The following is a 57,671-nucleotide window of genomic DNA, read 5'->3' as shown; positions in this document are numbered from 1 at the left end:
CACTTTCAATCAATTCATTCTCGAAAATTGGATCAGGAATCGATGTGTATTGTAAATTTTCTGCACATGCTGCAGAAGAATAGTTTGCTGTGGCATCTTTTGCAATCCAATTGTTATTAGAAAATGCTGCATCATCAACTTGAATACAAAGCAGATTTGGGTTTTCTGTAAAATTCCCGAAAATCATATTTTGCATATTGGCATTGTTCCCATTCTTCAAATTAAGATTGTACATATTATTACCAGCACAATCCAGCTGTTTTAAAGCAGTATTTTTAGAAACATCTAAAGTGTTTAGTTTATTAAAACTCGCGCTTAATGCAGTTAGTTGTAAATTTTTAGAAGCATCAAAAGTTAGGATGTTGTTTGAGCTAAAGTTTAAAACAGCCAAAAGAGTGTTTACTGTAGTATTTATATCACTTAACTGATTGTTGCTGCAATTTAAACTGGTAAGCGCCTTATTGCTATAAAGTACAATGCCTGTTAGTTGATTTTTGCTGCAGTCTAATGAATTCAGTGAAGCAAAATCTTCTATTCCCGTTAAGTCTGCAATTCCGCTGTTTGATACATTTACAGTGGTTAAAGAAGAAATGCTTGCAGTAGCCACTTTACCATTTTTCCCATCTTTATCAATACCAAGAGCAATTAATTTATTTTCAAAATTAGCATCTGGAATCAGGGTATAAGCAATATTAACCGGGCACGCATCTGTAGAATAAACCGCTGATGCATCTTTCTGGTTTTTCCAGTTTGTATTGGAGTAGTTTACATCATCAACCTGAATACAGGTTAAATTAGGATTGCTCATAAATCTCACTCCTCCATTGTTAGCGGCAAGTAAGAGTGTGTTTTTTCCATTTTTTATATTAACATTTACCAATTTATTGTTGTTGGCTAACATTTCATTTAAAGCCACATTTTTAGATAAATCTAATGTTGTTATTTGATTAAAATAACAACGTAAGGAATATAATTGTATGTTCTTAGAGACATCTAATGCTGTTAATGCATTACTATTAATATCTAGGTTCCACATTTTTAGGTTTTTAGAAAGATCAATAGTAGTTAAGTTATTGTTTGAAATAGTTAAATAACTCAAGTCAGTATTTTTTGTAATATCTAAATTAGTTAATAAGTTATTTGAAGCACTAAAAGTATATAGCGATACATTTTTAGAGATATCAATGTTTTTTAATTGATTTGAATCACAATTTAAATTGGTTAAACTGCTATTTTTAGAAATATCTAGTGATTTTAAATTATTCCTGGAAACAGTTAAAGTTTTAAGAGCCTTAAAATCGGCAATTCCTGTTAAATCAGAAATAGCGCTATTAGCAATACTTAAGCTCGTTAATGAGGAGATACTTGAAGTCAATATTTTTCCATTTTCCCCATCAGTATCAATACCTAAAGCTATTAGTTTTTTCTCAAAGTTAAGATCAGGAATTTGAGTATAAGGTCTACAGTCTAAACTAAAGCTGGCAATAGCATCTTTTGTAACCGTCCAATTGTTAGAAAGCACTACATCAGCAACTTTAATACAAGTTAGCGATGCATTATTAGAAGTATTTAAAGTATTTAAGGCCGCATTTTTAGAAAGATCTAAATTAGTTAAAGCATTATTTGAAGAATTTAAATTAGTCAGAGCTGTAAAACCTTCAATTCCAGTCAAATCTTTAATAGAACTGTTAGATACATCTAATGAAGTAATTGTTTTAATGTTAGCCGTTAAAACAACACCATTTTTTCCATCAGTGTCAATACCTAAAGCAATTAATTTATCTTCAAATGTAGAATCGGCTATATAAGTTGTCAGCGAACAATCTATATTAGAGTAATAAGAAGTTACATCTTTATTTTTCCAATTTGCAGCAGAGTAATTTGCATCATCAACAAGAATACATTTTAAATCTGGGTTTAATAGAAAAGAAACAGTTGTAAGTAAAGTGTTTTTTCCATTTTTTAGATTTACGTTTGTAAGTTTGTTGTTGGGACAATACAAGGTTTTTAAGTTTACATTTTTAGAAAGATCCAGTGTTGTTATCTTAGTGCCGGAAACAGATAGATAATTAAGTGCAGTATTTTTAGTAACATCTATAGATGTAATTGGATTTCCATACAAATCTAGATATGCCAATGAAAGATTATTAGAAACGTTAAGAGCCGCTATTAAATTTGTATTAGCATCTAAATCTGTTAAAACGGTATTTTTAGAAACATCAAGCGTACTTAATTTATTATTGCTGCAATTTAAATTCTTTAAAAGCGTATTCTTGGTTACATCCAATGTAGTCAATGTGTTACTATATACACGTGCATAATTCAAATTAACATTTTGAGTAACGTCAATGGTACTTAATTGATTTGAAGAAATGTCAAGATATTCTAAAGCTGTATTTTTGGAAATATCAACTGTAGAAAGTTTGTTTGAACTAACATATAAATAAGTCAAATCAGTATTTTTTGAAATATCAACAGAGGTTAATGCATTAATAGATAAATACAAGGTTTTTAATTTTGTATTTTGAGAAACATCAACAGTGCTTAATTTGTTCATGTCTAAAGCAAGAGTTTCCAATGCTGTATTTTTGGTTACATCAATAGTCGTCAATTGATTTCCGGCAACACTAAAAAGAGTTAAAGCAGTGTTTGCAGAAACATCTATTGCAGTGATTTTATTCATGCCGACACTCAATGATTTAAGTAGGGTATTTTTTGACACATCTACAGCAGTGATTTGATGATAAGTACAAGTTAAATCAGTTAACTGCGTGTTTTTAGAAATATCCAATTTGGTTAATCCTGCACTTCCAGAGCTTCCATTGCATTTTAAAGACTTTAAGCTTTTAAAATCCTGAATTCCAGTTAAGTCAGTAATGCCACTATTAGATACATCCAATGATGTCAGGTCTGCAATACTTTCAGTATTTACCTTTCCATTTTTTCCATCCTTATCGATTTTAAGAGCGATAAGTTTATCTTCAAATTTAGAATCTGGAATAGTGGTATAAAAGTTACAATCTAAGCTAAAAGATGCTATTGCATCTTTCGTTGTGGCCCAGGTTGCTGCAGTCGTTAAATTTGCAACCTGAATACAAGTTAGAGACGAATTTTGAGAACAATTTAAAATCGTAATTGCCGTGTTTTTCGAAAGGTCTAATTTTTTTAATAAATTATTAGAAACATTTAAAGTTTGTAAAGAAGTAAAACCTTGAAGACCACTCAAATTGATAATTGAACTTCCTGAAACATCTAAAGAAGTAATGCCTGCAATACTAGAATTTAGTACAACACCATTTTTTCCGTCAGTATCAATTCCTAAAGCAATTAATTTAGTTTCAAATGCTGGATCTAAAATTGGTGTTATTGTAGAACATTCGAAAGGATAAAAAGGAACATCAGCATCTTTATTTTTTGACCAATTCGTATTAGCATAGTCCACATCATCAACAATAATACAAGAAAGTTTTGGATTTCCCGAAAGCGTTATACTTGTTATTAAAGTGTTTTTTCCATTTTTCAAATTCAATGTCGTAAGCTGATTTGAATAACAGTTAAAGCGTTTTAAAGAAGTGTTTTTTGAAAGATCCAAAGCTGTTATTTGATTTCCATAACACATTAAATCCTGTAATAATATGTTTTTAGAAACATCAAGAGACGTTATTTGATTGGTATAACAGTCCAGAAATTTTAAAGCTGTATTTTTAGAAAGGTCAAGAGCTGTTAAACTATTATAATAACAATCCAAATTGCTTAAAGCTGTATTTTTAGAAAGATCAATTGTTGTAACTTTATTATTCGTAAAATCCAGATCTGTCAAAAGAACATTCTTAGAAACATCCAGCGATGTTAGTTCATTATCACTACAACGCAGGGTGGTCAAATTTACATTTTTTGTCACATCAAGCTTTGTCAGCTTTCCTTTTAGCCCCTGATTAATTTGAAAATTAGAGCAATTCAAAGTTTTTAAAGCAATAAAATCTTGTATTCCTGTTAAATCTGAAACTGTGTTTGTATCTATGTCTAATGAAGTAACAAAAGCAATATTTGAAGTTAAAACTTTACCATCAGTTGCACCTGAATCAAGTCCTAAATTAATTAATCTTTTTTCAAACTCAACATTTGGAATAAGAGTGTATTGTTCGGTACCTTTAACATAAACTTCTACATCATCAATTAAAACATAGAAAGTAGCACTGTCGAAGCTAAAAGTAGAAAATGACAAATCGTAAGATAGATCTGCATCTGGTGTAAAAGTAGTTTCTTTTGAAGTCCACAAATTATTTGTAGCAAAAGTACTGCTTGATAAAGTCGTTGAACTTCCTGCTTTTGAAATATTCAAAGCAATTGGATGATCTCCGCCATAATTTGATTGTATATATTTATACTTATATTTTACGGTATAAGTAACACCAGCCTTCATAGGAACCTGTGTAGTAATTTTAGGAGACACAGTTGTGTATGATAATTTTGCACTCCACTGTCCAGATGCAAAATCAGCATTTGAAATAACAGAATTCGCAACGGTCCAACTTTGTGGTATATTACCGGTCCAGGTTTCAAATCCAGAATTCTGAACTAAGTTAATCTGCGCATAAATCGAAAAATTTGCCAGTAACAGCAACAAGAGTAGTTTTGTTTTCATAGAATAAGTTTATGATTCGGTCGCGCAAGTGTACAAGTTTTAAACTAACTTTCCTTACGGGATTACGTAAAGGAGCTGTTTTTTCTCAATAATTTAATCTATGACGCCTCAGAAAGACTATAGTCATAATTAATAATTGCTTTCGTAGGAAATAATTTAATCTTTGCTGTAAAGGGCTTTTCTGTTATTTTACATTTTCTTAAATCATAACTAAAAAATCATAACACAGTGTTAACTGTTAGTTTTTTGTAACAAAAAATCATAATTTAGGCCCATCTTTAACTTTTATTATAATTATATATATGAGTCATATAAAACCAAATAGTTTATCTGCTTTTGCATTACTTGTTTTAGCAGGTTGTAGCGTAACCTTACAAGCGCAGGTATCAACTCCTAAAACAGCAATTACTGCCCCTTTTGCTATTGTAAAAAAAGCTCCGGTTACCGAAAATGAATTGAAAAGATGGAGTCATCTTGATCTGGCAAAAGATACCATTGCAGGAATGAGCGTTGATAAGGCTTACGCCGAATTATTACAAGGAAAAACTGGTGTAAAAGTAATCGTTGGTATTGTTGATTCAGGTGTTGATATTGAGCACGAAGATTTGAAAGGAATGATCTGGACAAATCCTAAAGAAATTGCAGGAAACGGAATTGATGACGATAAAAACGGTTTTATTGATGACGTTCACGGATGGAATTTCCTTGGTGATGCCGTACATGAAAATCTTGAAATGACACGTGTTGTTAAAAAAGGAGACGACGGCTCTGCAGCATATAAAAATGCTTTGGCACAGTATACTGAGAAATACGAAAAAGCCTTAAAAGATAAACAACAAGTAGATTTTTTATTAGATGTTCACAATACGATTAAAAAGGAATTAAATAAAACGACCTATAAACTGGAAGATTTAAGCAAGATCACTTCAACCGATTCGAAAGTTTCGCAAAGTAAAATGATCATGACTCAAATTTTCACCAATGCAGGTCCAACATTTGATCCTGAGGCAGAATTGGAAGATTATAGAAAACAAGTTTATGATCAGTTAAATTACAATTTAAACAAAGAATTTGACGGAAGAAAAATCGTAGGCGATAACCCTGAAGACATCAAAAATAACCATTACGGGAATAATGTCGTTTTTGGTCCGGATAAGGAAGAAGCACTTCACGGAACTCACGTAGCCGGAATTATTGCACAAGTTCGCGGTAATAATTTAGGTGGAGACGGAATTGCTAATAATGTTGAGATTTTAACGGTTAGAGCCGTGCCAGACGGAGACGAATATGATAAAGATATTGCATTGGCAATTCGTTATGCGGTAGATAATGGTGCAAAAGTTATTAACGGAAGTTTCGGAAAAAGCTTTTCTCCACACAAACAATGGGTGTATGACGCTTTAAAATATGCAAAGAAAAAGGATGTTTTAATTGTTCATGCGGCAGGTAATGACGGATATAATATTGATGAAACAAAAAACATTAATTATCCAAATGATTCTGAAGACAACGTAAAAGAGTTTACAGATAATGTGATTACAATTGGCGCAATCAATAAAGCGTACGGAGAAAATGTAGTTGCCCCATTTTCTAATTTTGGAAAAATCAATGTAGATGTTTTTGCTCCGGGTGAAGAGATTTATGCAACGGTTCCAAATAATAAATATAAATATTTGCAGGGAACTTCAATGGCTTCACCAAATGCTGCCGGAGTTGCTGCTTTAATTCGTTCTTATTATCCAAACTTGAAAGCTTCACAGGTAAAACAAATTCTAATGGATTCAGGAGTTGCACTTCCTCCAAAAGTAGTTTTGGGAGAAAACCCTAATCCAGATGCGGAACCAGTAGCAGTTTCATCGACAGAATCATCAAAAACAGCTAAAATGGTAAACGCTTATAATGCGTTATTAATGGCTGAAAAAATGTCGAAGAAATAAAAAATATAAAAACACTAATCACGATGGAAGAGTGGCAACTCTTCCATTTTTATTAAAATAATGATGCGAAAAATTATACTATTATCCTTTTTGAGTTTTGGTTTAAACTCAGCATTTGCACAAAGCGCCCCATATTGGCAACAACATGTTGACTACAAAATGGAGGTTGCTATGGATGTCAAAAACTATCAGTACAAGGGAAAACAAGAATTGGTGTACACTAATAACTCTCCTGATACTTTAAGAAAAGTATTTTATCATTTATTCCCTAATGCTTTTCAGCCAGGAAGTGAAATGGATGCACGTTTGCATTCTATAAAAGATCCTGATCCAAGGATGGTAAACAAAATTAAAGATGCTGATGGCAAAGAAGTAAAACAAAGCCGAATCGAAACTTTAAAACCAAACGAAATCGGGTTTCTAAAAATCACGAATTTCAAACAAGATGGTGTAACGGCCCAAACGAGAACTTCAAGTACAATTTTAGAAGTGACTTTGGCGAAACCAATTTTACCAAATTCTAAAACGACTTTTACTTTAGATTTCGAAGGACAGGTTCCGGTTCAAATTCGCCGTTCAGGACGTAATAATAAAGAAGGGGTCGAATTATCGATGTCACAATGGTATCCTAAATTAGCAGAATTTGATTTTGAAGGATGGCATGCGGATCCTTACATCGCAAGGGAATTCCACGGTGTTTGGGGAGATTTTGATGTAAAAATTACAATCGATAAAGAGTACACAATTGGTGGTTCAGGATATTTACAGGATAAAAACACAATCGGTCATGGTTATGAAGATGCAGGTGTAACTGTAGTGTATCCAAAAAAAGCAAAAACTTTGACATGGCATTTTATCGCGCCAAATGTTCATGATTTTACATGGGCTGCTGATAAAGAATATACACATGATATTGTAAAAGGACCAAATGATGTTGATTTGCATTTCTTCTACAAAAATGATCCTAAAACAACTGGAAACTGGAAACAATTAGAGCCTTTAATGGTAAAAGTAATGGATTATTATAACCATAAAGTTGGGCCATATCCGTACAAACAATATTCATTTATTCAGGGCGGAGATGGTGGAATGGAATACGCAATGTGTACTTTAATGTTAGGAAGTGGTACTCTTGAAGGAATTTTAGGAACGGCAACACACGAATTAGGACACTCTTGGTTCCAGCATATTTTGGCTTCAAATGAGTCAAAACACCCATGGATGGACGAAGGTTTTACGACTTATATCGAAGATAGTGCACTGAATGAATTGAAGGGCGACAAAAAAGAAGAAAATCCATTTAAAGGGAATTATGCGGCTTATTACAGTTTAGTAAACTCTGGGAAAGAGCAGCCGCAAACAACTCACGGTGATCGTTACGATGAAAATAGACCGTATAGCATTTCATCTTATATAAAAGGAAGTCTCTTTTTAGCGCAACTGTCCTATGTAATTGGTCAGGAAAATTTAGATGCTACCTTAAAAAGATATTATAACGATTTTAAATTCAAACATCCAACGCCAAATGATATCAAAAGAACAGCAGAGAGAGTTTCCGGAGCTGAATTGGATTGGTATTTAATTGACTGGACTGAAACGGCAAATACAATTGATTACGGAATTAAGGACGTTGCTGATAATGCAGGAAAAACAACGGTAACTTTAGAAAGAATTGGAAGAATGCCAATGCCAATCGATTTAAAAGTTGAATATACTGACGGAACTTCTGAGACTTTCTACATTCCATTAAGAATGATGAATTTCATCAAACCAAATCCAAATCCAAGTGTAAAAAGAACTGTTTTGGAGGATTGGGCATGGGCACAATCAAACTACAGTTTTACAATAGATAAAAACAAAACAGCAATCAAAAAAATCACGATTGATCCAAGCGGATTAATGGCTGATATAAAAGCTGCAAACAATGTTTTTGAAGTGAAATAATCCAATAAAGATTTAAATAAAAAAGCCCTTAAAATTAATTTTAAGGGCTTTTTCTTTTTTTCAAATTTATCTAATGAATGAAGATTATACTGTTTTTATTTCAGTAACAACCTCAGATTGTGTTTTCTTAAAAGGAAATAATTTCCAGTAACTGGCAGATCTCCACAGCCACTCAATAGGACCATAATTGTATTTTGAAAGCCACCATTTACTGATAAATAATTGCAGTATAAAAACAAAAACAGCCAATGTAAAGTAAAACCAATACGGCATCGTATTGCCTATCCCTAAACCAATTCCGGAAAAAATAAAAGCCGCCAGAATGTTTTGAGTCATATAATTGGTTAAGGTCATTTTACCGCCAGCACTAAAATAACTGAAAATCGTTTTTAATTTTCCATTGCTATACAGCAGGCAAATTCCGGTTGCAATAAAAATCATTGTACTCAAAACTAACCAATAAAGCGGATGAAAGATTTTAAGAGGAGCAACCTTATAGAAAATCATTAAATTAAAACCAACACCAATAATAATAGCCGTAACTAAACTGATCCAAAGTGTTTTTTTTAATAACTTTTTCTGTTCGTTTAGACGATTAAAGAAATCTAGTTTTTGAAGTAAAAATCCAAAAAGCATGCAGGCCAACATTACAATATGCGCTGTAATAGCATAACCTGGAATAATGATTTGTTCGTAAAAAGAAGCCAGTAAATTGAATTTAAAAAAGTCCAGCCAGTTCCCCGAATAATACAGTTTTAAGTATTCCGGATTTGTGGTAATTTCAGGATGTTCTACTTTAAAGCCACTTACATAAGCCATTACAAAAGGGATGGTAACAACAAGAACTGCACAAATAATACTTAATGTTTTTGCTGAACTTTTATAAAATAACAGCATTACAAGTCCTAAAAACGCATAGTCTTTTAGAATATCGCCAAGCCAAAACGACGAATTGATAAAAGCCAAAATAAAAAGCAAAATCATTCGCCAGGCAAAAAAAGTAACAGGATTTTTTCCTTTGGTCGCCACATTATTAATTAAAATTGCAAAACCATAGCCAAATAAAAGGGTTAATAGGGTCCAGGATTTCGCTGCGAAAAAATAACGGTTAAAATAAAATAGTATATCTGATATAATACTGTTGTTGATTTTGTGCTCTACACCAATGTGCAGAAAATCAGAATAATTGCCAATCGCTACGCCCAGAATGGCCCAGCCGCGAAGAATGTCGACAATAGCAGTTCTTTTGCTTTGTTCGACAGGATGATAAGAATTTGTCATTTGATTAACATGTTTTTTGTGATTGATTGATGATTTTTAGATAAATTTGAAATTATTCTAACGCAACCAAAAGTAAGAAAATTATGTAATCGACAATTTCTGTCTGAAAAAATATTTGCAAAAAGAAAAGCGTGTTGTTCTAAAAGTATTTCTTTTAGAACAACACGCTTTTAAATTATCTAGGCAATTTCAGCTTAACTCAAATGCTCCAGCATATCTTTAGTCATGGTTTCAAGATCGAAAGTATGTTTCCAGTTCCAGTCTTCTCTGGCTTCAGTATCATCAATACTTGCCGGCCAGCTGTCCGCGATTTTTTGGCGGAAATCTGGATTATAAGTAATCTCAAATTCCGGAATATGTTTTTTAATTTCTTCAGCGATTTCAGTAGGAGTAAAACTCATTGCAGCTAAATTGTATGAAGAATGTATTTTGATTTGTTCTATAGGCGCCTTCATAATATTGATGGTGGCATCAATGGCATCATCCATATACATCATCGGCATTTTAGTTTCTGATGATAAAAAGCATTCGTATTTTTTATCGGCAATAGCCTTATAAAAAATATCAACAGCATAATCTGTAGTTCCGCCGCCTGGAGGTGTAGACCAGCTAATTAAACCAGGATAACGGATGCTTCGAACATCAACACCATAAATATTATGGTAGTATTCGCACCATCTTTCACCGGCTTGTTTACTGATTCCGTAAACTGTAGAAGGCTCCATAACGGTATATTGTGGGGTATTTTCTTTTGGAGTTGTTGGACCAAAAACCGCAATACTTGATGGCCAGAAAATCTTTTTTACTTTTTTTGCTTTCGCTAAATTTAAAACGTGAAATAAGGAATTCATATTCAAATCCCAGGCAAATGCAGGATTTTTTTCGGCTGTAGCCGATAAAAGTGCCGCCATCAAATAAATATCAGTAATTTGATGTACCTCTACAAGATGTTCGATTTGGTTAAAATCTAAAGCATTGACCACTTCAAAGGGCCCGGAATTTACAACGTCAGTATTTAATTTTCGAATGTCAGAAGCAATTACATTTTCTGTTCCGTATAACTTACGCAATTTCTGGGTTAATTCTGTCCCAATTTGACCGCAAGCACCAATGATCAAGATTTTTGGATTCATTTGTAGTTTTTTTAGAGACACAAATATAACGTTTTCGCAATTACGTATGTTTTTTTGAATCATAAATTATATATTCAATAATGAAAAAGTTTGTTTGTTGGATAATTCTCTTTTCCAGGGGTGTGTCTTTGTGTCTGCAAGAGTGTGCCGCTGTGCCTTTGAAAAGTTTTTGTTAAAAATCATTTTTATTGATGATAAGTACTAAATAATGCATCTTAAATTTTTTAATCTATGGCAAAAACAATAACCTTGATTTATAGAATCTTTAGCAAAAAACAGCATTCGTAATTGTAAATTTACTTTGTAACTTTGTAGCTTAATGTTTTATCAAATGAAATATAAAATCTCTCTGTTTTTGCTTTTAATTTTCGCGTTGAATTCATGTCAGAATGATAATGAAAAACGCCTTGCTGAAAACGCAAAAGAAGCAAAAAAGAATGAAAAAATCTTCAATAATATTAGTAAAGCCTGGGTTTTTATTGATGAACCAATTAATGAAGTTTCAGAAAAAAATGCGACTTCATGGAATGAATGGCGTGAGTTTCTAAAAGAACTTGGCGAGAAACCAAGAAAGACAATTGGTGCATTTCAAAAAAAATCAACTGCAATTTCAAAAAAAGCTATTGCACTAAACAATAATATTCCTGCAGAATTTAATCAGCCTCAAATAAAAAGCCGAATTTCTATTTTGATTACCAAAGTTAAAATGATGGACTTGTTTATTCATTTGAGTACAATTCCTGACGAAAAAGTGACTTTTTTGATTGGAGAAATCAACAAGGAATTGGTTTCATTAGAAAGACAAATGGATAAAATTGTCGAGAAAAATAAAATTCCAAAAGAAGAGGGCGAAGAAGATTTCTTAAGAATGCTAGACACAACACGAGCGATTCCGAATCAGGTTAAAGATCCAAATTTATCAATAAATTGAGTAAAAACGCCTTATATACAACGTATGATAATCTGCCAAAAACACAGCAGATTGCCACACAATTACTAGAGCAAAATCAGGTAAAAATGAATCTTAGCGGATTGTTAGGATCTGCTGTTTCATTTATAATTCGCGCGGTTTTCAAAAAAACCGAGTTGCCTTTTTTGATCGTTTTAGACAATAAAGAAGAAGCTGCTTATTATTTGAACGACCTCGAACAAATGATCGGTGAGCAGGATGTATTGTTTTATCCGGCTTCATTTCGTCGTCCGTATCAAATTGATGAAACAGACAATGCCAATGTTTTGCTTCGCGCTGAGGTTTTAAATCGAATTAATTCCCGAAAAAAACCAGCGATAATTGTTACCTATCCTGAAGCACTTTTTGAGAAAGTAGTAACGCGACAACAACTCGACAAAAACACTTTAAAGGTTGCTCTGAACGATAAAATTTCGATCGATTTTATCAACGAAGTTTTGTTTGAATATGAATTCAAAAGAGTCGATTTTATTACAGAACCTGGAGAATTTTCTGTTCGTGGGGGAATAGTCGATGTGTTTTCTTTTTCAAACGACCATCCATACCGAATTGAATTCTTCGGAAATGAAGTCGACAGCATCAGAAGTTTTGATGTTGAAACACAATTATCAGTAGAAACCCATAAAAAAATCATGATTATCCCAAATGTGGAAAACAAGATTTTTCAGGAAAATCGCGAAAGTTTCTTAGATTATATTGCAGAGAAAACGGTACTTTTTATCCAAAATACTGACGGACTTTTTAGTCAGTTAGACAAACAATTCGCAAGGGCAGAAGAAGCTTTTGAGAAACTTTCAGGAGAAATTAAACATGCGACTCCGGAGCAATTATTCTTAAATCAGAGTTCGTTTATCAAACGTGCTTTAGATTTTTCAATAGTCGAATTGGCTTCAAAACCAATTTTCAAAACCACCAAAAAGGTTGAGTTTCATTTTCAGCCACAGCCTTCATTCAACAAACAATTTGATTTACTGCTGAATAATCTGAGCGACAACCATTTTAACGGATATAAAAATTACCTGTTCTGTTCGAATGAAACACAGGCAAAACGTTTTCATGACATCTTCGAATCGCTGGATGAAGCGAATTCAGAGAATATCCGCAAGCAATATCATACTATTGTACTGCCTTTGTACCAGGGATTTATTGACGAAGAAAATCAAATAACGGCTTATACAGATCATCAGATTTTTGAACGTTATCATAAATTCAACATCAAAAACGGTTATTCTAAAAAGCAGAATATTACGCTAAAAGAATTAACCGCACTTTCTGTTGGAGATTATGTAACCCATATCGATCACGGAATTGGAAAGTTTGGCGGTTTGCAGAAAATTCAGGTCGAAGGCAAAACGCAGGAAGCCATAAAATTAGTTTATGCTGATAATGATATCGTTTATGTAAGCATTCACTCGCTTCATAAAATCTCCAAATACAACGGAAAAGACGGAACTCCTCCGAAAATTTATAAATTAGGATCGAACGCCTGGAAAATTTTAAAACAAAAAACCAAGGCGCGCGTCAAACATATTGCGTTCAACTTAATCCAGCTGTATGCGAAACGACGTCTAGAAAAAGGTTTCCAATTCGCGCCGGACAGTTATTTGCAAAACGAATTAGAAAGTTCGTTTATTTATGAAGATACGCCGGATCAGACCAAATCTACACAAGAAGTAAAAGCTGATATGGAAAGCGATCGCCCAATGGATCGTTTGGTTTGTGGAGATGTTGGTTTCGGTAAAACCGAAGTTGCAATTCGTGCTGCCTTTAAAGCGGTTGATAATAGTAAACAAGTCGCGATTTTAGTTCCAACCACTATTTTGGCGTACCAGCATTACAGAACTTTTACCGAAAGATTAAAAGATATGCCCGTTTCTGTAGGTTACTTAAACCGATTCAGAACGGCGAAGCAAAAAGCACAAACCTTAAAAGATTTAGCCGAAGGAAAACTGGATATCGTCATCGGAACGCATCAATTAGTAAACAAAAATGTCGTTTTTAAAGACCTTGGTTTATTGATCGTCGATGAGGAACAAAAGTTTGGTGTAAACGTAAAAGATAAATTAAAAACGATTGCTGCGAATGTTGATACGCTGACTTTAACCGCAACGCCAATTCCGAGAACACTTCAGTTTTCATTAATGGCTGCGCGCGATTTATCCGTTATTACAACACCTCCGCCAAATCGTTATCCGATAGAAACTAATGTTGTTGGATTTAATGAAGAAATAATTCGTGATGCAATTTCATATGAAATTCAGCGAAACGGGCAGGTTTTCTTTATCAATAACCGAATCGAAAACATTAAAGAAGTGGCAGGAATGATTCAGCGTTTGGTGCCAAATGCCAGAGTCGGAATTGGTCACGGACAAATGGAAGGAGCCAAACTAGAGGAATTAATGTTAGGTTTCATGAACGGCGATTTTGATGTTTTGGTGGCAACAACGATTATAGAAAGTGGTTTGGATGTACCAAATGCCAATACGATTTTCATCAACAATGCGAATAATTTTGGATTGTCAGATCTACATCAAATGCGTGGGCGAGTAGGGCGAAGCAACAAAAAAGCATTCTGTTATTTCATCTGTCCGCCGTATTCGTCTATGACCGAAGATGCCAGAAAGCGTATTCAGGCTTTGGAACAATTCAGCGAATTAGGAAGCGGTTTTAACATTGCCATGAAAGATCTTGAAATTCGTGGTGCCGGAGATTTATTAGGTGGAGAACAAAGTGGTTTCATTAATGAAATTGGTTTTGATACATACCAAAAAATCATGAACGAAGCTATCGAAGAATTGAAAGAAAACGAATTCAAAGATTTATATCCGGAAGAGAACGATATTGAAACGAAGGAATATGTAAAAGATTTACAAATCGATACCGATTTTGAGTTGTTGTTTTCTGATGAATACATTAATAATGTTACCGAACGTTTGAGTTTATACAATGAGTTGGGTTCTGTAAAAAATGAAGAAGAACTGGTTATTTTTCAAAATAAATTAATTGACCGTTTCGGGCCAATGCCTCCGCGCGCCAATGCGTTGATGAATAGCATTCGTATCAAATGGATTGCAACCAATATAGGAATCGAAAAACTAGTGATGAAAAAAGGGAAAATGATTGGTTATTTTGTCTCCGATCAACAGTCTGATTATTACCAGTCTTCAAAGTTTAGAAAGGTTCTGCAATTTGTACAAAAACACAGTTCACTTTGTCAAATGAAAGAAAAACAAACGCCTAATGGTTTACGACTTTTATTGACTTTCGATAATGTTAAATCGACCAAAAGAGCATTGGAATTGATGGAAATGTTGGGAGAATAAGAGCAAAAAGTTAGCCACGAATTGCACAAATTTTCACTAATTTTTTTAAAGTAAGTCTAAATTTAATTTGTGTGAATTTGTGAAATTCGTGGCGAAAAAAAATCACAAAAAAGGCCGGATGAAATTTTCATCCGGCCTTACTTTTAAACAATATCAATTCGTGCTAATTCGTGACCCGAGCCTTTACTTTGGATTAGTTAAAAAAAGAGTAAATTTATTAGAATTAATATTTACAATAATAAAAACAAAAATCCTTTTGTCTGGTTTAAAAAGACAAAAGGATTGTATGATAAAATTCCACTGGATTATGTTGAATTTGAATATAATTAGTTCTTTAAATCTTTAATCACTTTAAAAGCAACATCAACCTGATCTTCGCCTACTAAAATGGTAAATTCATTTGAAGTCGAAATTACCTCGTTTATGATAATTCCTTCCCAGGCCAAACGTTGGAAAATGAAATAATAAATACCAGGAACCACGATGTTTTCTTTTGGTAATTTTACTGTAATTGATGCTAAATTATCTAATTTCTGAATCAATTTTTCACGCATAAAGTGTTTTTCAACTAAATGATTTACACTGCTGCTGACAACAATATTCGTTTCATTTACACCACGAGATGAGGTATAAAAGATGTCAGATAAAGCATTAATATCAGAAATTAAATCGGCTTGTTTGTTCAGGACAGTTTCTGAAGCGGCAAAGGTGTAATCTGTCAACTCAGATCGAACTGTAATTTCACCAATATTCTTGATTACTTTATTGATTTTATGGTTTAATTTAAAATCTAATTCTTCGGTAAGTCGTTTAAGAGACATTACAACAGCGCCTTGTTTTACTTCTTTACCAAATTCACTTTCTAATTCGGTCATAATGTTCCGAGAGAGAGAGGTTAAATTAATAATTCCGAGAGATAACGCATTTAATAAAAACGGCTTTGTTTTGATGTAATTTTCGACGATTGAAGAAACGGTTTTCATAATTTTTTTTCTTTTTTTGTAACTTAATTGTGTTGGTTTGGTTTAATAGTGATGTTATAAATCTTTGCAAAGATAAATAAAAAAACAATTTGTTACAATTATAACAATAAAAAATTATGTTAAAAATGATAAAAAGCGTCAGTAAGATGTTCAATTGCAAATGTTTCGCCGTTTTTATGGATCGCAATGATGTCAAAACGAACCTCGATAGTCTCTTCAAAATCCATTTCCCTATCGTTTATGTAGGCATTTACTGCTTTTATGAGTAATTGAATTTTTTTTGGTTTCACAAAATCCTGCGGATCTCCAAAATCTAAGCTTGATCTTGTCTTAACTTCGACTATAGCCAAATAGTTATCTTTTTGTGCAATAATATCAATTTCAGCTTTCTGATAAGTCCAGTTTCGATCTAATATTTCATATCCATCTTCCTGAAGATATTTTACAGCCAGTTCTTCACCTTTTTTTCCGAGTTCATTGTGTTCAGCCATTTTTTTTAGTTTTCAGTCGCAGTTTTCAGTCTCAAGGCTGTGCGGTTAGTAATTTCACGCAAAGACGCAAAGTCGCAAAGTTTCAATTTTATACTTTGCGACTTTGCGTCTTTGCGAGATTATTTATGTGGTATTTAGATATCCCTAATAAAAGAATATCAGGCAAGAATACTACTTTTTAAAAGTAAGCGTGCTTCCGGATGCATTTACGTCAATTGTTACGGTACTACCCATAATCAGCGCTCTATTGTCCTGAATATGACCTGCCGGAAAATTAAAGATTACAGGAATATTATATTTTTTGGTTACATCATCAATAATTTCTAATGCATTTTTTCCCCAGGGAACTTCGTTGTCTTTCATTTTTGTCATTCCTCCAATAACAATTCCTTTCAGGTTTTCGATGCATCCGTTGCGTCTCAGGTTCATCATCATACGATCAATATGATATAGGTATTCATCTAAATCTTCTATAAATAAAATTTTATCCTTGCAATCTATAGCTGATTGTGATCCTAATAAACTGTACAAAATAGATAGATTTCCACCCACTAATTCGCCAGTTGCTTTTCCGAAACGATTCATTTTATCCGGACCAACAGAATAGGATAATGGCTCTCCAAATAAACTTGCTTTCATAGAACTAATAGCGGCCGGAGTCGCACGCGGAATCGTTACAGGCATTACACCATGAATCGATTTATAGCCCATAGTATTTAAGTGATTGTGTAAAACCGTTACATCACTAAAACCAATAATCCATTTTGGGTTTTGTTTGAATTTGGTAAAATCTAATAAATCAAGCATTCTTACAGTTCCGTATCCACCACGAACGCACCAAATCGCTTTAATATTCGGATTATCTAATTGCTTCTGAAAATCGGCCGCACGCTGCTCGTCTGTTCCGGCAAGCTGATGATAGTCAAGACCAATGGTACTTCCAACAACAGCTTCTAAACCCCAGCTATGTAATAAATCTATAGTAGGTTTAAGGTTGTCATCGATGTTTTTTCGGGCAGTTGCTAAAAGTGCTATAGTATCTCCTTTTTTTAAATAAGGTGGTGTGATCATGTTTTGTTGAGATTGACAGGTGAATGATTGTAAGACAAAAATAAGAAATAGGAGTGTACCACGAAATAAGTGTTTCCTATTATAATGTAGATTGTCTGTGTTCATGATTTGCTTTTATAAGTAGTAAAAAACAAATATAGAAATTTTAGCAAACAATTTTATTTGAAATTTCCTACAAAGTGATAAATTTTATTAATTTGTAGTTTAAAATAAAATATATGCCTTCGATCCAATCTTTCTTTTATTTAATTATTCTATTGTCTTTTTCGCTTCAGGCACAACCAAAAAAATACATTATTCATACCATCGCATTTTACAATTTCGAAAATTTATTTGATACCAATAATGATATCAATACGAATGATGACGAATGGACGCCAATCGGAGCACAACATTGGACAGAAGAGAAATACCATCAAAAATTAAAAAATCTCGCGAGAGTAATTTCTGAAATTGGAACGCCAGAAAACCCAAATGCACCGACGATTATTGGTGGTTCAGAAATTGAAAATCGTGGTGTTCTTGAAGATTTAATTAAAGAACCAAAACTATTTCCGTATGATTACGGAATCATTCATTTTGATTCACCAGATAAACGAGGAATCGACGTTGCTTTACTGTATCAGAAGAAATATTTTAAACCAACCTCATTTTCAAATATTCCATTATTGATTTATAAAAAGAAGGAATTAACTAAAGAAGACAAAAAAGAACCTGATGATGAAATTGAAGATAAAACAGAAATCGCAAAAGACAATAATCGTGTTTTTACCAGAGATCAGCTTTTAATAACCGGATTTTTAGAAGGTGAAGAAATAAGTATTATCGTTAATCATTGGCCGTCGCGATCAGGTGGAGAAAAAGCTTCGAGCCAATTTCGTGAAGCAGCCGGAAGATTAAACCGAAAAATTATCGACTCATTGCAGCGAATTAATCCGAATGCCAAAGTTTTTACAATGGGAGATTTAAATGATGGTCCGTTTAATAAGAGTGTGAAAATTGCTTTAGGGGCAAAGGCGAAAAAAACAGAAGTTCCTGAATTTGGTATTTTTAATCCGTTTGAAGAGATGGCAAATAAGGGAATGGGAACAATTGCTTTTAGAGATTCCTGGGATATTTTCGATCAAATAATGATGACCGAATCAATTATAAAGCCCGATTATTCCACTTTTACGTTTTGGAAAGCAGGCATTTTTAATCGACCTTTTTTGGTTCAAAATTTTGGACAGTATAAAGGATATCCACTTCGTCATAGTCAAACAGAAGTAGGTTTTAGCGATCATTTTCCGGTTTATATCTATTTGATTAAAGAAAAGTTGTAAAGTCACAGTTTTCGGTAACAGTTTACAGTTTTGGACTGAAAACTGCGGCTGCGACTGAAAACTTTTCCTTAACTTAGCTAAATATAAATTCAGTACTTCAAGAAAATGGCAATAGCAAAACCCTTCAACCTTACGAAATGGATCGATGAAAACCGTCATTTATTAAAACCACCAGTTGGAAATAAAAATCTCTACGTTGATTCTGGCGATTATATCGTAATGATTGTGGCGGGTCCAAATGCCCGAAAAGATTATCATTACAACGAAACTGAAGAACTTTTTTATCAGCTTGAAGGAAATATAAAAGTTGTAATTCAGGAAGATGGCGAACGTAAAGAAATGGAATTAAATGCAGGCGATATGTATCTTCATCCTGCTAAAATTCCGCATTCTCCGGTTCGTTCTGCGGGTTCAATTGGATTGGTAATCGAGCGTAAACGTGCAGGAAAAGGTTATACTGACGGCTTACTTTGGCATTGCGATAATTGTAATCATAAATTATACGAAGTGTTTTTTGAGTTGCATAATATCGAGAAAGATTTCCTGCCTCATTTCGAACATTTCTATAATTCTGAAGACTTAAGAACCTGTGATAATTGCGGAACTGTAATGGAATCTGATCCGAGGTTTGTTGCGAAGAAGTAGTTTAATTAGGAGCTAATCCCGCTATCCGTTGCAATCTTTTGCTTTTTAAAGAAAAAAGCAAAAGGATTTCCACTTCTATCGGGGCTAGGGTATCAGTATTCAAAAGAAAAATCTTTTAATCTAAATAATCTGTGGCAAAAAGATTTACAATTCAAATCGCTTCCCTTGCTCAGGATAAATAATTTGCAATCCTAAATCATTCTGATTCTTGATTTGCTCTTTAAGTTTTACAATATTTGTAGTTGGCGGTTTTAAATGCGTTACAATGATTTTAAAACCCTTTAAAGTTCCTTTTCCAGCTAATTCTTCTAAAACATGAAGCTCTTTCATCAAATAATTTGGTGTCAGATGCCCAAATAAAAACTGATCAGGCTGCTCATTTGGAAAGGACACTTCAATAAAAATTCCTTTTAGTTGTTTGCTTTTTATAAGCGGCGCAATTGCAGTCCATAAAGCTGCCAAATCAGTACTTTTTTCTACGGCATCAGGTCCGGTATCTCCTAAATATAAAGCGTAAGCATCTCCATTTTTAATTAAAAAAGCAGTACTCTCAAAAGGATTAACATGACTTAACGGAAAAGATTTAACCGTCATTGTAGTATTGGTGATTGGTGTTTCTTGGCCAATATTTAAAGTTTGAAAGTGATATTTTTTCAATGGAGTTCCAGGGCCTTTATCTCCAAAATTAGCCCAGGTTTGATCGTTGAAATAATGATTTTCCATCATTTCCATACATTTAGTAGTAGCGTAAACAGTCTTAGCTGAATCGGCTGGGGAGTTAATTATTAAACCCGAAACATGATCTAAATGTGCATGTGAGATGAAATAACCTTTTATATATTTCCTCAAAACTTCGCTCGTTGAAACTTTGAAAACCTTATTTTCAATGGCTTTTTCAATTCCGGCATTTATAGTTCCGGCGTCTAGGCTGATAAAATCATTTGTGTTTATCGGTGCTAATAAATATGCTGATAGATTTTTTTCATCAATACCGCCTTTTACTCCTAATGGAACAATCTGAAATGAAGCTTTCTGCTCTTTTTGAGAAAAAGCATTAAATGAAATTAAAAAGAAGCATAGCAGAATACGATTGAAAACGGTCATATTTAAGTAATTTTGTTAGTGCAAATTTCATGAATTAAAAGGAATAAATTGCTTTGTTCCCTGCTTATTGATGTTAATTAGCTCTAAATTTACTGTAACTATAAAAGTGATATACTAAATGAAAAAATTATTTCTAATCTTATTTTTAAGTTTTATTACTTCAAATGGTTATTGCTGTAGTTGTGCAGAAAAACCTTCTATTAGCAAAAATTGGGAAAGTGCAGGTCAAGTTTTTATTGGCAAAGTGATTAAGGTAGATAGTTTGCTATATGGAAACTATGGTGAAAAAGTGTATTCATTTACTATTAGAATAAAAAAGTCTTACAAAGGATTTTTTTACCCTGGCAGAGATTATAGAACAATTCTATATATTGACACTGCAAGTTGTGATTTCATTTTTGATGTAGGTCAGGAGTATTTAATTTATGCGAAAGAAGACAGCAAAGTGCTTAATTGTTCGCTTTGTTCAAGAACTAATTTATTGGAAAATATTTCAGAAGAGGAATTGAATACCCTAGTGGATTTGCAAAAAGAAGATCTCAAAAAGAGAAATGAAATAAAAATTATTAAATTTCAAAACAATATCGAATATCAAATTGATTTGGTGAAGAATTCTTTTGAGGAAAGTTTAAAACGAAAGGATTTACTAATTTATGTTTTATCTGGGATAAGTGTTTTTTCTGCTTCTAATAATAATTTTATTGATTAAGAAGAATAAAGCAAATAAATTAAGCTAAGTCATTTAGTATAATTTCTCTTAATTGCATTTTAATTCATTCTGAAATAATATCTTTACGAAAAAATATAACAATTTTAACTAAAAAAGTTACAATGACAACAATAGCATCGCAATTTGGAATGAATGAAGCTCTGGATAAATTGGGCATCAAATTGATTAATGACGGAACATCAACAGGTTTACAAAACTTTTCATCAGGAGGAATTCTAGACAGCTTTTCACCGGTTGACGGAAAATTGATTGCTTCAGTAAAAATGTCAACACAAGAAGATTACGAAAAAGTAATGCGTTCGGCGACGGAAGCTTTCAAAACATTTCGTTTGATTCCTGCTCCACAGCGTGGTGAAATTGTACGCCAGTTTGGAGAAAAATTACGTCAGAATAAAGAAGCTCTTGGTAAATTGGTTTCTTATGAAATGGGAAAATCATTGCAGGAAGGCTACGGAGAAGTTCAGGAAATGATTGATATCTGCGATTTTGCAGTGGGATTATCTCGTCAGTTGCACGGATTGACGATGCATTCTGAAAGACCAGGACATCGCATGTACGAGCAATATCATTCGTTGGGAGTTGTCGGGATTATTTCGGCATTTAATTTTCCGGTTGCAGTTTGGGCCTGGAATACGGCTTTAGCCTGGATTTCCGGAGATGTTTGTGTTTGGAAACCTTCTGAAAAAACACCTTTATGCGGAATTGCTTGTCAAAATATTATTGCACAGGTAATTAAAGAAAATAATCTTCCGGAAGGAATTTCATGCTTGATCAATGGCGATTATCAGATAGGAGAATTAATGACGAAAGATACTCGTATACCTTTAATTTCTGCAACAGGCTCGACCCGAATGGGGAAAATTGTAGCGCAGGCTGTTGCTGGTCGTTTAGGAAAATCATTATTAGAGCTGGGAGGAAATAATGCTATTATTGTAACTCCGGATGCTGATATTAAAATGACCGTTATTGGAGCTGTTTTTGGAGCCGTTGGAACTGCAGGACAACGTTGTACTTCAACACGTCGATTGATCATTCACGAAAGTATTTACGATAAGGTTAAAGATGCTTTAGTGGCAGCTTACAAACAATTGCGCATTGGAAATCCGCTTGACGAAAATAATCATGTCGGACCACTTATTGATACCCATGCAGTCGAAATGTATGCGATTGCTTTAAACAAAGTTGTTGCTGAAGGTGGAAAAATTTTAGTAGAAGGCGGAGTGCTTTCAGGAGATGGTTATGAAAGTGGCTGTTATGTAAAACCTGCTATTGCCGAGGCTGAAAATTCATTTGCAATTGTACAACACGAAACATTTGCTCCAGTTTTGTATTTGATTAAATATTCTGGCGAAGTCGATAATGCAATCGAAATTCAGAATGGAGTAGGACAAGGATTATCATCTGCAATTATGACCAATAATTTACGCGAAGCAGAAAGATTTTTATCGGTTGTTGGATCAGATTGCGGAATTGCAAACGTAAATATCGGAACTTCCGGTGCTGAAATTGGTGGCGCTTTTGGTGGAGAAAAAGAAACCGGAGGTGGTCGCGAATCTGGTTCTGATGCATGGAAGATTTATATGCGACGTCAAACAAATACAATCAATTATACTACAAGTTTGCCTTTGGCGCAAGGAATTAAATTTGATTTGTAATAAATTTTAAAGAGTACTGTATAATATAAAAGGCTTCCAAATTTGGAAGCCTTTTACTTTTTAGAATTCTTTTAATGTTTATTTTTTAAGAATAGTTTGGTTGAATGAACCATCATTCGTATAAATTTTTACTAAATAAGTTCCCTGAATAAGGTTGCTTAAATCGATACTTTCAGCATCTTTTCCAGCACTCTTAATTAATGTACCAGACATATTATAAACCTGAACTTTTTCTACCGCCTGAGTTGATTTAGTTAAATATAAAACATCAGCAACCGGATTTGGATATAAAATCATTTTAGCAGTTTCTGGTTCTGCAACAACTTCTGTTGTTTGTGCCATACGAGCTGTACCGCCAGTATAATGTGTGCTGATGTAGAACAAGTTTGCAACAGATCCTTTAGTAATAGTGTTTGAACCTGCAGGGATTGAAGCCGTAACGATTCCAGCAGATGCTGTATAAGAAACGTTGTTTACTTTAATTGTTCCTGTAAAATTAGAATCAAAAACCAAAGTTAATGTTGACGCACTTGTAGTAGTATAAGTAATAGAAGTGCTGGACTCAATTTTTAAACGTGCCGTTAGAGTCAATCCTGCATAAGTTACAGATCCCGGAGTTGAATTCATATTTCCTGTAATAGTATAAAATGAACTCGTTTTTCCTGAAGTTGTAAAGTTATGATTTTGATCTCCGCTTGGTGTTCCGGTTGTAACGGTGATTGTTCCTGAACCTGTTGCTGCTGTTCCGGTTCCGGTTGTAGCAATTGAGTAAGATAATGTAGCAGTTGGTGTTCCGGTAATCGTGATTGTTTTAGCCGTTGCATTCTTCACAAAACTAATTCCTGAAGCTGGTAATCCAGTAACAGTTGCATCTGTTGCAGTTCCTCCCCAAGTGAAAACAATTGAACTAATTGCTGTACCACTGGCAACAGTTTGGTTATTATTACTGGTTGAAGTTAGGGTTTGTGTTCCTGCCGGATTAACAGTAATTGTTCCAGATCCTGTTGCAGGAGTCCCGGTTCCTGTAGTTGCAATAGAGTAAGATAATGTAGTCGTTGGTGTTCCTGTTATAGTAATAGTTTTAGCAGTAGCATTTTTTACAAAGCTAATTCCTGATGCAGGTAATCCAGTAACAGTTGCATCTGTTGCACTACCTCCCCAGGTAAATACAATTGATGCAATGGCAGTACCGCTTGTTACGGTTTGATTATTATTACTTGTAGAAGTTAGTGTTTGAGAGCTTACCGGAGGATTTCCTTCTCCCTGAACAGCGACTAAAGTTCCGGTATAATTGGTTAATGCCGATTTAAGAGCTGTAATTACGAGTGAAGATGTATCATCTACACTATTGTCAAAAGTCCATTTTAAATCTCCTCCGGAAACACGGCCTGCATATTGCGTTGTTTTTGTTTTGGCAGTTGCAGGTTGGTCTACAACTAAATTTTTAACGTAAAATGCAGCATCGGTATCAAAGTTGTTGTAAACATTTGCGCCAGATTTAGATTTAACGGCGCTGCTTACTGTTTCGCCTCTTGTTGTGGCAACATAAGCATCAAAATCAGTTGTTGAACTAATTTTTCCTGAGATGTTATACAGAGGATTTGGATCATTGTAAGCAACAAAACGCATATTATTTGTTCCGTTTGAAGCGTCAAAAGTATTATTGAAAGCTTTTATTGATCCTCCGGCTTCACCTGAAAATGTTCCCATTGTTCCGGCATTATTTACCTGATTCGCTTCGTCCCATATGTCTGTTCCTTGTAATGACGTTAACATTGGATGTTTACTGTTACGGAAATAATTTCCTTCAATAAATAAAGAAGAACCTAAAGTTGAACCTGAACCATATTTAGAAACACCATCAAAATAGTTGTTGTAGATATGGGCAGAATAATAACGAACACGTGGATGACGAGAATCAGAGTGGTCAAACCAGTTGTGATGATATGTAATATATAAACCGTTGGTTGTTCCTTCGCTTAATCCTAAAAGACTGGCTTTTCCACTATCCCAAAAATGATTGTAAGATAAGGTAATGTAAGTTGACGTTTTATTATCAAGAGCCCCGTCTCCTTTAATTTGGTCAGCATCGCTTCCTGCATTTCCATAAAACAAGTCGCAGTTATGAACCCAAACGTGATCATTAGCTTGTTGCATTCCAATATTGTCTCCTGCAGTACTATTACAATTCATGACACCGATATTGCTGATTTCTACATTAGAAGCTGATTTAAGACGAATACCCCAGCCATTTGCAACAGCATCAGTTCCTACACCTTCTAAAGTAATATAGCTTGATGCGTTATTGGCGTTTTCGATAACAATATCTCCGCCTTCCATTACTGTTAAATCAGTAACATTTCCTATCAAACGAAAAATAAATGGACGGGTTTCCTGTCCTTTTTTAATGGCATATAGGATGTTTTGTAAACCAACACAAGGATTTGTAGTAGCACCTGTGATGGTAGCTGAAACGGTGTTTTTTGTATTTTGTGTAACGTAAAGAATTACGGCATTGTCCTTTGGAGTCCCATCAGCTTTGTATCCTCCGGGAACGCGACCGCCAGCAAATGCAAATCCATTACGGTCCTGAGCTGAAACAGTCAAATTACCTGTTGTCGTTCCGGTTCCTTCTACACCAGAAATTACAGGTTTTACTTTTACCGTGTATGTTCCGGCTTGTAATCCCGGAATATCAGCTCGGAAATAACTTCCATAACTTCGGATGAGCTGATCATCAATTTTTTTGTCTGTCACACCTTGCCCTGTGTAGTAGACATTATAAGTTTGGGCACCGCTTACAGGTTGCCATTTTACAAAAGCTGATTCAAGCCAGCCGGAAGCTTCATTAATTTGTTGTGCCCAAATTTGGACTGTTATAAAAAAGAGCGCTAGAAAAAGTAGGTTTTTTTTCATAATTGTTTGGTTTAAGTGGTTAATAGTTAATAAAGTGGTTTTTGTGTATCAAATAGCAATATTTAATTGTAATCGATTACACAAAAATATAAAGTTTTTCTTAATTCGTATTTATTTTAGAATAAAAAAACACATTATGTAAAAATATTGATATTATACTGGTAATTATGTAATAAGTTGCATTAATTGTAATTTATTACATACAAAATTTAAATCTCGGGAAGTATTAATTTTACTGAAGTTTTTTGAAGTATAGTATAAGAGATTTAACTCCTGGGGTAATGATTTTTTATAAAAATGAAAGAATTGTGGCAGAATAATATTTTGAAGGAAAAAAGTTACTTTTGTATTTTTAGAACTAATTTTTTTTAAGTAAAGAATGAATTTTTACGATAATTTGCTCTATTTTTTTACAAGAACTTTAGCTGAGATAAAAAAGATTATGCTACAACTATCGATTGTAATATTAATTGTTTTTGGGAATAATTTAAGGCAAAAAAAAGCCTTTTTGAAAACTCAAAAAGGCTTTAAAATATGTTGAAGTAAGTTTAGTCTTTACTTGATAATTTAGATAGTAATCTTAAAAATTCAACGTATAACCAAACTAGTGTGATCATTAATCCCATAGCGCCAAACCATTCCATGAATTTTGGCATTCTTTGTTGAACTCCTTTTTCGATTTGATCGAAATCTAAGAAAAGATTTAAAGCTGCAATAATGATTACAAAAACGCTAATTCCAATACTCATCATACCGTTTCCATAATGTACCGGTGTGAAATTGAAAATTAGAGAAGCAAGCCATGAAATCAAATAGTATGTTGCAATTGCTAGTGTAGAAGCAATAACTACAGACTTGAATTGCTCTGTAACTTTTACAATTTTAAATTTATATAAACCCAGGCAAACTAAGAAGGTTACTAGAGTTGCACTAACAGCATTGACAACAATACCTGGATATTTAATTTCAAAAATAGCAGAGATTCCACCAATAAATAAACCTTCAAACAAGGCATAACCTGGAGCTAAATAAGGAGAAAGATGCTGTTTGAAAGAAGCTATAACAACCAGAATTAAACCAATAATAGCACCTCCAAAAGCAGGCACAATAGGATTCATTCCGTTAAATGCCATCCACCATGTTACCATAGCAGCAGCCGTTAAAATTAAAAATAAAATAGCTGTCTTATTGATAGTACCTGACAAAGTCATTTCCTGATTGTAATCAATAATCTTTGCTTCGTGCACTTCTTCAGCTTTTGAAACAGCATTTGATGAAAAACGCTTGTCGCTTAAAAATGGATTTTTTGAATTGAAGTTCATATTTTTAATACATTTAATTGTACTCAAATATATGGAGTTTTTTTGAAGTGCAATTATTTGAGTTAAATTTTTAACATGAAATTTTCTTCCGAAAGGAATGGGCTTAAAACAAAAAATCCATCAAAAAAATATTGATGGATTGATGTTATATTGTAATTGAATTTTAGTTCAATAAATCTAAAACTAAAGATGGAAACAAACCTAAAACAATATTTAATACCATTGAAACTATCGCAACAGCATAAATAAGGAATGGTTTTCCAGTACGTTCCTGATTTGGTTCTTTAGAGTACATGGCTAAAATTAGTTTGAAATAATAACCAACACTTATAATTGAGTTGATAACAGCTACAATTACTAAAGCGATATAACCAGCTTCAATTGTTTGGTTGAATAAAAATAACTTGGCAAAAAATCCAGAGAAAATCGGGATACCTGCCATAGATAATAATGAACCGGTTAATATTGCAGCCAATAACGGATTCGTTTTTCCTAAACCATGAAAGTTTGTAATATCTTCATTATCCTGATTTTTACAAACATATAAAATAACACTAAATGCAGCGATTCCGGCTAATGCATAAGCAGCTGTATAATATAACAATACTCCTGCTGAAGTTGCGATCGTTAATAAAGCCATCAACATAAAACCGGCATGTGAGATTCCTGAGAATGCCAACATACGTTTTACATTTACCTGACGTAATGCCATTATATTTCCAACAGTCATAGAAGCAATAGAAATGATAACCACGATAGTTTCAAAAGTTCCTAATAAATCCTGATTTTCAAGTGATGGAATTAAATTTAAAGCTGAGATTAATTTATAAAGCGTTGCAATAGCTACAACTTTTGCCAAAGTACTCATTAAAGCAGTTGTCAAAGCAGGAGATCCTTCGTAAACATCCGGAGCCCAAAAGTGAAATGGAACAGCAGCTACTTTAAACAACATTCCGATAGTCATTAATATCATTCCGATTGGGAACCAGATTGGTAATTCGGCAGATAAAGAACTTTCGCTGATTTCAACAACATCAAAGCTTCCCATAGCGCCGTAAATTAAACAGATACCAAATAGAATAATTCCTGATGCGAACGATCCCATCAAAAAGTATTTCATACCGGCTTCGTTACTTTTCAGATTCAAACGCTCACTTGCAGCAAGTACATATAAAGCAATTGATAAAATTTCGATTCCTAAGAAAAACATCGCTAAATTTCCAAAAGAAACCATTGCAACTCCTCCGGCTAATAAAAATATTTTTATAGCAACAAAATCTGAAATTTTGGTTGGATGATTTTCATAGAAATTATGACTTAATGCCACTAAGAAAATGGTCAGGATGATGAACAATGATGAGAACGCAGTTGAGAATTTACTCACTGTAATCATATTGTTGTAGTAACTTTCTGTTGATCCAAATTCAGAAAAATTAAGTGCCAGAACACCCAATAAACCAAGAATGGTAATTGGAACAATGGCTTTTCTTAAATTAAGAATTTCAAATAATAGGCAGAAAATACCCAATCCTGTTATAGCTATTAATGTATTCATTTTTGCTTTTTTGATTTAGGAAATCCAAACTATAGATGTCCTAATTTATTTTTATTTAAAATATTAATTTTTATTGATAACGCTCAAAATTGTTTCTAAACTCGGAGTAATCAAATCTGTAATTGGTTTTGGATAAAATCCGAAGAAAATTAAAACAGCGATAATTACAACTAATGAAATTCCTTCATTAACAGATACATCTGCAAAAGTTTTCGAATTTGTTTCTCCTAACATTACATTTTGGAACATCTTAAGCATATAATAAGCTCCTAAAATAATAGTTGTTCCGCCTAAAACAGCGAACCAAATATTGATTTGAGAAAGACTATACAAAACAGTAAATTCTCCAACGAAGTTAAAAGTACCAGGCAAAGCTACAGAAGCTAAAACCAAAATTAAAAACATAGAAGTGAATTTTGGCGATTGTGTACGGATACCTCCCATTTCTGAAATGTTTCTCGTTTCGAATCTTCGGTAAACAATTTCAGCAGCGTAGAATAATCCAACAACAACAAAACCGTGAGCAATCATTTGTAAAACGGCTCCACGTAAACCATCCAGAGTTAAAGTGTAAGTACCGGCTGCAATTAATCCAACGTGCGCAAGAGAAGAATAAGCCAATAATTTCTTTAAATCTTTTTGTCTCAAAGCAACTATTGATCCGTAGATTACACCAGCAATTCCTAAAGCGATGAAAATATCCATATATTCTTTTGCAGCAAGAGGTGCAATTGGCAATTGCCAACGAATAACACTATATAATCCCATTTTTAACATGATACCAGATAAAAGCATAGTTCCAACTGTTGGTGCTTTTTGGTAAACATTAGCCTGCCAGGTATGGAAAGGAATAATTGGAATTTTAATTGCGTAAGCTAAAAAGAAAGCTAAGAATATCCAAAGCTGCTCATCAGCAGATAAGTTTAATTTGTATAAATCTTCGATTAAGAAACTTCCGGCTTTTTGGTATAAATAAATGAAAGCTACTAACATGAACAATGAACCGGCAAGTGTGTAAATAAAGAATTTAACCACTGCTTTTCTACGCTCTTCAGCATCTCCATTACCCCAAATAAGCGCAATAAAGTAAATAGGAATAAGTGCTAATTCCCAGAAAATATAATATAAAAGACCATCTGCAGCAAGAAAAGTTCCTGTCATTGCAAAAGCCATAAATAAAATTAAAGCATAAAAACCTTTTGCATTTTTATATTCATTTCCAAAAGAGGAGAATATAATAATTGGCGTTAAAGCTACCGTTAATAAAAGCATAGCAATTGCCAATCCATCTGCATTTAGCGCAAATGAAATTTTAGGTTGTGTAATCCAGGCATTAATTACACTGATGTTTTCACCAGCACAAAAATGATTTAACAATACAACCGAACAGCCTAAAGCTGCCAAACTAAAGAACAAAGCTACTTTTGATGCTAGTTTATCACCAACAAAATAAGTGACAAATGCACCAATTAAAAGAATAATTAATATAAGAGAAACGTTCATAGTTATAAAATTATTGAGCTAAAAATATATAGGAAATAATGGCACAAAGACCCAAAACAAAAGCAAATAGATATAATCCGATACTTCCGTTTTGTAATTTTTTACCTTGAAAAGCCAGTTCATTAGTTACTTTACCTAATCCGAAAACAACTGCAGACAAACCAGTTTCAACATAATCTCTAAAGAATCCTGATAATCCGTTTACAGAGCGTACAAATATTGCATCGTAAATTTCATCTACATAATATTTGTTGTATAAAACTTTGGTTAAACCAGTGATGTTCTCATCTGATTCAGGAACATTATCTTGTTTGAAATATTTAATATAAGCAATTAAGATACCGATCAATCCACCTAAAACTGCAACTCCCATAAGAGTATATTCTGTTGCGCCTAAATGATGTTCTTCTCCAGCCACTTTCGTGAAAAGTGGAGCCATATATTCGTTTAACCAACTGTTTCCAGGAAGACTGATAAGACCTCCAAAAGTTGCCAGAATGGCTAAAATCATTAAAGGGAAAGTAATTAATCCGTCACTTTCATGCAAATGGTGTTTTTGTTCTTCAGTTCCTCTGAAATCTTTAAAGAAAGTAAGGAACATCAATCTGAACATATAAAAAGCAGTCATGATTGAAGCAATAGATCCAATAACATAAAGCGGAATATTATGGTGAAAAGCAGTCATTAAGATTTCATCTTTAGAGAAGAAACCTGAAAACAAAGGAACGCCTGAAATCGCTAATGAAGAAATCAACATGGTCCAGAAAGTGATTGGCATTGCTTTACGCAAACCTCCCATTTTACGCATATCCTGTTCTCCATGCAATCCGTGAATTACAGATCCTGATCCTAAGAACAAACAAGCTTTAAAGAAAGCGTGTGTGATTACGTGAAAAACAGCTACTTCATAAGCACCAAATCCTAAAGCTAAAAACATTAAACCTAATTGAGAAACGGTAGAGTAGGCTAATACTTTCTTAATATCAGTCTGAACCAAACCAATTGTTGCGGCAACTAATGAAGTTACAGCTCCAACTATTGCTATTACAGTCTGGACATCTGGTGCTAAATCAAAAACAAAGTTTAATCTCGTTACCATAAAGATACCTGCAGTAACCATGGTCGCTGCGTGAATCAATGCAGAAACCGGAGTTGGTCCAGCCATCGCATCAGGTAACCAGGTGTATAACGGAATTTGTGCTGATTTACCACAAGCTCCAATAAACAAACATAAAGCCGCTAACGAAAGCAAAGGTATGTTTAGGTTTGTTGCTCCGGCAATCGCCGTTTTTAAAGTTGCATAATCTAAAGTTGAGAACACAGCACCAAGAATGAACATTCCGATTAACAAACCTAAATCTCCAATTCTGTTCATGATGAAAGCTTTTTTCGCAGCATCATTGTAATCCTGGTTTTTATGCCAGAATCCAATTAATAAGTACGAACAAAGTCCAACGCCTTCCCATCCAATAAATAAAACTAATAAGTTACTTCCAGTTACCAAGGTAATCATGAAGAATATGAACAGATTTAAATACGCAAAAAACTTATGCATATTCTCATCATCGTGCATGTAACTGATAGAGTATAAGTGAATCAATGATCCAATTCCGGTAACAAAAAGCAACCAAAGAACAGATAATTGATCTAATAAAAATCCTAAATTAATATGAAGATTACTGATCTGGATCCAGTCAAATAAAGTTACCTGAATGGCTTTTCCAGTTGAAGTAATTTGATTAAAAAGTATAAGTGTAACTATAAAAGAAACTGCTACAGCAACTGTTCCGATAATACCCGAAACTGTTTTTCCTAAGCTTTTCCCAAAAAAAACATTGATTAAAAATCCTAAAAAAGGAGATAAAACTAAGACTAAAGCTAAATTGGTATCCATTTCCATTTATCCTTTTAAATTTTTTAAATTATCGATACTAATTGAGCCTAAATTTCTAAAAATAGAAACCAGAATGGCCAATCCTACCGCAACTTCTGCTGCAGCAACTGCCATCGAAAAGAACACAAAAACCTGTCCTTGCGCATCTTGATGATACGTTGAAAAAGCAACAAATAAAAGGTTAACTGCATTCAACATGATTTCGATAGACATGAAAACGATAATAGCATTTCGTCTGTACAATACACCAAAAACACCAATACAAAAAAGTACAACACTTAAAAAGATGTAGTTTTCAATACCTATTTGATTTAATATATTACCCATTATTTATTTAATTTTTCTTTTTTAGACAATAATACTGTTCCAATCATGGCTACTAAAAGCAAAATCGAAGCAAATTCAAACGGAACCATATATTCGTTCAATAATATTTTACCCAATACTTTGATAGACTGAAAATCTTCCCCAGTTGAATCGTATGCACCTACAATTGGTTTCGAATTGATGAAGATTGCAATTAATACAATGCAAATCAAACAAAAAGAAACAATTGCGCCTAAACGAGTAATTCTAGGTCTGTGAACCTGATGGCGTTCGTTTAGGTTCATTAACATAATCGTAAACAGGAACAAAATCATAATCGCTCCCGAATAGACTATAATATGTACGATAGCCAAAAATTGAGAGTTTAATAATAAATAATGACCAGCAATCGAAAAGAAACAGATTACTAAATAGATAGCACTATGAATAGGATTTCTGCTAAAAATGGTCAAAAATGCGGTAATCACCGTAATAAACGCTAAGAAACAAAATATAATTTGTACAGTTGTTGCGTGTGCAAAATCAGGAATATGTATCATTTAGTTAGCATTATTAAGTTGAGCATTTTTGATCGCCACGTCAAGTGGCATCACTAATCTGTCTTTTCCAAAAATGAAATCTTCTCTTTCATAACTAGAAGGAACCAAAACTTTTGAAGTTGTCAAATAGATAGCATCTTTTGGGCAAGCTTCTTCACAAAGACCACAGAAAATGCATCTTAACATATTGATTTCATAAATCGAAGCATATTTTTCTTCTCTGTATAAATGTTTTTCATCTGGTTTACGCTCGGCAGCTTTCATAGTAATCGCTTCTGCAGGGCACGATAAAGCACATAATCCACAGGCCGTACAGTTCTCGCGGCCTTGCTCATCACGCTTCAACTGGTGTTGACCACGATAAACCGGACTCATTTCACGTACTTGTTCTGGGTAATGAATGGTTACTTTTTTTCTGAAAAGGTGCTTAAGCGTAATAAGCAATCCTTTCACAATCGCCACAAGATACAATCGTTCCCAAAAAGTCATCTCTTTGTTTGAGACCATCTTTTTTCTACCCGATAATGATATAGTTTCTATTGACATTTTTTAATGTATGATTTACGATTTACATTTGACGGTTAAATCAAATCCAAAATCTATTTTATTTTTAATTTGAAGCTAATCCTGCTATTCGCTGTATCTTTTTATCTCGTTAAAAAACGAGACCATAAAAGGATGCCGCTTCTATCAGGGCTAGGGCACTCAGGTATTAAAACCCTAAGTATGCTGCGATATCATGTCTTAAAATTACAACTCCTGTAATCATGATATTAATGATCGAAAGCGGAATCAAAATTTTCCAACCTAAATTCATTAACTGGTCATATCTAAATCTTGGAATTGTCCAACGTACCCACATATAAAAGAATATGAAGAAACATATTTTGGCAAACAACACCGCGATTCCTAAAATATTAGCTGTATTTACACCTACATTTTCTACCATCCATTGCATTCCAGGATAATTGTATCCTCCAAAAAACAGTACTGATATAATTGTAGCAGAGATAAACATGTTAGCGTACTCAGCAAATAAATAGAATCCCATTTTCATCGATGAATATTCAGTATGATATCCACCAATCAACTCAGATTCACATTCTGCTAAGTCAAAAGGCGTTCTGTTTGTTTCTGCGAAAGCACAAATCAGGAAAATCAGGAAAGATAATGGCTGGTAAAAAACATTCCAGTTCATTCCGGCCTGTTGCTCAGAGATTTCTTTTAAGCTTAAAGTTCCGGTCATCATCAATAAGGCAATCATTGATAATCCCATAGCAACTTCATAAGAAACCATTTGCGAAGCCGCACGAACAGCTCCCATCAAAGAGAATTTATTGTTTGAAGCCCATCCACCAATCATAATTCCGTAGACTCCAACAGAAATTACTCCAAAAACATATAATAGAGCAATATTTACATCTGTCGCCTGTAAAAGAACATCACGTCCAAAAACATGCAGTCTGTCTCCCCATGGAATTACAGCACTGGTCATCAAAGCCGTACTCATGGCAATTGCAGGTCCAACAACGAATAAAAATTTATTAGGTGTGTTAGGCTCAAATTCTTCTTTTGAAAATAATTTCATACCATCTGCAAGTGGTTGCAATAAACCTCCCCATCCGGCACGGTTTGGCCCTACACGATCCTGAAGAAAAGCTGCAACTTTACGTTCAGCCCAGGTAGAATACATGGCCATGATCATTGTTATAGCAAAAACCACAACAATTACAACACTTTTCTCTATAATAAACGTTCCATCTACCATCATTAAGAAATTTTGTTGTTAGTGTTTAATGGAATTTCAGCCATACTAATTTTTTTACGGTCAATATCTCTACCCATAAGGATAGTTTTTTCTGTATCTATTTCTACTTTCTCTAGTTTTTGAGTGTAGTTATTTTGGTTGATAACAGAGTCTTTTTCAAATTCTCTTGGCCCTTCAATAACCCAGTCATTCACATTTTTGTGATCAAAACGGCAAGAGTTGCAGATGAATTCTTCCACTTCATGGTACTCATCTTTACGACCAGTAACACGTTGAATTTCTCCTCCAAACATCCAAACTGTTGTTTTTCCACAACATCCCGGAGTTGTACATTCTCTGTGTGCATTATAAGGTTTGTTGAACCAAACTCTCGATTTGAAACGGAAAGTTTTATCAGTTAATGCTCCAACCGGGCATACGTCAATCATGTTTCCAGAGAATTCATTATCGATAGCTTTTGAGATTCCGGTTGAAATATTAGCGTGATCTCCACGATCTAATACTCCGTGAACTCTGTTGTCTGTCAATTGATCTGCAACTTGTACACATCTTTGACATAAGATACAACGGTTCATATGTAGTTGAATATTTGGACCAATATCTTCTGGTTCAAATGTCCTTTTTTCTTCAATAAAACGCGATTTTGGATTTCCGTGTTCGAAACTTAAATTTTGAAGATCACATTCTCCGGCCTGATCGCAAACCGGGCAGTCGAGTGGGTGATTGATCAATAAAAATTCTGTTACAGATTTACGGGCTTCCGTTACTCTGTCAGAAGATTTGCTGTTAACTTCCATTCCGTCCATACATCCTGTTACACAAGATGCCATCAATTTTGGCATTGGTCTTGGGTCAGCTTCGCTACCTTTAGAAACTTCAACTAAACAACAACGACATTTTCCGCCGCTGCCTTTTAATTTTGAGTAATAGCACATGGCTGGTGGTACCAAATCTCCACCAATCATACGTGCAGCCTGCAGGATCGTTGTTCCTGGCTCTACGTCTATACTTTGACCGTCTATGGTTACTTTCATCTCTTATTGATTTGAATGTTGAAAGTCGGAATATTTAAAAAGATTTGCTGTCCTTTTTATATTATTAACTTTATAACTTTCTGCTTTATATTTCTTTATACGATTACTTTACCGCCTACCAAATGTTTCACTTGCGAGAAAGGTTCAGCAACAAAATGATCTCTGTGTTTAATTTTTTCAGGGAAACGAACATGGTATTCAAATTCATCTCTAAAGTGACGGATTGCTGCTGCTACCGGCCAGGAAGCCGCGTCGCCAAGCGGGCAAATCGTGTTACCCTCGATTTTACTTTGAATACTCCATAATAATTCGATATCTTCTTCACGGCCCTGACCGTTTTCAATTCTCCACAAGATTTTTTCTAACCAACCTGTTCCTTCACGGCAAGGTGTACATTGCCCGCAAGATTCGTGGTGGTAAAAACGTGCAAAATTCCAAGTGTTTCTAACCACACAAGCAGTGTCGTTATAAACAATAAATCCTCCTGAACCTAACATAGATCCGGTAGCAAAACCACCATCACTTAAAGATTCGTAAGTCATTAATCTGTCTTCGCCGTTTGCTGTTTTGAAAATTAATTCAGCTGGTAAAATTGGCACTGAAGATCCTCCCGGAACAAATGCTTTCAATGGTCTGCTAGAAGACATTCCTCCTAAATATTCATCAGAATTCATGAATTCGTCAACGCTTAATCCTAGTTCAATTTCATATACACCAGGATTTTTAATGTGTCCTGAAGCAGAAATTAATTTAGTTCCGGTTGAACGACCTACACCAATTTTAGCATAATCATCTCCAGAATTGTTGATGATCCAAGGCACTGCAGCGATAGTTTCCACATTGTTTACTACTGTTGGATTTGCCCAAAGTCCGGAAACCGCTGGGAAAGGCGGTTTAATACGAGGATTTCCTCTTTTGCCTTCCAATGATTCTATAAGTGCAGTCTCTTCCCCACAAATATAAGCTCCGGCTCCACAGTGAACGTGCAATTCTAAATCGTAACCTGTTCCTAATATATTTTTTCCTAACCAACCTGCAGCTTTTGCTTCGGCGATTGCTCTTTCTAAAATTTTGAAAACCCACATATATTCTCCACGGATGTAGATATAAGATAGGTTAGCGCCTAATGCGAAACTAGAAGTAATCATTCCCTCTATCAATAAGTGAGGAATAAATTCCATCAAATAACGATCTTTGAAAGTTCCTGGTTCAGATTCATCGGCGTTGCAAACTAAGTGTCTTGGTTTACCTGATTTTTTATCAATAAAGCTCCATTTCATTCCGGCTGGGAAACCTGCGCCTCCACGACCACGAAGCCCTGATTTTTTTACTTCTTCAACAACTTCATCTGGCGTAAGTGTTTTCAAAGCTTTTTCTACAGAAGCATAACCACCATTTTGGCGATAAACTTCGTAGGTTTTGATACCCGGAATATTGATTTTATCTAATAATATTTTCTGTGACATCTTATTTATCGTGTAATATTATTTTATCATCTCTACAATCAGCGATTAACTGATCGATTTTTTCTTCTGTCAATTTTTCTTTGTAGAAATCACCTAACTGCATCATCGGAGCATATCCGCAAGCACCTAAACATTCTACACCGGCAATTGTAAACATTCCGTCCGGAGTTGTTTCTCCCATTTTAATGCCTAATTTTTCAGAAGTATAATCCATTAAATTTTCAGCACCATTTAAACAACAACAAGAAGTCTGGCAGAATTCGAACATGTATTTTCCAATAGGTTTTTGGTTGTACATGGTATAAAAAGTAACCACTTCGTAAACCTCAATTGGTTTGATGTGCAAAATTTCAGCAACCTTATCCTGCAAATCAGTACTTAACCAGTTATCATGTGCGTCCTGCACTTCATGCAAAACAGGCAACAAAGCTGATTTTCTTTTGTCTTCAGGATAATGACTAATCAATTCATTGATGCGGGTCATCAATGCTTCAGTCATGTTTATTTCTTGTTTGTAATGTTTTCTTTCCATTCTTATTTTGGATTTTAGATTTTAGATTTTAGATTTTTCAATCTGTATCTAGAATCGGCATTCTGCAATCTTTTTAACTTTAGATTTCTGACTTTAGATTTTAGATTTTTTAATCTGCAATCTAAATTCTAAAAGCTACAATCTTTTTAGGCGTCTAATTCTCCTGCAATAACATTTAAACTTGAAAGGATAACAATCGCATCTGATAATAAAGCACCTTTAATCATTTCCGGATATGCCTGATAATAAATAAAGCAAGGTCTTCTGAAATGTAATCTATATGGAGTTCGACTTCCGTCAGTAACTAAATAAAATCCTAATTCTCCATTTCCTCCTTCAACCGGGTGATAAATTTCTGCAACCGGTACAGGAACTTCTCCCATTACAATCTTAAAGTGATAAATTAAAGATTCCATTGAAGTGTAAACATCTTCTTTTGGAGGCAGGTAGTAATCAGGAACTTCTGCATGATATTCATTACCGGCAGGCATCTTGTCTAAAGCCTGACGAATGATGCTTAAGCTTTCGCGAACTTCGGCATTACGAACACAAAAACGATCGTAAGTATCGCCTGATTTTCCAACAGGAACAATAAAATCGAAATCTTCGTAAGACGAATAAGGTTGTGCAACACGAACGTCATAATCAACACCTGCAGCACGTAAATTTGGACCTGTAAATCCGTAAGCCATTGCTTGCTCTGCTGAGATTGCACCAACATTTACAGTCCTGTCAAGGAAAATTCTGTTTCTTTCGAATAAGTTTTCAAATTCTTGCCAGGCGACAGGAAAATCTTTTAAAAACACATCTAATTTGCGGAAAGCTTCTGGTGACCAATCTCTTTCGAAACCACCAATTCTTCCCATATTTGTTGTTAAACGAGCGCCACAAATTTCTTCGTAGATCTCGTAAACTTTTTCTCTAAATTGAAAAACGTATAAGAAACCAGTATACGCACCAGTGTCTACACCAAGAATCGAGTTACAGATTAAGTGATCTGTAATACGAGCTAATTCCATTACGATAACTCTTAAATATTGAGCACGTTTTGGAACTTCAATATTTAATAATTTTTCTAAAGTCATCCACCATCCCATATTGTTAATAGGAGAGGAGCAATAGTTCATACGATCTGTAAGAGGCGTAATTTGATAGAAAGGACGATTTTCGGCAATTTTTTCGAATGCTCTGTGGATATAACCAATAGTTGGTTCAGCCTCAAGAATTCTCTCTCCATCCATCAATAAGATATTCTGAAAAATACCGTGAGTCGCTGGATGTGTTGGACCTAAATTTAGTACTGAAAGTTCGCTTCCGTCTTCGTTTAGTTTCTCCTTTATTATTTTAGCATATCGATGCTCTGGTGGTAATAATAGTTCTGACATTTTATAATGTTGAATTATTTATTTTTTAGCAATTTGTTGTTGTTCTTCCAAAGAATCTGTCGTCCTTATCCGTTCTTCCGCTGTCTTCCATTGGGAATTCTTTTCGCATTGGGAAAGAGATCATTTCGTCCATATTCAAAATACGTTTCAATTGCGGATGCCCAATAAAGTTAATCCCGAAGAAATCGTATGTTTCTCTTTCCATCCAGTTTGAACTCAGGAAAATATTTGAGATTGATTTTATCTCTGGTTTTTCGCCGCTTAAATATACTTTAATTCTAATACGTTTGTTTTCGTACCAGTTGTGTAAGTGATATACTATCGCGAATTGATGATCTGTTTCGTTGTCCGGATAATGGATACCGCATAAATCGGTTAAAAAGTGAAAGCGTAAATCAGAATCGTTTTTCAAGAAAAGAATTAAAGCAGTGATTTTGTCAGCTGTTGTTTCTATTGAAAAAATATCTCTTTCTTGGTGAAAGTTAAAAACACTTGAATCAAATGTTTCTGCAAGTTTATCCTGAATAAGGGTATTTTCTAAGGCCATCTTATGAAATATTATATGAAGCTAGTAATTCTTGGTATTCTGGAGAACTTCTGCGTCTAACAGATTCGCTTCTTACCAACTCCTGAAGTTTCATTACTCCATCAACAATTTGTTCTGGTCTTGGCGGGCATCCCGGAACGTAAACGTCAACCGGAATTACTTTATCAATTCCTTGTAAAACAGAATAAGTATCGAAGATTCCACCTGATGAAGCACATGCTCCAACGGCAATTACCCAACGAGGTTCAGCCATTTGTTCGTAAACCTGTCTTAAAATAGGCGCCATTTTTTTAGAAATAGTTCCCATTACCATTAACATATCTGCCTGACGAGGAGAGAAGCTCACACGCTCAGAACCAAATCGTGCTAAATCATAATGTGAAGCCATTGTAGCCATAAATTCGATACCACAGCATGAAGTTGCAAAAGGCAATGGCCATAATGAATTGGCTCTTGCTAAACCTACAACGTCATTTAGTTTTGTAGCGAAGAAACCTTCTCCTACAACTCCTTCCGGCGGCGCAACCATATTTACATTTGAATCGCTCATTTTATTTTAGATTTCTGATTTTAGATTTTAGATTTGGGGAAATCTTAAAAGTTAAAATCAATTTTTTTAAATCAGTATATTAATTCAAGGAAATCAAATTTTAAATTTATGTTTTTATTTAAGTTCAGACATCAGCTAATTCTTAAATCTAAAATCATTAATTTAAAATCTAAAATCGTATTATTCCCAGTCTAAAGCTTTCTTTTTGATGATATAAAAGAAACCAACTAAAAGAAGTGCCATGAAAACAATCATTTTCAGCATTCCTTCCATTCCTAATTCTTTAAAGTTTACAGCCCAAGGATAAAGGAAAATAACCTCCACATCAAACAACACGAACAAAATAGCTACCAGAAAGTATTTTACTGAAAAGGGAATACGGGCATTACCAACAGATTCGATACCACACTCGAAGTTTTTGTCTTTAACTTCTGAGGTTCTTTTTGGTCCTAATTTTCCAGAAATAATGATTGTTCCTACCACAAAACCAACAGCTAAAATGAACTGCATTAAAATAGGAATGTAACTGTATTGATCAGATTGCATAAACTTAGGTTTTTTACTTAAAGAATAAGCCACAAAGATAACTTTCAACTCTGTAAATCACAAGCTAAAAAAGGATTTAAGTGTATTGCAAAAGGGTGATTATTTGTAATTTTTATTGATTATAAATAACAGCATCCTTTTTTATGTTTTTTTTAAGATTTGAACAAAAAAAAACGCTTCGAAATAAATCGAAACGTTTTTAAACCATTCAGAGGCAAAAAAAATAAATTGCTATATTTTTCTTAGATTACTGCTACTTTAGCAGCAACTTTCCCTTTTCTTCCTTCTTCTTCTTCATAGCTTACACGGTCACCTTCGCGTAATTCTTCCGCGTTAATTCCTGAAGCGTGAACGAAGATATCTTTTCCTGTTTCTTCGTCTGTAATGAATCCATAACCTTTAGATTCATTGAAAAATTTTACTGTACCTGTACGCATTGTAATTGTAATAATAATTTATAATGAAGCAAATGTAAGATATAAATTCATACAAAAGACAATAAGGTGTTAATTTTTTATAAAAATTATTGATTCACAGTGTTTTCGCTATTTATATTGCATCAAATCATGTACAAAAGTACTTTAATTGAGAATCATTAATTGTAAGAATAGAACTAAGAAAAAACAACCTCATATTAAGGTCATTTTGACAATTATTGTAATTTGTTTAATAATTTAGAATTAATTATTGTGGAGACTCTTGTTTGGTGTCTTTTTTAAGAATTTAGAACAAATCAAAAAAGGAGGAATAAAAAAAAACTGCAACTAAAAAATAATTGCAGTTTTGTATTTAAAAAAATCTAAGAATTTATACGATATCAACTTTAATATGTAATTCTTTTAATTGAGAATCATCAATTGTTGCAGGTGCATCAATCATAACATCACGACCTGAATTGTTTTTTGGGAAAGCAATAAAATCTCTAATCGTTTCCTGGCCTCCTAAAATAGCAACAAGTCTGTCCAAACCAAATGCCAATCCTCCGTGTGGGGGTGCTCCAAATTGAAAAGCGTCCATTAAGAAACCAAATTGTGCTTTTGCTTCTTCTTCAGTAAATCCTAAATATTTAAACATTAATTGTTGCGTAGCTTTATCGTGAATACGAATCGATCCTCCGCCAATTTCATTTCCGTTTAAAACCATATCATAAGCATTGGCACGCACTTTTCCTGGCTGCGTTTCTAATAAATGCATGTCTTCTGGTTTTGGAGAAGTGAACGGGTGGTGCATTGCATGGTAACGTCCGCTTTCTTCATCTAACTCTAGTAATGGGAAATCTACAACCCATAATGGAGCAAATTCTTCTGGTTTACGCAATCCTAAACGAGTGGCCAATTCCATACGAAGCGCTGAAAGTTGCCCACGTGTTTTATCAGCTGGTCCCGAAAGTACAAAAATCATATCACCAGGTTTTGCTCCTGTAATTTTTGCCCATTGTCCTAAATCGTCCTGATCGTAAAATTTATCTACAGATGATTTGAAAGTTCCGTCGTCATTGCATTTTGCATACACCATTCCTGATGCTCCAACCTGAGGACGTTTTACCCAGTCAATTAACCCGTCAATTTCTTTACGAGTATAATTTCCTGCTCCTGGAACTGCAATCCCAACTACCAATTCTGCTGCATTAAATACCGGAAAATCTTTATGCTGAGCAAATTCGTTTAACTCACCAAACTCCATCCCAAAACGAATGTCCGGTTTGTCATTTCCGTATGTTTTCATGGCATAATCGTAGGTAATTCTTGGGAATTTATCTACTTCAATACCTTTAATTTCTTTCAATAAATGTCTTGTTAATCCTTCAAAAACATTCAAAATATCTTCTTGCTCTACAAATGCCATTTCGCAATCGATTTGTGTAAACTCAGGCTGACGGTCTGCACGCAAATCTTCATCACGGAAACATTTTACAATTTGAAAATATTTATCCATTCCGCCTACCATCAACAACTGTTTGAAAGTTTGTGGGGATTGTGGCAATGCATAAAATTGTCCTTCGTTCATACGGCTTGGTACAACGAAATCTCTTGCTCCTTCCGGAGTTGATTTGATTAAATAAGGAGTTTCAACTTCGCAGAAATCTAAATCAGATAAATATTTACGAACTTCCATCGCTACTTTATGACGGAAAAGCAAACTGTTTTTTACAGGATTTCTTCTGATATCTAAATAACGGTATTTCATTCTGATATCTTCTCCACCATCTGTTTCATCCTCGATTGTAAATGGAGGTGTTAAGGCTGCATTTAAAATGTTTAATTCAGAAACTAAAATTTCGATATCGCCAGTTGGAATATTTTTGTTTTTGGCTTCACGCTCAATAACAGTTCCTTTTACCTGAATTACAAATTCACGACCAAGCGTTTTTGCTAATTCAAAAACAGTTTTATCGCTACGACTTTCGTCGAAAATAAGTTGTGTAATTCCGTAACGGTCACGTAAATCAACCCAATTCATAAATCCTTTATCGCGTGATTTTTGCACCCAACCCGCTAGTGTAACTTCCGTATTAATATTTGAGGCGTTTAACTCGCCGCAATTATGACTTCTATACATGATCAAAATTTTAGACTGCAAAAGTAAACACAAAATTCAAATTATACCATTTAATGTTCTACTTGATACTCATTAATTTGAAATATTTTGTTAATTGATAAAATTTGAAGTTGTTATTTCTTTAGATTTGAATAACTAAAAACAAATCTTAATATATATGAAGAAACTTTTTATTGCCGGTTTGGTTCTTTTCAGCACATTAAATGTCGTTGGACAATCTAAAAAATATGTCACTTTTGAAGCTAATATCGCCAATAGAAATGGTGATGTTATTAAGATTATCAACAATGGAAAAATTGTAAAAACAATTAATGTTAATCAAAAAGGTATTTTTAAAGATACTTTAATGGTTGATGGTGGTAGAAGCCGTTTGTCAGATGGAGTAGAAACGACTGAATTATTTCTGAAGAATGGGTATGACATCAAATTGAAAATGGATGCAAAGCAGTTTGATGAATCTATTGTATATACTGGTAAGGGAAGTTTAGAAAACAATATTTTGGCGCAGCGAATTTTAGCTGATGAAAAACTTTATGAGGGTAGTATCGCAAATGTAAATGATGAGACTTTTAATAAATTAATAGAGGCTAAAAGAGCAGCTGATGCAGGACGATTGAATAATAAGAAATTGGATCCCGAGTTTGTAAAGATCGAAACTGAAAATGGAACTGATGCAATTGCTTATATCTCACAACTTCGTCAGAAAGCAGTGGAAATGGCAAAAATGAATAACACGCCATCAGCTGATTTTGATTATGAAAATCATAAAGGTGGAAAAACAAAACTTTCAGACTTAAAAGGAAAGTATGTTTACATCGACCTTTGGGCGACCTGGTGCGGGCCTTGCAGAGCTGAGATTCCGTATCTTCAAAAAATTGAAGAAAAATATCATGGGAAAAATATTGAATTTGTAAGTGTTTCTGTTGATACTCCAAAAGATCATGACAAATGGAAAAAATTTGTAACGGACAAACAACTTGGAGGTATTCAGCTTTTGTCTGATAATGAATGGAAATCTGCTTTTGTAACGAGTTATAACGTTACTGGAATTCCAAGATTTATTCTAATTGATCCAAAAGGTAATATTGTAAGTGCTGATGCCGCAAGACCTTCCTCCCCAGAGCTTCAGCAGCAGTTAGATGCATTATTGAACTAATTTTTGTATGAAATTATAACGATATCGTAAATTTATATTTTTTATAAAACCCCAGTAAAACCAATGCTTTAGCGTTGGTTTTTTTTGTATCTGGTTAATTTCCAATGTTAAATTTTCATTCAATGTTACCAAATTGTTAAGTAAAAGTTTGTTTAATGTAAACTATTGATTATATTTGATAACAATTTGATAACATTAATACCTAAAGATATGAAAAAATGTGTGATTTTAGTTGCAATGATGTTCTCTGGAATTTTAGTTGCACAAGAGGTAAAACCAGAATTAGAAGCTGTTGGAAATAAAGTAAAAGCTACTTATTACTTTGAAAATGGTAAAGTACAACAAGAAGGTTTCTTTAAGGATGGTAAACTGGATGGCGTTTGGGTATCGTATGATGAAAAAGGAAATAAAGTTGCCGTGGGAGAATACACAGACGGATTGAAAACTGGAAAATGGATTTTCTTTAATGAAAATAGTCTATGCGAAGTTGCTTATGAAAATAGCAAAGTTAGCTCAGTTAAAAACTTACAGAAAAATGCTTTAGCGGATAGAAACTAAAGTAATTTCAAAGATATTTTAAGAACCGTCTCGTTTTTTAACGAGACGGTTTTTTTTATGCCTTTAAATTTTTACGGCTTTTTTTTCTTCTTCCATACCAAATCACAAAACCGGTTACTGGTAATGCCGCTGCTATTAAACTCACTATAAATGCAATAATTTTTCCTGGTAAATCCAGAATTTGACCAGTGTGAATTCCGTAATTCATTTCGACAACCTGCAGGCCCAAACTCTTTTTATCATAAGGATTACTCTGAATTAATTTTCCGTCAAGCGGATGAAAATAATAATTGCTTTGATGATCATATCTTAAGGTATGTGGATAAGCCCCAGTGCTAATAATGTCGCCTTTTTTCTGCGGAAGCAACACAAAAAACATTTCTGCTTTTGGCTGCAATTTTGCAGTTTCAATAAAAGCGCGATCGACTGCTGTTATACTATTGGTTTTAAATTTTGTCGTGTCGATTATTGGGGCTTTGGTTTCTAACGCTTTATCTCCGCCAAAATTGAATGTTTTATAAACACCATGTCCAACCCATTCGTATGTAAAAGTTAATCCGGTTATAGCAAGGATAAGTACAGTAATAGAAATATAGAACCCAGATGTATTGTGCCAGTCATAATTTACGCGTCGCCATTTTGAAGACCATTTAACAGTAAAGCTTCTTTTGATATCATGTTTTCGTTTCGGCCACCATTGAATAATCCCTGAAATCAATAACAAAATAAAGATTATGGTTGCGCCACCAATAATGTGTTTCCCAATATAATCGGGCAGGAGTAAATACAAATGAATGTATTCAACAATAATAAAAAAATCAGTTTCAGGATTTTCAGTTTTTAAATATTTTCCTGTGTACGGATTAAAATAGAGGTATAAATTCTCGGTATCTGAATAGGTGTAGACAATTGCAGACCGATTTCTTCCGTAATAAGAAACCATGCTTGCTGTATTTTTAGGAAGTATTTCTTTTGCCTTTTGCTGTAATACTGAAGGCATCAAAAAGGATTTTTTTTGAGGTTCAACAAAACGCCATTCTTTTCTGGTAATGTCTTTTATTTCGTCATGAAAACAAAAGATACAGCCGGTAATACTTATTATAAAAACAATAAGCCCGGAAATTAATCCGAGCCATTTATGCAGAAAACGTACTTGTTTTTTAAATCCCATTTTTTGAATAAAAGCGTAAAAGTATACGCTAAATCAATTAGGGGCAAATTATTTCAATTATTTTTCGGCAACAGCCTCTTTTTTAGCTTTTAAATGATAAGCCACATAAAGTGAGATTGAGGCCAGAACAATCCAGAAAACATCTATAAAGAAAACCTGAATTTTATTTTGTATAAACGAAGTCCAGAACCATTTTCCGGAAACGATTCCATTTGTGATCGGGATCAGAAAACCTAAAATACTTCCTGAAATCAGACAAAATTTATTGGTAAAGGCATCATTCTTTTTAAGAATAAAAAACACCGTAAGTATCAGCCAGCCCACAAAATAAACGGTATAAAGATGATTCTGAGTTAATGGATAAAATATTTTGGTAACGATAAATGCCAATGCTGTGATTGGATACATACTTAGACAGATTGCCAAATAAATACGAACAACAGCTGCATTGAAACGCCTTTTCTTTTCCGGCATATTGTTTTTTTGTCTTGCTACCAACCAAATCATGACTCCTGAAATAATCACAAAACAAGTGATAATTCCTAAAATGAAACTTACTATTTTTAGAGAATAGCCACCGTAATCACCGTAATGAATTCGGTACAAAACATTTTTTACAACATCTAAATAGTTGTTTTGCGTAATAGGGTTTTTCTTTGCAATCTCCTTTCCATCAGAAAGACGGTAAACGACTTTTCCAACTCCGGTAAATTTTTTATGATTAGGTATTTCACCTTCCACTAAGACATGCATATTTGCATCGCCATAATTCTGAATAAAAACACGTGTAATTTCAAAATCTGACCAATTGCTTTTTGCTTTTGCAATCAATTGATCAATGTTAAAAGGATTTGCTAACTTTTTATTTTCAAATTTATAATCAGGATCCGTGTATTCCAATTCTTTGTATAATTTGTTTTGATCACCTTTATATAATGCCATTACAGCAGGCGCTACAATCAGAAGTTTAATCATAAAAAAAGCTCCGGTAACAGCGTATACAAACTGAAAAGGCAAACCAATCATTCCTAAGGCGGTATGAGCGTCTGTCCACAATGTTTTTAATTTTTCCTTTGGACGGAAAACATAAAAGTTTGAAACAATTTTTTTCCAGTGTAATAAAACACCGGTAACAATTGCAAACAAGAAAAATAAAGCTACAAATCCGGAAAGATAATAACCTACAGGATATGGAACCTGAGCAAGAAAATGCAATCGGTATAAAAACTCACCCAGAGAATACGATTCTTCATAGGTAAAGGTTTTGAAATTTTTAGTATCCAAATAAAAAAAGGATCCTTCTTTTTGTTTGACTGGGGCCAAAGTATCTTTGGTGCCCTCCATATAAATAGCAACTCTTCTTTCATTGCTTGGTTTAGAAATGGTAATATTTCTTCCATGCAATACATATTGTTTGTCTAGTTTTTGTAAGGCTGTATTGTAATCTAATTGAATTTCTTTTGTAATGGCAGAGGATTCACTTCTTTCCCAATTGATGATTTCATCTCTAAAAAAAGAAAAAGATCCTGCAAAGAAAATTACAAAAAGCACAACACTAATAACGATTCCGCTAACAGTATGTGTATGAAAGTAGATATTATAATTACGATTGCTCATAGGTTATTGTGCCATTGGATTATAGGTTTGACCCAAATAAATAAAAAGAGAAAAAACTAAGGTTAGAAGTATATAAATACCCCAAATTTTCCATCCGCTTTTTGCTAGAAAAGCGACAACCATTAAAGCAACCCAAAGGATGAAACCACTAAAAGCCATTGTCATCAGGATATTTGCCCTGTTAAACCAGGAAGCAAGAGCGAGATGAAAAGTGACTGAAACAAAATAGCCGCCCAGAATGGCAGCCGTAATTTTGGCAAAGCGTTGCCATTTTGATTGGGTTAAATATTTTGGATTTGCTGGCATAGACTGGTAAAGAAAAAATTAGTAATAATAAAATTCTAATAATGCTACAATTATAAATAACAATAGAAGAGCGATGCTATTCACTTTTTTTAATGGTTTCAAAATGATAATTAAGCTGCCAATAGTCATGAGCTGAATAAAAAACATTAAAGTGCCACAACACAATGACTGTGTGAAAAGCCAAACAGAGTAAGCTAATAAGAGAAGCAATAACCCGGTAATTTTAGTTTGTTTAGGATTGTTTTTCATCCATTTTTCAAAACCTAAATCATAAGACAAAGCAGCTCTTTTTGATGTATAATACAAAGTATAAAAAGCTAAAAAAACGATAAGACTGGCTATTGTTATCATATTTTTAAAATTTAAAAACACCTTTCTGAATTAACAGAAAGGTGTTTGGTTTGTTTTATTAGAATTTGTATGAAAAATTCGCAGATACACTTCTCATGTTTTTTGGGTGGATTGTAGACCAGCCATCATAAGTATCAACGTTTGCAATATTATCAAGTTTAAGAGTCAAAACGTACTTTTCAGTTCCGTAGAAAATAGATGAATTTAAAACGGTGTAAGATGGCAATGTAAATTGACCTGTTACTGTTCTGTTCATGATTTTATTCTTATCAGCATAATTCCCTCCAAAACCTAAACCAAAACCTTGTAAGTCACCTTCTGAGAATTTATAGCTTGCCCAAAGGTTTGCTGTATTTTGCGGTCCTGCGCTTTCGGGTCTGTGACCTACGAAATCCGGATCTCCAGCAGTCAAAAGTGCATCATTGTAGCTGTATCCGGCAACAATGTTTAAACCAGTAATTGGGTTTGCAACGATTTCAGCTTCGAAACCTTTGTTTCTTTGTCCACCGTTTTGGTAAGAGGTTTGAGTTGTTGCAGTATAAACAGTATAAACTTGATCTGTTACTTTTATATCATAATAGCTGAATGTAGCATAGAGTTTGTCTTGAAAAACATTCAATTTTGTTCCAACTTCAAACTGATTTGCGTGCTCTGGAGAGAAAGTTCTAGGCTGAGAAGTTCCATCAGGTAAAACATCATTTACCGGAGCTGTGTTGGCAAAACCATCCATGTAGTTGGCAAAAATCGAAACTTTGTCTAAAATTGGCTGGTAAACCACACCAAATTTTGGTGAGAAAGAAGTTTGGTTGTAATCATCAGAATTTGTGCTAACATCACCTTCAGTCATGAAACGATCAACACGTACACTTGCCATTGCAGATAAAGCGGGAGTAAAGTTGATTACGTTAGATACATAAGCACTGTAAACTTCTTGCTTTGTTTTGTTATTGTTCATTGGGGCTGAAGCTAAAAGAGCATCAGAACCAGCTTTTGTCAATTTTCCGTTATCACCATTAGTGATGTATTTCGTTGGATCAGTAATTTGATAAAGATTTTCGTTTACTGTTTTTAGATCAAGATTTCCAATATAGATAGTACCATTTGTTACATACCCTGATCCATTATCAATAGCACCTCTGTTGAAGTAATCTAAACCGGCAACAATTCGGTTTCTCATGTTTCCGATTACAAAGTCACCAATAAAGTTTTGTTGAATGTCAGTTGTTAAAGTTGTCGAGTTTTGGTAATTCATGTATCGCGTTAAAACAATACCTTCTGAAATTGCATCTGGTGCAAATTGTGTGCCTTCATAAATATAAGAATAATATCCTTCAGATTTTGATGAACCTCTTGATACTACAGTTTGCGAACTCCATTGATCAGAAATCTTGTAATTCATTTGTCCTTGTAGATTGTACGAAGGAGTTTCAATTGCCAATTCATTACTTGTGTAAGAACGTTTGTTGTCATAACCTAATTCATCAATATTATGAACTTCTAAGGGAGCACCCCTGTCTAAGAATAACATTGTTGGATTAGTCGCTTTGTAATTCATGAATTCAGTATTGATGAAAAACGAAAGTTTGTCATTAACCTGATAAGATAAAGAAGGTGCAAAAAAGAATGATTTTTTGAATCCTGCATCCTGAAAACTGTTTTCTGTATGATAAGCTGAATTAACACGCATATTAATTTTGTGCTCTTCATCTAATGGAGTATTAACATCAACAGTAACACGGTTTAATCCATAACTTCCAGCTGTGTAATCTATTACTCCGCCAAAATGATCGTAAGGTTTTTTAGTAGTTAAGTTAATTAAACCTCCGTAAGAGATTAAACTACTTCCAAACAAAGTTCCTGATGGCCCTTTGATTACTTCAATTTTATCAATATTGGCAGGATCTATACTTCCGTTTGTTAATCCTGGCAATCCGTTAATCATAGTTGGTTGTACAGCAAATCCTCTTAAAGAGAAATAACCTGCACCGTCACCTCCACGTCCTGTAGAAGCCCAAAGAGGAGATAGTCCCGGAGCATTTTTAAGTGCATCGTCAATATTAGTAACCACTTGTTCTTTTAAAAGTTCACTTGTAATTGTAGTGTAAACTTGTGGGTTTTCAAGATTTTTAAGAGGCAATCTTGATACTTGCTGCGTTTCTTTACGAGCTAATGGATTTTTTTTAGTACCGCCGTTTACGACAATTTCATCTAATTGTTCAGAGTTGGAAATGATAGTAAAATTTTCAATTATTTCATCTCCGCTATTAAGTGTAATGCTTTTTTCTTTTGAAGAATAACCAACTGCAGAAACTCTAAGAACATAGTTTCCTGGTTTTACGTTTTTGATTTCGTAATTACCATTCTCATCAGTATTAGTTCCGATTTTTGTTCCTTTTAAAACTATTGAAACGTTATCTGCTGCCTGATTGTTTGCTAAGCTGATTTGACCTTTAATAGTTGCTTTTTCCTGCGCCCAGGTTGAAGTACCTGCTAATAGAAAAAAACAAAAGCTCAAAAAAGAAATTGTAAATTTATATTTCATTTTTATTTAGAATTGATTTGAATAGTGCAAATTTAAGTGTTGAATGCTAACTAAACAAGCTATTCTTATTTATTCTAAATAAAACATTTCTTAAAGGGTTAAATTTACATTTCCTTAAAAAATTAACATCTTAAGCAAGTCTTAAGCTAATATTAAGCAAAGAAAAGCCCGTTCAAGTGAATGAACGGGCTTTTTCTATATGTGAAAATTACTTACAATTACAATTCTAAAGCACGTTTAGCATCGCCATTCATCAATAATTCTACTGGATTTTCTAAAGCTTCTTTTACAGCAACCAGGAAACCAACTGACTCACGACCGTCGATAATTCTGTGATCGTAAGAAAGCGCAACGTACATCATTGGGTGAATTTCAACTTTACCGTTTACAGCAATTGGACGCTCGATAATGTTGTGCATTCCTAAAATTCCTGATTGAGGAGGGTTAATGATTGGAGTACTTAGCATACTTCCAAAAACTCCACCATTAGTAATTGTGAAAGTTCCACCAGTCATGTCGTCAACAGTAATTTGACCGTCACGAGCTCTCAAAGCTAATCTTTTGATTTCAGCTTCAATTCCACGGAAAGTTAAAAGTTCAGCATTACGAACTACAGGAACCATTAATCCTTTTGGTCCTGAAACTGCGATTGAGATATCAGCAAAATCATAAGCGATTTTGTAGTCACCATCCATCATTGAGTTAACATCAGGATACAATTGTAAAGCTCTTGTAACTGCTTTTGTAAAGAATGACATGAAACCTAAACCAAGACCACCATGTTTCGCTTTGAAAGCGTCTTTGTATTCATTACGAATTTGGTTAATTGGAGTCATGTTAACTTCGTTGAAAGTAGTTAACATTGCTGTTTCGTTCTTCGCAGCAACTAATCTCTCAGCTACTTTACGACGCAACATTGATAATTTTGTACGCTCAGATCCACGGCTTCCTCCAGTTGGAGTTCCCATAGATGGTACTGCATTTACAGCGTCATCTTTTGTAATTCTTCCGCCTTTACCAGTTCCTGAAACTGTTGCTGGCGCTATATTTTTTTCGTCTAATATTTTTCTTGCTGCCGGAGATGGAGTCCCTGCTGCATAGCTTGCGGCTGCTGGCGCTGCTGCCGGAGCAGGTGCTGCTTTTGGCGCTTCTGCTTTAACTTCGGCTTTAGGAGCCTCTGTTTTAGGTGCTTCTGCTGCTGCTGCTGCTGGAGCGTCTCCTGCTGGTTTTACACCATCAGTATCAATTAAACAAACTACAGCTCCTACAGCAACTGCATCACCTTCTTCAGCTTTTAGCGTAATAATTCCGCTCATTTCTGCCGGTAATTCAAGAGTTGCTTTGTCTGAATCAACTTCAGCAATAGCTTGATCTTTTTCTACATAATCTCCGTCTTTTACTAACCAAGTTGCAATTTCAACTTCTTTTATTGATTCCCCTGGTGATGGGACTTTCATTTCTAAAATCATCTTTGTTTTTGTTTAAGGTTTTTAAGGTTTAAAATTCCAGGTTATTAAACTTGAAACTTGAAACTTGAAACATTCTTTTTATCTAATTGTTGTATGACATTTCAGGAAGTACTTTTGCAAATTCTTCTCCTTTTTCTTTTAATTTATTGTATTTCTCTGTAGACTTTTTAATGATGCTTTCGTATTCTTCAAAGCCTTCTTTTAAATCTGCATCAGTGGCAACATATTCTTTTTTTTCTGAAATTGATTTTAAGATAGCGGTCTTCTTTTTTTCAAACTTCTTTTGGGTCTTATAGCTTTCCGGATTAGGATTAAAAGGGATTAATTCTACACCAGCTTTTATTGCACCCATTTGCGCTGCAGAATCAACTATGTAAATTTTCCCGGCCTCAAGATCAGCTTCAATAAAATCTGTGTTTTCTGATCTTGACCAAAATATATGTTTACCTGGTTCGCATTCATATACAAGGTATTTTCCGTAATTGAATTTGCCTAAATATTTTTCTCCATCAAAGTATTTAAAATTTATTAAAAATCCCATTGCGGAAGATCTTACAAAATATACGACTGATTTTCCTTCAGTTGGTTTTTTTAATTCCTGAGCATAACCCGCAAATGATAATATTGCAAAAACAAGAATAAATATTTTCCTCATGTATTTTATCTAAATAAATCTTTATCGAAAACCATTCTAATTGCATCTGCATGACGACGTTTGGCTCTTGTGTAACTTCCTGATGCCGGAGCAGCGTAAGCTTTTAATGAAGCTAATCTCCATTTTACAAGATCAAAGTTCATTAACATAAAGCTGTAAGCTCCCATGTTTTTAGGCTCTTCTTGTGCCCATACATAATCATCAGCATTTGGATATTGTGCAATGATTGCTTTTAATTGTTCAACTGGTAAAGGGAATAATTGTTCAATACGAACAACTGCAACATCATTTCTTCCGTTGTTTTCTCTTTCAGCAACAATGTCATAGTAGAATTTACCAGTAACAAAAACTAAAGTTTTTACTGCTTTTTTATCTACTGTATTATCGTCGATGGTTTCCTGGAAACTTCCTTTTGCTAATTCTTCTACTGTAGAAACGCATCTTGGGTCACGCAATAAACTTTTTGGAGAGAAAACTACCAAAGGTTTACGGAAATTAGTTTTCATTTGTCTTCTTAACAAGTGGAAGAAGTTGGCTGGTGTTGTACAATCTGCAACATACATATTTTGTCTTGCACAAAGTTGTAAGTAACGTTCCATTCTTGCAGAAGAGTGTTCTGCTCCTTGTCCTTCATATCCGTGAGGCAATAATAAAACGATACCATTTTGGTTGTTCCATTTGTCTTCACCACATGAAATATATTGGTCAATCATAATTTGAGCTCCGTTAGAGAAATCTCCAAATTGTGCTTCCCAAATCGTTAATGCTTTCGGATTTGCTAATGCATATCCGTAATCAAAACCAAGAACTCCGTACTCAGATAAAAGAGAATTGAATACGCCAAATTTTCCTTTTTTATTTTCGATAGCATCTAAAAGAATTACTTCTTCTTCAGAATCTTCAACTTTAACGACAGCATGACGGTGAGAGAATGTACCACGCTCTACGTCCTGACCTGAAATACGAACATCAAATCCTTCCGTCAAAAGAGAACCGTAAGCCAGTGCTTCAGCTGTTCCCCAGTCAATAGTATTGTTGTCGTATCCAGCTTTTCTATCCGTAACAATTTTGGTTATTTTGTTGATGAACTTCTTGTCAGATGGTAAAGTTGAGATTGTATTGATAATAGAATCTAATCCTTTTTTGTCAAAAGTAGTGTCTACTTTCTGAAGCATTTGTGTATCAGTTACCTGAACAAATCCATCCCATTCGTTTTTCATGAATGGTGTTATAATAGTCAAATCTTTTTTACGGGAAGCCTCTAAATTCTGCTCCAGATCAAATTTGTATTCTTTTTCTAAGGCATTTACATAAGAAGCATCGATTATGCCGTCAGACAATAATTTCTCGGCATAAATATCTCTTGGATTTTTATGTTTTGCAATGATTTTATATAAAACGGGTTGAGTGAAACGAGGTTCATCACCTTCGTTATGACCGTATTTTCTGTATCCTAATAAATCGATAAATACGTCACGTCCAAATTGCATTCTGTAGTCTAATGCAAAAGATACAGCGTGTACCACAGCTTCAGCGTCATCAGCATTTACGTGTAATACTGGTGAAAGCGTTACTTTGGCAACATCTGTACAATAAGTAGAAGAACGAGCGTCTAAATAATTGGTTGTAAAACCAACCTGGTTATTAATTACAATATGGATCGTACCTCCGGTTTTGTAACCGTCAAGTTGTGCCATCTGAATGATTTCATACAAGATACCCTGTCCTGCAATTGCAGCATCTCCGTGTACGGCGATAGGTAATACTTTAGAGAAATCATCAGCATAATATTTATCTTGTTTTGCTCTTGTGATTCCTTCAATTACAGCTCCAACCGTTTCTAAGTGAGAAGGGTTTGGTGCCAAGTTGATATTGATGCTTTTTCCAGATCTTGTTTTTTTGTCAGCTGTAAGACCTAAGTGGTATTTTACGTCACCATCAAAATATTCCTGATCGTAATCTTTACCGTCAAACTCACCAAAGATATCCTGAGTTGATTTTCCGAAGATGTTTGCCAAAACGTTCAAACGACCACGGTGAGCCATTCCCATTACGAATTGTTCAACACCTTTTTCAGCAGCTTGTTCGATCAAAGCGTCTAAAGCCGGAATAATAGATTCACCACCTTCAAGTGAGAATCTTTTTTGACCAACATATTTAGTATGTAAGAAGTTCTCGAAAGAAACAGCTTGGTTTAATTTGTTTAAGATAGTTTTCTTTTCTTCAGAAGAGAAATTAGGCTGATTCACATTTACAGCTAATTTATCCTGAATCCATTTTACAACGCCAGGATTTCTGATGTACATATATTCAATTCCAATATGCTGGCAGTAGATAGATTTAAGACGTGTTACAATATCTTGTAATGAACATGGAGGAACTCCGATAGTCTGAGCAGCATCAAAAACTGTTGAAAGATCAGCAGTTGTTAATCCAAAATTTTCAATATCTAAAGTTGGAGACGAAGTTCTACGGTCACGAACAGGATTTGTTTTGGTAAACAAATGCCCGCGCGTACGGTATCCATCGATTAATTTTAGTACGTTGAATTCTTTTTGAAGTTTTTCTGAAACTTTGCTGTAATCTGTGTTGTCGCTAGTCACATATTCAACAATCTGCTGAACCGGATTTTCGTCATTATAAGTGGTCATTCCAAAGTCGAAACCTTGAAAAAAACTTCTCCAGCTAGGCTCAACGCTGTCTGGGTTTACTAAATATTGATCGTATAATTGTGCGAAAAACTCTGTATGCGCTGCATTTAAAAATGAAAACCTATCCATAATATTAGTGAATATACTTTTTGTTAAATAGAATGGCAAAAGTACAACAATCACATTTATTTAAATCTTTTTTTTACGTACTTTTACGTAAAAATTTGTTAAAAATAGATATAACTATGAAGGAAAATCAAATTTCAATCGTTTTCAAATCTTTTTTTGTGATTATGACAGTCTTTTTTTCTAGTTATGTCAGCGCACAGCAAAATTATACTATAGATCAGAGTCCTAACTTTTGGGATAAGGTTCAGTTTGGTGGCGGACTCGGATTAGGTTTCGGATCCGGATACACCAATATTTCGGTTATGCCTAGTGCAATTTATAATGTCAATGAAATTGTGGCAGTTGGCGCAGGACTACAGTTTGGATACATGTACCAAAAAAATTATGCTGAATCTTTTGTATGGGGTGGAAGCGCAATTGTACTCGTAAACCCGATTCCACAAGTTCAATTGTCTGCCGAATTAGAGCAAGTTAGGGTAGATACAGATTATGAACAATATTACAATCAGCCGAGTTATTCTGATGCTTATTGGAATACCGCCCTATATTTAGGAGCAGGTTACAGAACAGGAAATGTAACGATTGGAGCGCGTTACGATGTTTTGTATGATCCAAATAAAAGTCTTTATGGATCTGGATTTATGCCTTTTGTGAGAGTGTACTTTTAAAGATACTATCCCGAAGCCTCGGGACTGAGTTACTAAGATTCTAAGATTTTTAAGTAAAATAACTATGTTTTTTCCAATCATAATAATTTCAAGTTTACTCTTTCTACTAATTTTTGGCACGAAATCTTTAAACAAAACTCGAGAACAGCAATATGAATTTTTAATTGAAAACATTAAAGATGAAGTAGATTTCTATTGTGAACAGGTTAGAACTTTTAATTTAACAATAGGATTAAGGAATACTAATTTCTTATTCAATCACTGTGATTTATATGTAACAAAAAATGCAATTATAATATTGGGATTTAAGAAAGATAGTTTTTTTAAGCAACTTTCATTTCCGATAATTTTAACTCGTGATTTAGATTGTTTTCTGAATAAATTTCCTTTTGTTTACGTTAAAAAGCCTAACAAAATTAATTTTAACAATGGTATGGTAAAAATTAATTTTGATGAAAAAGGAATTACCAAAACTGATGTAGTTCTCAAATTAAAATCGTTAGATGAGAATGAAAGAAATAAAATCAAAGAGCTAGCAGAAAAAAATAACTGGAATATAGATTTAAATTCTATTTAGCAAAAAAGCTTTCGTGATCAAAAAATCTCAGAATCTTAGCAATTTAGAACCTCTATTTATAATAGTTGCGAAACCAAACCTTCTGCCATTCTCTTTTTAAAACCAAAAAAGAAACCTGTTCAGCCAATATCACCAAATCAGATC

The 57,671-nt window shown here is 34.0% G+C and carries 46 protein-coding genes (2 of these 46 only partly in view); 12 read left to right on the top strand and 34 right to left on the bottom strand.

Annotation, left to right across the window (positions count from 1 at the left end; all coding sequences use genetic code 11):
* Positions 1-4,645, bottom strand: partial view of a T9SS type A sorting domain-containing protein gene (locus IHE43_RS01630; protein WP_192186378.1) — the 5' portion only. 1,673 nt of this gene lie to the left of the window's left edge; 4,645 of the gene's 6,318 nt are visible here — the first part of the coding sequence; it begins with the start codon at positions 4,643-4,645; its stop codon lies off the left edge, out of view.
* Positions 4,646-4,947: 302 nt separating this feature from the next.
* On the opposite strand from IHE43_RS01630, the gene IHE43_RS01625 reads away from it, so the two are divergent.
* Positions 4,948-6,582 (top strand): S8 family peptidase, encoded by a 1,635-nt coding sequence (locus IHE43_RS01625; RefSeq protein WP_192186377.1) that lies wholly within the window; start codon positions 4,948-4,950, stop codon positions 6,580-6,582.
* A 63-nt stretch (positions 6,583-6,645) separates the two neighbouring features.
* Positions 6,646-8,526, top strand: coding sequence for a M1 family metallopeptidase (locus tag IHE43_RS01620; RefSeq protein WP_192188135.1), 1,881 nt, complete (start codon positions 6,646-6,648; stop codon positions 8,524-8,526).
* 84 nt (positions 8,527-8,610) lie between these two features.
* Here IHE43_RS01620 and IHE43_RS01615 read toward each other — a convergent pair whose 3' ends face one another.
* The gene (locus tag IHE43_RS01615; RefSeq protein ID WP_192186376.1) at positions 8,611-9,807 is read right to left on the bottom strand and encodes a DUF418 domain-containing protein; all 1,197 of its coding nucleotides are present in this window, start codon (positions 9,805-9,807) and stop codon (positions 8,611-8,613) included.
* A 194-nt stretch (positions 9,808-10,001) separates the two neighbouring features.
* Complete coding sequence (locus IHE43_RS01610) at positions 10,002-10,940, bottom strand: L-threonine 3-dehydrogenase (RefSeq protein WP_192186375.1); 939 nt, start codon at positions 10,938-10,940, stop codon at positions 10,002-10,004.
* A gap of 331 nt (positions 10,941-11,271) precedes the next feature.
* Here IHE43_RS01610 and IHE43_RS01605 point away from each other — a divergent pair, with 331 nt between their 5' ends.
* Entirely contained in the window at positions 11,272-11,871 is a 600-nt protein-coding gene (locus IHE43_RS01605; RefSeq protein ID WP_192186374.1) for a hypothetical protein, read from the top strand.
* Entirely contained in the window at positions 11,868-15,233 is a 3,366-nt protein-coding gene (mfd, locus tag IHE43_RS01600; protein WP_192186373.1) for a transcription-repair coupling factor, read from the top strand. The genes IHE43_RS01605 and mfd overlap by 4 nt, the downstream gene beginning before the upstream one ends.
* Positions 15,234-15,559: 326 nt before the next feature.
* On the opposite strand, the gene IHE43_RS01595 is transcribed toward mfd, so the two are convergent.
* The 3 genes from IHE43_RS01595 to IHE43_RS01585 form a co-directional block, all read right to left on the bottom strand.
* Positions 15,560-16,216, bottom strand: a complete 657-nt coding sequence (locus tag IHE43_RS01595) for a hypothetical protein (protein WP_008466087.1) — start codon at positions 16,214-16,216, stop codon at positions 15,560-15,562.
* Positions 16,217-16,335: 119 nt separating this feature from the next.
* Positions 16,336-16,707, bottom strand: coding sequence for a YraN family protein (locus IHE43_RS01590; protein WP_192186372.1), 372 nt, complete (start codon positions 16,705-16,707; stop codon positions 16,336-16,338).
* Between the two features lie 171 nt (positions 16,708-16,878).
* On the bottom strand, positions 16,879-17,778 hold the full coding sequence (locus tag IHE43_RS01585) for an LD-carboxypeptidase (RefSeq protein ID WP_192186371.1): 900 nt from the start codon (positions 17,776-17,778) through the stop codon (positions 16,879-16,881).
* Positions 17,779-17,996: 218 nt separating this feature from the next.
* On the opposite strand from IHE43_RS01585, the gene IHE43_RS01580 reads away from it, so the two are divergent.
* Positions 17,997-19,100 carry an endonuclease/exonuclease/phosphatase family protein gene (locus IHE43_RS01580; RefSeq protein ID WP_192186370.1) on the top strand — a complete coding sequence of 368 codons (1,104 nt, stop codon included), beginning with the start codon at positions 17,997-17,999 and terminating at the stop codon, positions 19,098-19,100.
* 105 nt (positions 19,101-19,205) lie between these two features.
* Positions 19,206-19,745 (top strand): 3-hydroxyanthranilate 3,4-dioxygenase, encoded by a 540-nt coding sequence (locus IHE43_RS01575; protein ID WP_192186369.1) that lies wholly within the window; start codon positions 19,206-19,208, stop codon positions 19,743-19,745.
* A gap of 144 nt (positions 19,746-19,889) precedes the next feature.
* On the opposite strand, the gene IHE43_RS01570 is transcribed toward IHE43_RS01575, so the two are convergent.
* Positions 19,890-20,849, bottom strand: a complete 960-nt coding sequence (locus IHE43_RS01570; protein ID WP_192186368.1) for an MBL fold metallo-hydrolase — start codon at positions 20,847-20,849, stop codon at positions 19,890-19,892.
* Between the two features lie 118 nt (positions 20,850-20,967).
* Here IHE43_RS01570 and IHE43_RS01565 point away from each other — a divergent pair, with 118 nt between their 5' ends.
* Positions 20,968-21,558 carry a hypothetical protein gene (locus IHE43_RS01565; RefSeq protein ID WP_192186367.1) on the top strand — a complete coding sequence of 197 codons (591 nt, stop codon included), beginning with the start codon at positions 20,968-20,970 and terminating at the stop codon, positions 21,556-21,558.
* A 122-nt stretch (positions 21,559-21,680) separates the two neighbouring features.
* The gene (locus IHE43_RS01560) at positions 21,681-23,234 is read left to right on the top strand and encodes an aldehyde dehydrogenase family protein (protein ID WP_192186366.1); all 1,554 of its coding nucleotides are present in this window, start codon (positions 21,681-21,683) and stop codon (positions 23,232-23,234) included.
* Positions 23,235-23,312: 78 nt separating this feature from the next.
* Here the strand turns inward: IHE43_RS01560 and IHE43_RS01555 are convergent, their stop codons facing one another.
* From IHE43_RS01555 to aspS, 18 genes are all read right to left on the bottom strand, one after another.
* Complete coding sequence (locus tag IHE43_RS01555; protein WP_192186365.1) at positions 23,313-26,150, bottom strand: T9SS type A sorting domain-containing protein; 2,838 nt, start codon at positions 26,148-26,150, stop codon at positions 23,313-23,315.
* Between the two features lie 548 nt (positions 26,151-26,698).
* The gene (locus IHE43_RS01550) at positions 26,699-27,472 is read right to left on the bottom strand and encodes a Bax inhibitor-1/YccA family protein (protein ID WP_192186364.1); all 774 of its coding nucleotides are present in this window, start codon (positions 27,470-27,472) and stop codon (positions 26,699-26,701) included.
* Between the two features lie 163 nt (positions 27,473-27,635).
* Positions 27,636-29,027, bottom strand: coding sequence for an NADH-quinone oxidoreductase subunit N (locus IHE43_RS01545; RefSeq protein WP_192186363.1), 1,392 nt, complete (start codon positions 29,025-29,027; stop codon positions 27,636-27,638).
* Positions 29,028-29,090: 63 nt separating this feature from the next.
* The gene (locus tag IHE43_RS01540; protein WP_192186362.1) at positions 29,091-30,530 is read right to left on the bottom strand and encodes a NuoM family protein; all 1,440 of its coding nucleotides are present in this window, start codon (positions 30,528-30,530) and stop codon (positions 29,091-29,093) included.
* 10 nt (positions 30,531-30,540) lie between these two features.
* A complete protein-coding gene (nuoL, locus tag IHE43_RS01535; protein ID WP_192186361.1) occupies positions 30,541-32,424 on the bottom strand; it encodes an NADH-quinone oxidoreductase subunit L in 1,884 nt (627 codons plus the stop codon).
* A 6-nt stretch (positions 32,425-32,430) separates the two neighbouring features.
* A complete protein-coding gene (gene nuoK / locus IHE43_RS01530) occupies positions 32,431-32,751 on the bottom strand; it encodes an NADH-quinone oxidoreductase subunit NuoK (RefSeq protein ID WP_026982591.1) in 321 nt (106 codons plus the stop codon).
* Complete coding sequence (locus IHE43_RS01525) at positions 32,751-33,290, bottom strand: NADH-quinone oxidoreductase subunit J (protein ID WP_192186360.1); 540 nt, start codon at positions 33,288-33,290, stop codon at positions 32,751-32,753. Before IHE43_RS01525 ends, nuoK begins: the two co-directional genes overlap by 1 nt.
* Positions 33,291-33,836 (bottom strand): NADH-quinone oxidoreductase subunit I, encoded by a 546-nt coding sequence (locus tag IHE43_RS01520; RefSeq protein ID WP_192186359.1) that lies wholly within the window; start codon positions 33,834-33,836, stop codon positions 33,291-33,293.
* Between the two features lie 166 nt (positions 33,837-34,002).
* Positions 34,003-35,061: an NADH-quinone oxidoreductase subunit NuoH gene (gene nuoH, locus IHE43_RS01515; RefSeq protein WP_192186358.1), complete on the bottom strand. Its 1,059-nt coding sequence runs from the start codon at positions 35,059-35,061 to the stop codon at positions 34,003-34,005.
* On the bottom strand, positions 35,061-36,092 hold the full coding sequence (locus tag IHE43_RS01510; protein ID WP_026982595.1) for a 2Fe-2S iron-sulfur cluster-binding protein: 1,032 nt from the start codon (positions 36,090-36,092) through the stop codon (positions 35,061-35,063). The genes nuoH and IHE43_RS01510 overlap by 1 nt, the downstream gene beginning before the upstream one ends.
* A 95-nt stretch (positions 36,093-36,187) precedes the next feature.
* On the bottom strand, positions 36,188-37,558 hold the full coding sequence (gene nuoF, locus IHE43_RS01505; protein ID WP_192186357.1) for an NADH-quinone oxidoreductase subunit NuoF: 1,371 nt from the start codon (positions 37,556-37,558) through the stop codon (positions 36,188-36,190).
* A 1-nt stretch (position 37,559) separates the two neighbouring features.
* Positions 37,560-38,090 carry an NAD(P)H-dependent oxidoreductase subunit E gene (locus IHE43_RS01500; protein ID WP_192186356.1) on the bottom strand — a complete coding sequence of 177 codons (531 nt, stop codon included), beginning with the start codon at positions 38,088-38,090 and terminating at the stop codon, positions 37,560-37,562.
* Positions 38,091-38,236: 146 nt separating this feature from the next.
* The gene (locus IHE43_RS01495; protein ID WP_192186355.1) at positions 38,237-39,475 is read right to left on the bottom strand and encodes an NADH-quinone oxidoreductase subunit D; all 1,239 of its coding nucleotides are present in this window, start codon (positions 39,473-39,475) and stop codon (positions 38,237-38,239) included.
* Between the two features lie 25 nt (positions 39,476-39,500).
* Positions 39,501-40,022, bottom strand: a complete 522-nt coding sequence (locus IHE43_RS01490; RefSeq protein ID WP_192186354.1) for an NADH-quinone oxidoreductase subunit C — start codon at positions 40,020-40,022, stop codon at positions 39,501-39,503.
* A 1-nt stretch (position 40,023) separates the two neighbouring features.
* Positions 40,024-40,572, bottom strand: a complete 549-nt coding sequence (locus IHE43_RS01485; protein WP_056189678.1) for an NADH-quinone oxidoreductase subunit B — start codon at positions 40,570-40,572, stop codon at positions 40,024-40,026.
* Between the two features lie 180 nt (positions 40,573-40,752).
* Positions 40,753-41,118, bottom strand: coding sequence for an NADH-quinone oxidoreductase subunit A (locus IHE43_RS01480; protein WP_026982602.1), 366 nt, complete (start codon positions 41,116-41,118; stop codon positions 40,753-40,755).
* A 242-nt stretch (positions 41,119-41,360) separates the two neighbouring features.
* A complete protein-coding gene (locus IHE43_RS01475) occupies positions 41,361-41,555 on the bottom strand; it encodes a cold-shock protein (protein WP_007137066.1) in 195 nt (64 codons plus the stop codon).
* A gap of 370 nt (positions 41,556-41,925) precedes the next feature.
* The gene (gene aspS, locus IHE43_RS01470) at positions 41,926-43,677 is read right to left on the bottom strand and encodes an aspartate--tRNA ligase (RefSeq protein WP_192186353.1); all 1,752 of its coding nucleotides are present in this window, start codon (positions 43,675-43,677) and stop codon (positions 41,926-41,928) included.
* A 157-nt stretch (positions 43,678-43,834) separates the two neighbouring features.
* On the opposite strand from aspS, the gene IHE43_RS01465 reads away from it, so the two are divergent.
* Together IHE43_RS01465 and IHE43_RS01460 are read left to right on the top strand one after the other, a co-directional pair.
* Positions 43,835-44,833 carry a TlpA disulfide reductase family protein gene (locus IHE43_RS01465; protein ID WP_192186352.1) on the top strand — a complete coding sequence of 333 codons (999 nt, stop codon included), beginning with the start codon at positions 43,835-43,837 and terminating at the stop codon, positions 44,831-44,833.
* A gap of 210 nt (positions 44,834-45,043) precedes the next feature.
* On the top strand, positions 45,044-45,391 hold the full coding sequence (locus IHE43_RS01460; protein WP_192186351.1) for a toxin-antitoxin system YwqK family antitoxin: 348 nt from the start codon (positions 45,044-45,046) through the stop codon (positions 45,389-45,391).
* A 55-nt stretch (positions 45,392-45,446) separates the two neighbouring features.
* Here the strand turns inward: IHE43_RS01460 and IHE43_RS01455 are convergent, their stop codons facing one another.
* The 8 genes from IHE43_RS01455 to IHE43_RS01420 all read right to left on the bottom strand — a co-directional run bounded on the left by IHE43_RS01455 (position 45,447) and on the right by IHE43_RS01420 (position 56,282).
* Positions 45,447-46,562 carry a PepSY domain-containing protein gene (locus IHE43_RS01455; protein ID WP_192186350.1) on the bottom strand — a complete coding sequence of 372 codons (1,116 nt, stop codon included), beginning with the start codon at positions 46,560-46,562 and terminating at the stop codon, positions 45,447-45,449.
* Positions 46,563-46,619: 57 nt separating this feature from the next.
* Complete coding sequence (locus IHE43_RS01450) at positions 46,620-48,179, bottom strand: PepSY domain-containing protein (protein ID WP_192186349.1); 1,560 nt, start codon at positions 48,177-48,179, stop codon at positions 46,620-46,622.
* Between the two features lie 3 nt (positions 48,180-48,182).
* Complete coding sequence (locus tag IHE43_RS01445) at positions 48,183-48,485, bottom strand: hypothetical protein (RefSeq protein WP_192186348.1); 303 nt, start codon at positions 48,483-48,485, stop codon at positions 48,183-48,185.
* A gap of 18 nt (positions 48,486-48,503) precedes the next feature.
* Complete coding sequence (locus IHE43_RS01440) at positions 48,504-48,836, bottom strand: hypothetical protein (RefSeq protein WP_192186347.1); 333 nt, start codon at positions 48,834-48,836, stop codon at positions 48,504-48,506.
* Positions 48,837-48,894: 58 nt separating this feature from the next.
* Complete coding sequence (locus IHE43_RS01435; RefSeq protein ID WP_192186346.1) at positions 48,895-51,378, bottom strand: TonB-dependent receptor; 2,484 nt, start codon at positions 51,376-51,378, stop codon at positions 48,895-48,897.
* A gap of 218 nt (positions 51,379-51,596) precedes the next feature.
* Entirely contained in the window at positions 51,597-52,847 is a 1,251-nt protein-coding gene (gene odhB, locus IHE43_RS01430; RefSeq protein ID WP_192186345.1) for a 2-oxoglutarate dehydrogenase complex dihydrolipoyllysine-residue succinyltransferase, read from the bottom strand.
* Between the two features lie 82 nt (positions 52,848-52,929).
* On the bottom strand, positions 52,930-53,502 hold the full coding sequence (locus tag IHE43_RS01425; protein ID WP_192186344.1) for a hypothetical protein: 573 nt from the start codon (positions 53,500-53,502) through the stop codon (positions 52,930-52,932).
* 5 nt (positions 53,503-53,507) lie between these two features.
* The gene (locus IHE43_RS01420; RefSeq protein ID WP_192186343.1) at positions 53,508-56,282 is read right to left on the bottom strand and encodes a 2-oxoglutarate dehydrogenase E1 component; all 2,775 of its coding nucleotides are present in this window, start codon (positions 56,280-56,282) and stop codon (positions 53,508-53,510) included.
* Between the two features lie 116 nt (positions 56,283-56,398).
* Here IHE43_RS01420 and IHE43_RS01415 point away from each other — a divergent pair, with 116 nt between their 5' ends.
* Both IHE43_RS01415 and IHE43_RS01410 read left to right on the top strand, forming a co-directional pair.
* Positions 56,399-56,950 (top strand): hypothetical protein, encoded by a 552-nt coding sequence (locus tag IHE43_RS01415; protein WP_192186342.1) that lies wholly within the window; start codon positions 56,399-56,401, stop codon positions 56,948-56,950.
* Between the two features lie 64 nt (positions 56,951-57,014).
* Positions 57,015-57,527, top strand: coding sequence for a hypothetical protein (locus tag IHE43_RS01410; protein ID WP_192186341.1), 513 nt, complete (start codon positions 57,015-57,017; stop codon positions 57,525-57,527).
* A 52-nt stretch (positions 57,528-57,579) separates the two neighbouring features.
* Here the strand turns inward: IHE43_RS01410 and IHE43_RS01405 are convergent, their stop codons facing one another.
* On the bottom strand, positions 57,580-57,671 hold the 3' end of the coding sequence (locus tag IHE43_RS01405; protein WP_192186340.1) for a hypothetical protein. The gene runs 262 nt beyond the window's last position; 92 of the gene's 354 nt are visible here — the last part of the coding sequence; its start codon lies beyond the right edge, outside the window — the gene reads right to left on this strand; its stop codon occupies positions 57,580-57,582.

Source organism: Flavobacterium sp. MDT1-60 (genome assembly GCF_014844035.1).
Taxonomy (GTDB): domain Bacteria; phylum Bacteroidota; class Bacteroidia; order Flavobacteriales; family Flavobacteriaceae; genus Flavobacterium.
The sequence above is the reverse complement of the archived record's forward strand: the minus strand, read 5'-3'. Positions and strand labels throughout refer to the sequence as shown.

Excerpts from the sequence above, each read along its gene's own strand:
- IHE43_RS01625 (WP_192186377.1), top strand. The coding sequence starts at position 4,948 with ATGAGTCATATAAAACCAAATAGTTTATCTGCTTTTGCATTACTTGTT.
- IHE43_RS01620 (WP_192188135.1), top strand. The coding sequence starts at position 6,646 with ATGCGAAAAATTATACTATTATCCTTTTTGAGTTTTGGTTTAAACTCA.
- IHE43_RS01615 (WP_192186376.1), bottom strand. The coding sequence starts at position 9,807 with ATGACAAATTCTTATCATCCTGTCGAACAAAGCAAAAGAACTGCTATT.
- IHE43_RS01610 (WP_192186375.1), bottom strand. The coding sequence starts at position 10,940 with ATGAATCCAAAAATCTTGATCATTGGTGCTTGCGGTCAAATTGGGACA.
- IHE43_RS01605 (WP_192186374.1), top strand. The coding sequence starts at position 11,272 with ATGAAATATAAAATCTCTCTGTTTTTGCTTTTAATTTTCGCGTTGAAT.
- IHE43_RS01595 (WP_008466087.1), bottom strand. The coding sequence starts at position 16,216 with ATGAAAACCGTTTCTTCAATCGTCGAAAATTACATCAAAACAAAGCCG.
- IHE43_RS01590 (WP_192186372.1), bottom strand. The coding sequence starts at position 16,707 with ATGGCTGAACACAATGAACTCGGAAAAAAAGGTGAAGAACTGGCTGTA.
- IHE43_RS01585 (WP_192186371.1), bottom strand. The coding sequence starts at position 17,778 with ATGATCACACCACCTTATTTAAAAAAAGGAGATACTATAGCACTTTTA.
- IHE43_RS01580 (WP_192186370.1), top strand. The coding sequence starts at position 17,997 with ATGCCTTCGATCCAATCTTTCTTTTATTTAATTATTCTATTGTCTTTT.
- IHE43_RS01575 (WP_192186369.1), top strand. The coding sequence starts at position 19,206 with ATGGCAATAGCAAAACCCTTCAACCTTACGAAATGGATCGATGAAAAC.
- IHE43_RS01570 (WP_192186368.1), bottom strand. The coding sequence starts at position 20,849 with ATGACCGTTTTCAATCGTATTCTGCTATGCTTCTTTTTAATTTCATTT.
- IHE43_RS01565 (WP_192186367.1), top strand. The coding sequence starts at position 20,968 with ATGAAAAAATTATTTCTAATCTTATTTTTAAGTTTTATTACTTCAAAT.
- IHE43_RS01560 (WP_192186366.1), top strand. The coding sequence starts at position 21,681 with ATGACAACAATAGCATCGCAATTTGGAATGAATGAAGCTCTGGATAAA.
- IHE43_RS01555 (WP_192186365.1), bottom strand. The coding sequence starts at position 26,150 with ATGAAAAAAAACCTACTTTTTCTAGCGCTCTTTTTTATAACAGTCCAA.
- IHE43_RS01550 (WP_192186364.1), bottom strand. The coding sequence starts at position 27,472 with ATGAACTTCAATTCAAAAAATCCATTTTTAAGCGACAAGCGTTTTTCA.
- IHE43_RS01545 (WP_192186363.1), bottom strand. The coding sequence starts at position 29,027 with ATGAATACATTAATAGCTATAACAGGATTGGGTATTTTCTGCCTATTA.
- IHE43_RS01540 (WP_192186362.1), bottom strand. The coding sequence starts at position 30,530 with ATGAACGTTTCTCTTATATTAATTATTCTTTTAATTGGTGCATTTGTC.
- nuoL (WP_192186361.1), bottom strand. The coding sequence starts at position 32,424 with ATGGATACCAATTTAGCTTTAGTCTTAGTTTTATCTCCTTTTTTAGGA.
- nuoK (WP_026982591.1), bottom strand. The coding sequence starts at position 32,751 with ATGGGTAATATATTAAATCAAATAGGTATTGAAAACTACATCTTTTTA.
- IHE43_RS01525 (WP_192186360.1), bottom strand. The coding sequence starts at position 33,290 with ATGATACATATTCCTGATTTTGCACACGCAACAACTGTACAAATTATA.
- IHE43_RS01520 (WP_192186359.1), bottom strand. The coding sequence starts at position 33,836 with ATGTCAATAGAAACTATATCATTATCGGGTAGAAAAAAGATGGTCTCA.
- nuoH (WP_192186358.1), bottom strand. The coding sequence starts at position 35,061 with ATGATGGTAGATGGAACGTTTATTATAGAGAAAAGTGTTGTAATTGTT.
- IHE43_RS01510 (WP_026982595.1), bottom strand. The coding sequence starts at position 36,092 with ATGAAAGTAACCATAGACGGTCAAAGTATAGACGTAGAGCCAGGAACA.
- nuoF (WP_192186357.1), bottom strand. The coding sequence starts at position 37,558 with ATGTCACAGAAAATATTATTAGATAAAATCAATATTCCGGGTATCAAA.
- IHE43_RS01500 (WP_192186356.1), bottom strand. The coding sequence starts at position 38,090 with ATGGAAAGAAAACATTACAAACAAGAAATAAACATGACTGAAGCATTG.
- IHE43_RS01495 (WP_192186355.1), bottom strand. The coding sequence starts at position 39,475 with ATGTCAGAACTATTATTACCACCAGAGCATCGATATGCTAAAATAATA.
- IHE43_RS01490 (WP_192186354.1), bottom strand. The coding sequence starts at position 40,022 with ATGGCCTTAGAAAATACCCTTATTCAGGATAAACTTGCAGAAACATTT.
- IHE43_RS01485 (WP_056189678.1), bottom strand. The coding sequence starts at position 40,572 with ATGAGCGATTCAAATGTAAATATGGTTGCGCCGCCGGAAGGAGTTGTA.
- IHE43_RS01480 (WP_026982602.1), bottom strand. The coding sequence starts at position 41,118 with ATGCAATCTGATCAATACAGTTACATTCCTATTTTAATGCAGTTCATT.
- IHE43_RS01475 (WP_007137066.1), bottom strand. The coding sequence starts at position 41,555 with ATGCGTACAGGTACAGTAAAATTTTTCAATGAATCTAAAGGTTATGGA.
- aspS (WP_192186353.1), bottom strand. The coding sequence starts at position 43,677 with ATGTATAGAAGTCATAATTGCGGCGAGTTAAACGCCTCAAATATTAAT.
- IHE43_RS01465 (WP_192186352.1), top strand. The coding sequence starts at position 43,835 with ATGAAGAAACTTTTTATTGCCGGTTTGGTTCTTTTCAGCACATTAAAT.
- IHE43_RS01460 (WP_192186351.1), top strand. The coding sequence starts at position 45,044 with ATGAAAAAATGTGTGATTTTAGTTGCAATGATGTTCTCTGGAATTTTA.
- IHE43_RS01455 (WP_192186350.1), bottom strand. The coding sequence starts at position 46,562 with ATGGGATTTAAAAAACAAGTACGTTTTCTGCATAAATGGCTCGGATTA.
- IHE43_RS01450 (WP_192186349.1), bottom strand. The coding sequence starts at position 48,179 with ATGAGCAATCGTAATTATAATATCTACTTTCATACACATACTGTTAGC.
- IHE43_RS01445 (WP_192186348.1), bottom strand. The coding sequence starts at position 48,485 with ATGCCAGCAAATCCAAAATATTTAACCCAATCAAAATGGCAACGCTTT.
- IHE43_RS01440 (WP_192186347.1), bottom strand. The coding sequence starts at position 48,836 with ATGATAACAATAGCCAGTCTTATCGTTTTTTTAGCTTTTTATACTTTG.
- IHE43_RS01435 (WP_192186346.1), bottom strand. The coding sequence starts at position 51,378 with ATGAAATATAAATTTACAATTTCTTTTTTGAGCTTTTGTTTTTTTCTA.
- odhB (WP_192186345.1), bottom strand. The coding sequence starts at position 52,847 with ATGATTTTAGAAATGAAAGTCCCATCACCAGGGGAATCAATAAAAGAA.
- IHE43_RS01425 (WP_192186344.1), bottom strand. The coding sequence starts at position 53,502 with ATGAGGAAAATATTTATTCTTGTTTTTGCAATATTATCATTTGCGGGT.
- IHE43_RS01420 (WP_192186343.1), bottom strand. The coding sequence starts at position 56,282 with ATGGATAGGTTTTCATTTTTAAATGCAGCGCATACAGAGTTTTTCGCA.
- IHE43_RS01415 (WP_192186342.1), top strand. The coding sequence starts at position 56,399 with ATGAAGGAAAATCAAATTTCAATCGTTTTCAAATCTTTTTTTGTGATT.
- IHE43_RS01410 (WP_192186341.1), top strand. The coding sequence starts at position 57,015 with ATGTTTTTTCCAATCATAATAATTTCAAGTTTACTCTTTCTACTAATT.